The following is a 57,671-nucleotide window of genomic DNA, read 5'->3' as shown; positions in this document are numbered from 1 at the left end:
ACGAATTCTTTCAATCTCATCTAAACTAATAGTCTCATCTCTGCGATCATAGAGGGCAGTTGTTCTAACATCTTCATGGGCTGCCACCCTTTGGGCATTATCCCGGCTTCCTCCGTGCCTGAGAAAGTTCGTAATCCCAGACGCTCTGAACGTATGGTTACATGCATCTGTACTAACGCCTGCAGCAAGCGCCCGCCGCTTTACCATCGCCCAGGCTTCCTGCCGCTGGAGGCGCTTTCCTGTTAGCTTCCGAGCTCTCCCAGGAGATGTCTGAAAGAGGGGAGCATCTTTTTCGTCACTGAAGCCTGCAGCCTCAAGATATGCATCAAGATACTCTTCGGCTTTATGGTGTACCGGTACCTCATGGTACTTACCGCCTTTTTCATGCAGCCGAAACCAGGTACGCTTTCCTTTGTTGAATAGGTCTTTTACATCCATGCCTAAAACAGCCCCGATACGAGCAAAGCTATAAAACATGGTGGCTATAAGTGCCTGGTCCCGAAGGCCAACAACATGAGAGATATCAATGGAGCTAAGAAGCTGGACCATCTCTTCATCAGAGAGAATAGGAGTCTTTCCTTGTTTTACACGGTGTTTTACTCCACGTACCTCAACAGCGGGATTTTCTCTTACGACACCGCCAGAAAGCAGCCACCGAAAGAGTGAACGAATCGCTGAAAGATGTTGATTCCTGGTAAGTGGTGAACCTGAATGGAGTTCAATGTACCTTGCAACAACAATTGAGTTTATCTGGTCGATCTCAAGCCCTGGATAAAACTCTTCAAGCCAGTCAAAAAACTTTGTGAGTGCCCGGTAGTAGGCAAGACGGGTATTGATGTTCCGTATCTCAGCAGCGAAGAACTCGACAAAGCGGTAGGTAGCTCGTTGTCCCGAGCGAACGAAGACTTCAGGCAGCATGAACTGAGTTCCGGGGAGTCCAGGAGCTGTCTGGGGTTTTATGATGAGTTCTGTCATATGTGAAGCCTTTGGATGCGCTCAGTGAGGTGAATTTGAGCGCTTCTATACCATGACATAAAAAGGGATTATGTCATAGGGAAAAGAATAACTGGGGAAGACGGAGTGTGTTTTCAATCATTCAAATAAGCTCGCTCGGGTCCTCAATGACCCAGAAGAGGGAGCTTACAATTTAAGCAAAACACACACTCATTTTCTTGGGGAAGACCAAAAATCAAGAGCTAGATAGCTAATGTGTAATAGTTAAGACTTTATCTGACACAACCTGTAAACTCACACTGAATCAGGAGTGTCACAATGAATACCCAAGACAAGATCGTCAAGAATCGCTTAGGCATCTTAAATCTAGCCAAAACCCTCGGCAACGTCTCCAAGGCATGCAAAGTGATGGGCGTATCGCGAGATTCGTTCTATCGCTATAAAGAACTCTACGAGACCGGTGGAGAAGCGGCTCTACGCGACATTGACCGTAAAAAGCCCTGCGTCAAGAACCGAGTCGACCCAGAGGTAGAAGCCGCCGTCGTTGCGTTTGCCACAGACCAACCGGCCTACGGCCAGGTGCGTGTCTCGAATGAACTGAAGAAACACGGCCTCTTTGTCTCTCCAGGCGGTGTTCGCTCTATTTGGCTACGGCATGACCTTCAAACGTTTAAGCTCCGGCTCAAAGCACTGGAAGCGAAAGCGGCTCAAGACAACCTAATCCTCACCGAAGCGCAGGTAAAAGCCCTCGAAAAGGCGAAGGAACAAAAGGAAGCCCATGGGGAAATAGAAACCCATCATCCGGGGTATCTAGGCTCTCAAGACACCTTCTATGTGGGTCACATCAAAGGCATCGGACGGATTTATCAGCAAACCTTCATTGATACCTACACTCGGGTGGCTCAGGTGAAGCTGTATGACCGTAAGAATGCGCTGGTGGCCGCTGATACGCTCAATGACCGAGTAATCCCATTCTATGAGGAACAGAGCATTCCATTACTGAGGATTTTGACGGACCGAGGCACCGAATATTGTGGCAATGTCGAACACCATGAATATCAACTCTACCTGGCCATTGAAGACATTGACCATACGCGAACGAAAGCCAGATCACCCCAAACCAATGGGATTTGTGAACGCTTTCATCGCACCATTTTGGAGGAGTTTTATCAAATTGCGTTTCGTAAAAAAGTCTATCAAAGCCTTGAAGACCTACAAAACGATGTGGATGAATGGATAGAGTATTACAATTGGGAACGACCCCATTCAGGTCGATATTGTTACGGCAAGACGCCCATACAAACCTTTCTCGATAGTGCGCATTTAGCAAACGAAAAACAATTAGATCAATACGGAGAAAAGAGTGTAAAAAATCAAACACAACCTGACAAGTCTCTAAGTGTCAGATAACCCCCTTCTGTCAGATGAAGTTTGATCTATTACAGCTAATGCAATCAGGGATTGGGACTTTCATCCGGCTGTGTATCAAAAACACCTAATTACTTTCTGGAATATTCGTGGTAGGTTCATCAAGTTTTCTGTAACCAGTATGATAATAGAGCGTATCAGAGAGCGATATTCTTCCATCCGTCTCAAATAGCATATAGTTAACAATCAGTCCGCCGGTGTAATCTATTCGGTTTCCAGAAAATAAGTTTTGTCTTGTTCTTGTGCTTCCGCCTGCTTGGTCAATATTTAAGAACAGAATTGCTCCTTTACCGCCTTCCATTAAATCTTCAATTTGCGAGGCTCTTGCTATAGCATAAAGCGGGCTAACACCCACACTGTCGCTTACGTTACCTAGACTATTAATCAACGTATCGAATTGCTCATTTGTAGCCTTCAGTCTTGCCAACTTCTGCGCGTCTTTAGGCTTGATAGTATCCCCCAATAACGTTAAACGATCAATTTCTATAGAAGCCTGTTCGCTATATCGGAAGAGTTCCTGTAAATCCCCTAGAGCTTTGCCAAATATACCACCAGAAGCATCAGTGCTGTCTAAAAGAAATAAGGAAGGATGATAAAGCCTCCAATTCGTTTCTAGATTAGATTGAAATTCAGAAGCAAGCTGTGAAACTAAAGAATTTACTTCCACCGATAACAGTGAACTTTGGATAACAACATCACTTCTAAATAAAGCCGTAGTTTCGATCACTGATCTTAACAATGCTGATGGCAAGCCTAACGCACTAAAATTTGCAATTTGTGGTAAGTCTAAAAATGGAACATCGGTATCTGGTGGTGCGCCTGTGTCCGGCGGTGAGACTTGAGGAAGCTCTCCTAAAATACTCCTATAACTATTAACTAACGCTATTCTTCGGCCTTCATATACACGGTAAATTGACAATGAATTAATTACTAAAGAATCATAAACAATCAAATTGCTTGGCGTCCCTAGTCCCTGCTCAAGGTTACTAGAGCGAAACGCATTAAGCTGCCTATGCATTTCATTCGCTAGCAGCTCCATTGCCTCATAAGTAAGAATAAAATTCTCAATCCTAGGCTGTTCGGTAGACTGAGCACTAATAGTCCCTTGGAGAGCCTGACTTGCGTCGGTAAATGTGGGCAATATCGGTTGCTGTGCTTCAGATAAAGCTCTTTGAGTTTGCAATAATTCCAACTCAAGCTTAATTTTATCTATCTCATTCTGAAGCTCTTCTAATTCAGAAGCCTGAGAACTTTGATCACTTTCTTGAGCAAAAACAGAAGGTGTAAGCGCCATGGGACAAAGAAAGAAAATCAAGAACAAAAGATTTATCTTCTTTGCGATTTTTAGAAAAGCCATAAAAACACCTTTGTAAAGGAATAAAAACTTACTATGCAATTTCCTTTTGTTTAATTTGAAGTACTACTCTCCATGCTCCAAATTGCATCAAGTGACAATCAGAGAAAAGAAGCATAACGGTTCTCTATGCTCCAATCATCCATACGTCCAAACTTAATCAACTCACAGCCTTAGAATAAGGACCGTCAGATATTGCTCATTAAGTGGAGCATCATTGCCATAACTTTCAATATTGACTAATATTTTTATCTACACAGAAAAATGTAGTATATACCTATGACTAGGTTGTGTATCTATAGCTACCATTTAATTGAAATTCTGAGAATTGTAGAATCTCTTTGCCTTAGTTGTCTTTACATTTTCGTGATTTTGCCTGTTCAAAAAGTGATGTAGAGATTTTGATTCACACCCCCTGCCCGATCCTCCTCGGTTCCCGTGCCTTCCTAACGTCCTGCATCCGGTCACTAGCTAACTGCTTCTGAGCATCCTTACCCATCCGCTCTGAAAGCTTTTCCTTCACCACCTTCCGTTTCTGAGGATCACCCTCGGCATAGATCCTGGTACTATCCTTCGCCCGACTTGCAGCCACATACGCTGTATGCCTATCCCACGCGCCATCACTAGCAAGTACATAGCTACTACTTACGGTAACCCCTTGCGCTTTATGCACCGTAGACGCATAGCCAAGCCCAAACTGGTCATACTCCTCATGGGAAAACGATACCCGTTGGTTTTTATCAAGTCCTACGGTGAGCTGTTTTCGTAAATTATCAACCCGCAAAATACTCCCCATCTGGCCGTTCTTAACTTTTAAGTCCCGGTCATTCCGCTGAAACATAATCCGGTCACCTGCAAAGAACCGATCCTTTCCAACGATGGCGTGCTTGTCCTTTAATTCCCCTAGCTCCTTCCGCTTTGCCTGAGCCAGCCGATTAAGCTCCTTCACCTCATCATTCGTCTGGGCCAATATGAGATGCTCTTGTGGCTCCTTACCCCCACCACTAACAGCCCAGTCATCAATCAGCTTTGTCTGTAGTTGCTGTTTATCCTCTGCTACCGAGAGCAGTCCCCGCTTATCAAATGCATCAAGCGCCTCCTGAGCCCTCCCATCAGCAAAATCGTGAACTGCCTGCTTTGCCCACGTCTCTTTCTGACGCCGTATCTCTTTTAATTCAACCTCCCCCACCTGCCGAGCAATCGTCTGAAACGCACCGCCCGACTGCACCGGTTGTAGTTGACGCGCATCTCCGACCAGCACCACCTTGGCTCCCGCACTATCCGCTTCCGCAAATAGCCGGGTCATTTTTTTAGTGCCAACCATGCCCGCTTCATCAACCAGGAGCACCGTCTTACTGCCAATGCCAGAATGCGTTTGCTGGCCGACCTTCATGGGTTTTTCTTCCTGCTGCTGCCTTCGGTAATCAATGGAGCCAAAGAAACTATCAATCGTGCGACTCTGCACCTTTGCCCCCTCCTCTAATCCAGAGGCTGCTTTTGCAGAAAGGGAAAGTCCCTGTACGGTATAGCCGCTTTTTTCCCAGGTCTCCCGCGCTGCATCGAGGAAGAAGGTCTTCCCCGTGCCAGCCATCCCACTGGTTACCTTAACGGCTCCTGGGTTTACCACATGAGTAAGGGCTGTCCGCTGCTCCTTTGACATGGTTGGCCGACTGGAAAGTGCCTCATGAGTAAGGGCTGTCCGCTGCTCCTTTGACATGGTTGGCCGACTGGAAAGTGCCTCAAATAAATACTTTGAATTCACTGTATGGCTTTTATCCTGCCACCGATTGATCGTGTGGGTATGGAGCTTTTCCTCAAGGTCGAGCTGCGCTTGCGTGGTAAATTCCTTCCCCTTTTCCCCTTCAAGTGCGATCGCATTCTTAGACTTCATAAACCGCTGCTTTTGCACCTTCATATCGGCATAGGTAAGCCCTTTACCGATTGAGTTTTCAGCCAATGCTCTATCCAACTCCCGCTCAGTAAAGGCGGACTTGTAATACAGCGACTGGTCTAAAGCTTCACGAAGCATTTTCTGCCCCTTTAATCGCCGGTCAAACTCAGAGCGTGGCTTCACCTCCTTTCTTGCAGCCTGTAAATGAGCAGGGGTTACCCCATGCTTTTTGGCACGTTCCTGCCACGATTCTCGAAGTTCATCATCATCAACGTGGAATTTCGCCCGTTTACTTTCAGTTGCAGCCTTCGCCTTATTCTGTGGCGATGCAGAGAGCTTCTGCTCGTTGAGATAGTCCTGAATCTGATAGCTTCTGGTACTAAACTCATCCCGTGCCTTTTTCGGAATGGCGGAAAGCTCGAAGGTGCCGTGCTTAGAAATCGAAAGTTTGTACCCTAACTGCTGAGATTCCGACGATAACCGCCCTCGATATACTGCCCCTGCAGCCATCTTTGCCTGATAGAGATGATGCGACTCTAGAGCACCTGTAGTGCCATCTTTCCTGGTACCGATATTAAGAGTAAGTCCATGAGTGTGAAGCTGTGGGTCTTGCTCACGACTTGTCCCGTGCTGAAAGGTAGCTGCAACAAGCCCTACCTTTTCCTGGGCCTCTTTCCCTCCGGCTCCCCGTCTTGTGTAAGCTGCCGTGTCTTCTAGGTACTGAAACGCATCCAATACCGCCCGCTGCTGGGCCTGTTCCCATTTTGCCTTTAGCTCCTCGTCAGTCACCCCCCAGGCAACGGACACTGACTTTGGTGCCGAAAAGGTAATATCCCACCCCGCACGCCGAGTTTTTGCTCCTGCATTCTGTACAAGCTTTTTGTCCCCTTCAGGGGAATACCCTTGCCAGAGGTTTTCCATATGCTCAGGGGCTACTTCGCCATTGAGCCCAAGTTGTTTGGCTCCTGAGCCAACCCAAACACCGGGCCGCTCGTTATCGCTGTGGTAATAGTCTTTTACAAGGTAGTGAGAATTATGCGCCTGTCCGATGGATGCAGTCATCGCTTCAAAGAGTCTCCTGTAGGTTGTTTTTAGGTAGTGAGAACAGTGGTGAAAAGGGAGCAAGAGCGGTTGCAGTGTAGGTCTCGCTTTGGTCGCGCAGAGGATCTATGCAAGCAAGGAAATCGCCCAAAACCCTTTATCTAAAATGCCCTTCCACCACCGTTCGCGTTTTGTTCTCTTGCCGGTAGCTGCACGGTTGTTTACTGGTCGTTTTCAGCACGCTTGTAGGTTTCAAACTGTGCTCTCACCCATTCCCGTGCGTGATCTTTTGAGACTCCTTTCTGTTTCGCTATCAAGACTGAGAGCGCCTCAATACTCCCCCACCGATTGGCGGCAATCTCCTCTGCCATAAGGGATTGAGCGAGCCTCAGCTCTGCTAACTCCTCGGCTATCTGTTCTAAAAAATGAACGATCTCTGACAGCGTTAACCGTTCAATAACGATATCTCTTGCCTTCCGATGAGGGCTCACTCCCTCATCTCTTGCTTCATAATAGAGTTTCTTGGCTTCATCAGAACGAAGCCGAAAGGTGATTTTTGTAGGTATCATGTCGACGCGTGGAATAGTGGACAGAAAAAGGCTGTTAGTAGCTCAAAGAACAAAAAGAGGAGCGCGTTGTCGGCGTAGGATAACCCTTATGGAAAGAGGGTTTTGGGGCAGCACCGATGAGGTGCGTTCAGGTGTGAAGATAATGTGGTGACAGTTAAAAGGGCTAACATGAAGCTGTCAATGGTAGCGAGAAAGTTTTTCACTTTCAGACTTCCAAAGACAGAAAAAATCAATTTTTCAAAAGATACTGCGCGCGAGTTACTCACATTGTGGATAACAGGAAGTGCCCATACGGAGCACGCGTTATCCATCACTGTGAGCAAGTCGCGCTCCTCTTTCAAAGGAGCCGAAAACTAATGCTCAGATGGGAGATACGCCACCCGTTTTAGCGGTGGTTCAATGTCCTCTGCACTCAAATAGAGCGGTGCAACCCAGATGCTTATTTTCTCCAATGGGAAATCTGTGTAAGAGATAGCATCTTTGTACACCACCTCCCCAGTATCCCATTCACAGATAATGGTTCCCTTTGAATCGTTTACGGTGAGCGTCCAGAACTGCAGCTCTTGCAGCTTTGGATGGTCCCTTATGACCGGGTTTACCTGGTGAGATGCAATGTAGTCTATCAGCCAGTAAGCTTCACACTCTTCGGCTACATAGTGCGTTCCATCGGTTAAATGAAAGAGCGGGAAGATTTGAGGCGAGTGCCGGTAGTACTGCGTTGTACCGCTAAAGGTCTTCAACGTTCGTTCTATTTCTTGCGTTGTTGGTGTGATTGTTTTATTCATAGTGATATTTCCTTTGTTATGGGGTTTGGTGATTAGTCCCACCAGGCCCCATTTTTTGTGGAGTACCTAAACCACCGAAAAGGTGATTTAGGTGTCGCAGGAAGGAGTTTTGTGGTTAGTGCTTGAGCGTTCCGTTTGGCATGACCACATTGCGGTAGCTCACTCCAAAAAAGAAGTAGGATGGGATATTCGATGACCGGGAGAGGTCAGAGTCTACAATTCGAAGCCCCCGTGCTTCCACATCAGTAAAGTCCATCGCCTGAACGACAGAGCCTGAAATCATGGCGTTTGTAAGCGTTGAGCCCTCAAAGCGACCCCCATAGAGAGAACTATGGTGAATGGTGGCATCTTCAAGATTAGACGATAAAAACGAGGTGCCACTTAGCTCAGAATGGTCAAACACCGCTTCATTGAGCGTGGAGCTGTAAAACGAGGTTGAGTACAGCACCGCGTTAACAAACCGTGCCCCGGCAAGGTCAACGTTGCGGAATGTTGCTTCATCAAAGAGGACGTTGCCCGTGAAAATGGCACTCCCCATGTCAGTGCCGTTAAAGCGTGCCCGAACATAGGAGCCTCCTTCGAAGGTGACTCCATGGAGCAACGCTCCATTAAAGATAGTTTCTGTAGCAGTGACCCCAGAGAGTACCTGATTAGATAGATTGACCCCGGAGAGGTCAGCGTGGCTAATATCAGCCCCATCTAAATCAACTTCCCAGAGTTGTGCGCTTGAAAAATCAGTGTGCGTAAGATCTGAATTGTAATAGATCAAACTTCATCTGACAGAAGGGGGTTATCTGACACTTAGAGACTTGTCAGGTTGTGTTTGATTTTTTACACTCTTTTCTCCGTATTGATCTAATTGTTTTTCGTTTGCTAAATGCGCACTATCGAGAAAGGTTTGTATGGGCGTCTTGCCGTAACAATATCGACCTGAATGGGGTCGTTCCCAATTGTAATACTCTATCCATTCATCCACATCGTTTTGTAGGTCTTCAAGGCTTTGATAGACTTTTTTACGAAACGCAATTTGATAAAACTCCTCCAAAATGGTGCGATGAAAGCGTTCACAAATCCCATTGGTTTGGGGTGATCTGGCTTTCGTTCGCGTATGGTCAATGTCTTCAATGGCCAGGTAGAGTTGATATTCATGGTGTTCGACATTGCCACAATATTCGGTGCCTCGGTCCGTCAAAATCCTCAGTAATGGAATGCTCTGTTCCTCATAGAATGGGATTACTCGGTCATTGAGCGTATCAGCGGCCACCAGCGCATTCTTACGGTCATACAGCTTCACCTGAGCCACCCGAGTGTAGGTATCAATGAAGGTTTGCTGATAAATCCGTCCGATGCCTTTGATGTGACCCACATAGAAGGTGTCTTGAGAGCCTAGATACCCCGGATGATGGGTTTCTATTTCCCCATGGGCTTCCTTTTGTTCCTTCGCCTTTTCGAGGGCTTTTACCTGCGCTTCGGTGAGGATTAGGTTGTCTTGAGCCGCTTTCGCTTCCAGTGCTTTGAGCCGGAGCTTAAACGTTTGAAGGTCATGCCGTAGCCAAATAGAGCGAACACCGCCTGGAGAGACAAAGAGGCCGTGTTTCTTCAGTTCATTCGAGACACGCACCTGGCCGTAGGCCGGTTGGTCTGTGGCAAACGCAACGACGGCGGCTTCTACCTCTGGGTCGACTCGGTTCTTGACGCAGGGCTTTTTACGGTCAATGTCGCGTAGAGCCGCTTCTCCACCGGTCTCGTAGAGTTCTTTATAGCGATAGAACGAATCTCGCGATACGCCCATCACTTTGCATGCCTTGGAGACGTTGCCGAGGGTTTTGGCTAGATTTAAGATGCCTAAGCGATTCTTGACGATCTTGTCTTGGGTATTCATTGTGACACTCCTGATTCAGTGTGAGTTTACAGGTTGTGTCAGATAAAGTCTTAACTATTACATCTGAATCGACCAGCACGGCACCATGAAGGTTTGCAGTTCCCCAGGTAACGTTCCTTGCTGTAATTCCTGCAAAGTTCGCGTTCTTAAGTTCTGCCCCGTCAAAGTTCACATCCTCTAACGTCATGCCATAAAATGCGGCACCGGTAAGGTCTGCATCCAGCAAGAGTGCTCCCTTAAGGGCAATATCCTGGAACGCCTTCCCGCTAAAATCCTCCCCCGTGAGATCGACATTTTCACAGTCACCAGACTTGTTGTCCCGAATGGCAGTGATGCAAGTGTGACGACGAAATTTTTTGTTTGCCGTCTTTGTCGCCTCTCTTACTATTGGAGCTGTTGTGGTTCCCTCTACCGTCATAGGTTTTGGCCAAAGCACCGCTGTCCCTCCCAGAGCAATGACTCCAGAAGCAGCCAGAGCATAGGGTACTGAGCGTTTTAGAATCCGTGGAATAGAAGGCGGTAAAAGCCGTTCAAGGAACTGCACTACCTTTTTATCTGCCCCCTTTGGAAAACGATGGAGCCGATAGCGTCCATTTTTGCCCTTACGAACACAACAACTTGCCTCCTCATAGGAGCAGTTAAGAGAAAGCTGTAGCAGCATCCGTGTAAGGTCTGCCTCAGCCTTATTTGAGGGAGTGCCCGTAATCGGTTCAACATTATCAAGATTGATAAGATACGCCTTCCCGGTTACCCGTGAGACAAGGACATCTTCAGCAAAGAGAGACGTAAGGTGGTACCCACGAAATGCTAACCCTTTCATGCATGCAATCAGGCTTTCACCAATGGTGAGCACCCGTTCAACCGTAAGCGGTGTTGTTCCAGGCAGAAGGGTATAAAACTCACTTCCTTGCTCAGGATTGTAGAAAACAAGCGTTTTTTCTGCCCCTGTACCGTAGTCACCAACATACTGAACTACTCCACTGATTCCATAGCTGCCAACGTCACGCGAGCGTTCAATTTGCTCATCGGTCACTACCCGCCGTAGCAGAAAAGATGTTCCACTGCTGCTATCAACGCTTTGAAAAAGCGTATCGTTCCCTAGAGAGAGCTGCTTGGTATTCCGAAGATTTGAAGAGGAAAATGGCTGCATTTACTGTTCCTCCTTTGGTGCATCGAGTAAGAACTGGGAGATGGCCCAGTTGACCATTGGGTTATCAGTGCCGGTATGTCCAAGGTTGTAGCCCCGCTGAAAGCAAAAGAGGCTCCACCAGGTGAGGGTAAACAGGAGCAGTACTAGAACCACTGTATTGATGGCGATTTGAATGGGTGATTTCATTTGTGTGGCCTCCTTAGCTTGCGATCGCATCAAACTCTGCATGAGTGGGGATAAGCCCTGTGAGGTGACTTACTAAGTCGCCTTTAGGAAGCACCAGCCGGATACGCTTTCTCCCAATGGTGAGGTCTTCCCCTGTCCAAAGAAACGGACGAGCATCAAAAGTAAGGGAATAGCTATTCCCAGAAAGGATGAGATGGCCTACTGGAATCGGAGTCCCCTTGTAGTTCGCTTGAATTTCGTACTCGTCAAAGGGGCTCTGAACCTCAACCCACCGAAGGCTGATGTCCGTTACTAGAACGTTCAGTGGAACGCCTAATGCATGATCAGATTTCTTCCAAAAGGGAGAACTGACGCCTCTAATGTCGGGACCGTGAGAGGTGAGGTTTTCCCGCTCCTCGGCCAAAAAGGCTTGTAAAGCCTCATATTCAGCCTGAAAATTAGGTTCTACCGCCGATACCTCCTCTACGGGAAACGACTCCCCAGTGATGCGCTCTACCGCCTTGCAGAACGCAACATGTACAGAGGAAGAGGAAGTAGCTCCCCTCTTAGAGCGCTCTAAAGACTCAACAGAACAGCCAGGCGCAAAGTATGTCCAGTTATCAAAGTTCTCCCCTTGACTCATAAGGGCTGCCCATTCTGGGGAGTCTGCCCCAAGGAATTCGAGAGAAACGGTAGCTGCAAACCGAGTTGAGTAGGCTCCAATACCGTTTGAGCGAAGGAGCGATCGCAACTCTGGAGATACTTTGGGCTTTATCTGGCTATACCGGGTAGAGGGGAAGTTTTTGGCAATAGGAATCCGCGCCCCCGTGCTGGGAGGCCTTTGCAAGTTATTCTTCATCAGAAACGCCTAATAAAGGACTAAGAAATGACTTGGAACTTCCGGAAGATTCCGTATGACTTAGCTAATTGCTAGAACAGCTAAGAGGTTAAGGCCGATATCTTTTAAGAGAGTAGATCAAAAGAGAAGAAGATAGCTTGCTGGAACCGTTGCAATAAAAGGAATACAAAGCCGTTTTGTAATTCGCTAAGTAATTTTTGCAATTACTTTTTCTACTTCAATACAAAGCAAGTTGTAATTTGTAATAGCGTTTGTAATTTATTTGCTAATAAACTACAGAGCTAAAAGAAGTAGCTCTTCTAACCCATATAGGGAAAGGGATGCAGGGTATATCTGCTAAACCGATATGGGGCAAGCTCAAGTCTTAATACAAAGAAATAATCCCGCCCGAGTTGACAGCCTTCCTACATCACACGATGTAGACCACTCAAACAGCTACAGTCTAAAGTCATCGGGGCCAGTAAACAGGTACTTCTTGTAATGCTTTATCTGGATAAAACTTATCCCCAAGCTCTGAATCTAGCTGAGCTTCTATAGTGCTCGCCAAGTTTTGCAAAGGATTGGGGGTCATTGTTGGTTCAGCTTGATCATCTAGACCTTCGTTGATGTCAGGCCGAACCCTCTCTATCACGTCGTGATACCAGCGAAGTGTAGAGACAAGTACCCTCCAATCAATCTCTACATCTGTAAGCGCTCCATCCTTAACGGTCGCTTTAACATAAGAAGGCTCTATCCGGTGTCTAGGCAAAGCTTCTTCTATACTTTCACTATTCGCAGAAATGGCAAATCCTGTTCGTACAAAAACAGAACCAAGGTCTTCAATTTCATCAGGCGATGTTAATGTTTTCTGTTCTGGAGACAGATATTCACGGTGAATTTTGTCGTGATTATCTTCAAGTTCTGCACCAAGTTCTACTAGATACTGTCCAAAAGCCCCTACATTCATTGGAAATTCTATTTGTTGACCTTCATAATGACTGGAAAGACTATGGATGGACACTGTACCGCCACCGATCTCAGAGTAAGAGTCAACAGTCTTTTGTCCCTGGACTAAGGCATCCGAAAACTCTGAAGCATTCATAGAGCTATCACCTGCTTCAGTTATATCAGCACCTCTATTAGGACCATTGGAAGATAATTCATTGTGCTCTGATGGCATATTCAACCTTCTAATCAAAAATTGATAAAAGCTATGCCGTTATGAAACTCTGGCCTTTGAGAGTAGCCTAATTTTTTGACGATCGTTTGAGAATCCTTAGCCTATACACATGATAAATAGCGGATGCATTAGCCAGAACCCCTTTATTTGCGAATGAAAACGTATTTGTAAATGTTTTCGGATAATTATCCCGCCCTCAAAGGATTTATTTTAGAATTACGTATAAAGTGACAGACACTTGCCCTGTTAGACGTTGATGCCAAAAAAGTCACGAGTCGAGCGTATTGCAGAACTCCTTATCGAAGGAGTAGTTTTTGCTGCTCAAGCGAAGGATAAGTTAGAAACCTATGACAACACTTTTCGCAAATGCACATGGAATTTAGAGTCTGGTGAAATTGATGTAGACTGCATATCCTGGGCAAAATTCAAACGTTTTATAGAAGCTGAGTTGCCTGGGTATGGGAAAGGATATTTTGAAAGTGATAAGTGCAAAGACAGATTTGGGAAATCAAGATTTGATGCCTATTATCTTACGGGCTCGATAGACTTTCTTGAAAAATATCAGATAGCTAAAAATAGCATCAAAGAAGGGCAAGGGTCAAAACCCATCACATTCAAGCTTAAAAACTTTTATTCCTTACCTTCCAATACTCCTCTAAATGACTATGCAGTTGCACAGATAAAAGCTGCTTACGATAGGCAAGCTTTGGATAAGAGTTCTTCCTCAACAGGAGAAGTTGCTCGACCCAGTCAAAATGTTAGTCAGATTCAAAGTACTTCTAAAAGAGGCAACCCCGTTTATCCTATCGGGTCGAGGAAAATTGATGGAAGAGACAGAGAGATTGATGAACTCCACTTAAAGTTGCAGGAGTCGGTAGAAAATAAAGACAATCTAACAGCAGTTAATGTATGTGGGATTGGCGGTATTGGAAAAACTGAACTTTGCATCCATTACATCAAAAACTATGAAGTAAAATTCTATAAGGGGCTTGCCAAAAAATAGAATACCCGCAAAACTTAGAAACAGGCCACCCAAAGAATGACCGCTTGTTTTGAGGATCGCTAATGCTAGATGACACCGTAAAAGAGACCATCCGAGATGCGGCTCAAAAACTTACAGGCGCGCGCAAGCGAGCGTTTATGGCAAAGGTTGCTGACGATTACTTTGAGGGGTCTGCTCGCAGAACCGAGCGACACTTAGGTTGGGGTCGTCAGAGTGTTCAATTAGGTCTCCATGAACGTCGTACTGGCATCACCTGTGTTGACAACTATCGAGCCCGAGGTCGTCACCGCAGTGAAGCAAAACTCCCTACCTTAGAAACTGACATCCGGGATCTCGTCGACAAAGACGCGCAAGCCGATCCGAAATTCCAATCGACATTTTACTATGCTCGAGTGAGCGCACGAGCGGTACGCGACGCTTTAATGACGAAGAAAGGGTACCGTGAAGAAGAGCTACCTAATCGTCAAACGATTGGTAATGTCTTAAATCGGATGGGATATCGCTTAAAAAACACAAAAAGTGAAACCCCAGAAGAAAATTCCTGAAACCGACGCTATTTTTGAGCATGTCGCTGACGCCAATCAGGGAGCCGATGCGGATCCCAACACCTTGCGCATCTCAATTGATAGCAAGGCGAAGGTCAAAATTGGCAATCTCTCTCGTGGTGGGAAAGCGCGCGCCTTAGAGGCGCAGAAAGCCGATGACCATGATGACCATTGGGAGGCTGTTTTGGTCCCTTTCGGGATTCTTGATGTTGGCAGCGACCAACTGGCTATTTACTTTGGTCAGTCTGCTGAAACCAGTGATTTTATTGTCGATTGTTTAGAGGCCTGGTGGGATGACTATCAGGAGTACTATCCGGATATCGACATCTTAGCTATTAACCTGGATGGTGGGTCGGCATCAGGACCTCCATAATGAGATCAACCGATTGCCCTTGCCCCGTGAGTCGATGAATCAACTGGACCACCTGTTCGAAGGCATCCCGAGACAAGGAGTACAGTCGCTGGCCGATGGGTTGCTGATTGTGATCAGCAAAGTCAAACCGCTCAGATTTTTGTCCATAACAGCTGGCTTGCTGAAGGGCAGACTGCGCTATACAACTTAAGCAGAAGTGGCGTTTGACCGCTTCCTCGTTGCGGAGCTGAGCGTCTTCAAAGCCCGTCAGCTGTTTGGCAAACTCGTGAAAGGTTTCTATCGGCCATCGAAAGGTCCAGGTAGAAAAGGTCCGGTTGGCATCCCAATGCAGGGCATCGGTTAAGAGAAAACGAGGGGCATCACTGAGGTCTTCAGTTTCATGAACAATGACAATACGTTTGCGACCATATTTTTTGAGACGAACAACTTTAGTAAATGCCCAAACCTCTCGATATTGACTGTTTCGGCAACGAACGTTCTTGTGTCGAAAACTCTCAGGATGACTCTCTTTAAGTTGTTGAGCCACGTGTTGTACCTGCTGCCAGGTGTGGTTCCACATAATCAGTCGCGTCCGTTCAATCTCACTGACCCAATGTTTGCCTTTAGATTCAATCAGTTCGGTTAACGGACGAGTCAACACGCCCTGGTCAAAGGCATAATCTGCTTGAGGGTACTGCCCTTCGGCTTCGATAGTGCGAACACTCTCAACCACCATCTCCGTTCGTTTCTGATAGCTTTGTTGGTGTAAATAATAATGGAGTAATTCCAGCAATCGCTCTCGCACCTGGTCAAGTTGTTCGTAATGCTCTCGTTGTGTCATCGCTAAATACGCCAACTCTGCTTTCTGATAATTGGGCGGTTGCGCCTCAACCGCTAAGCCATCCACCCGATGGGGATTGGCAATGGCAGCGGTGACCACTGTTTGATAGCGACTCCAACCACTATGCACATAATCATAGGCGGACTTGGCTCCATAGATCTTGCGGCTGTAGGGATGATACGAATAGGTCCAGTCCAGACTAATCACCGCTCGCCCACGACCTCGATAGCGGGGGGCCACCAGTGCCCGATGTCGACGCATGAGCTCATCGCGACTCCATCGCGATTCGAACACCGATTCATGCATCGCTCGGCGGCTCACCTGGGTCCCCTCTGGCCAGACGATTTGAGCGTATATTCCTTGTAGAGTCTTATTTGGGCTTAACAACAGGCCATTGATATAACGACTGACATGGTCAAACCCGGCCTGTCGGCAAAAGACCGGACGATAGTTCTGCAGAAACCCTTGTAGGGTAGAGCCAATCCCAACTAACGGACAATGCATCGGGCCTTTCCAACGTCAGTCCGTCTATTGTCCTAGATGGAATACCTAGCTAACCTTCCAAGTCGTGTAAGATGTCGATATCCGGATAGTACTCCTGATAGTCATCCCACCAGGCCTCTAAACAATCGACAATAAAATCACTGGTTTCAGCAGACTGACCAAAGTAAATAGCCAGTTGGTCGCTGCCAACATCAAGAATCCCGAAAGGGACCAAAACAGCCTCCCAATGGTCATCATGGTCATCGGCTTTCTGCGCCTCTAAGGCGCGCGCTTTCCCACCACGAGAGAGATTGCCAATTTTGACCTTCGCCTTGCTATCAATTGAGATGCGCAAGGTGTTGGGATCCGCATCGGCTCCCTGATTGGCGTCAGCGACATGCTCAAAAATAGCGTCGGTTTCAGGAATTTTCTTCTGGGGTTTCACTTTTTGTGTTTTTTAAGCGATATCCCATCCGATTTAAGACATTACCAATCGTTTGACGATTAGGTAGCTCTTCTTCACGGTACCCTTTCTTCGTCATTAAAGCGTCGCGTACCGCTCGTGCGCTCACTCGAGCATAGTAAAATGTCGATTGGAATTTCGGATCGGCTTGCGCGTCTTTGTCGACGAGATCCCGGATGTCAGTTTCTAAGGTAGGGAGTTTTGCTTCACTGCGGTGACGACCTCGGGCTCGATAGTTGTCAACACAGGTGATGCCAGTACGACGTTCATGGAGACCTAATTGAACACTCTGACGACCCCAACCTAAGTGTCGCTCGGTTCTGCGAGCAGACCCCTCAAAGTAATCGTCAGCAACCTTTGCCATAAACGCTCGCTTGCGCGCGCCTGTAAGTTTTTGAGCCGCATCTCGGATGGTCTCTTTTACGGTGTCATCTAGCATTAGCGATCCTCAAAACAAGCGGTCATTCTTTGGGTGGCCTGTTTCTAAGTTTTGCGGGTATTCTATTTTTTGGCAAGCCCCTTATTGAACTCATTGGCTTGACAGACAGCTCTTTCAAGGTTGGCTACCAAGTGGCTTGATGTCGATAGTGAGCCCTAAAGCATTAAGGATGGAGACGGTAGTTTCAAGTGTTGGATTACCATTACCACTTAGAAGACGATGGAGATGTTGCCGGGAAATATCTGCATCCTCAGCAACAGCCTTAACTGCACCCGCAGCATCAACAACATTTTTTAGAGCGAGCAGAAATGCCTCCATGTTGCCATCTTTCAGCGTTTCATCAAGGGCAACTTTGAGATACTGCGAAGAGTATTCTGGGTCAGACAGCCTTTTTAATTGATCATCTCGGTAATCTTTTACTGGCATTGCTTAATCTCCTGCTTGCTCACGTTTGTATTCCTGCCAAAGCCTTTGTGCTGTTTTAATATCCTTAGTCTGCTTCTTTTTCGCTCCACCTGTAAGAAGTAGCACTACCTGATTTCCGGCAAGCCCATAATAAATGCGGTAACCCGGACCAAAGAAAAACCGCAGCTCATACACCCCCTCACCCACTGACTTGTGATCACCGAAGTTACCTAAACTAACCCTGTCCAATCGGACATCAACTCGCACCTGTGTCTGGCGATCCAGTTTTAAGAACCATTCATCGAATGGACAATCACCGTCTTCAGTGATGTATTTCTGAATTTGCCATTCGTTCACCTCACACCCCCGTATCCTAGTATGTCGCATATATGTGACATATTCAATGCCTAAAATTTAGGCACACCTGCAATGTCCAAGCAGAGCCACTCTGCGTTACAGAATAGTGAGTTGATTGAGGATTTCAAGATCAGAGTTAGTTTCCTTACTTCATCTCTGACCAAGACTCTTTATGGGCTGATAGCTACAGTCAATTTGGGGTTAGGCACTCCCTTTCCCATACCGACCGAAATAGCAGAGACTCATCATGTCCCTCGCAGAGCAAATCAGTTTCCTGGAAAACCGTATTTTAATCTTAGAAAGAACCCTCAAGGCTCTTGGGCTTCCCCTCTCTGAATGGGTCTCGCCCAATCAAGCCTCCGGTCTGCTTGGTATTTCCAGAGGCAAAATCCTCTCAGAAGTCAAAGTCGCTGAATATGCACGGACAACCCGTCAAAGATGCGATCTCCAATACGGCAAACACTACCGTAAAGTAGGAAGCGATTGGCAAATCAATTGGCAACTTTTTCAATCAGTCATTAATACGCCAGAGGATGAACGCGCTATTGTGGAGCAACCAGAAGTCCTTCACTGTTAGCCGTGACACTGCTCTTTGCTGTCTGCCACGCTTGTTGATGCTGAGATTCGCTTATGGCCTGATGATAGGTGCGGCTGTGAATTGTGATTGAATGCCCCATCCACTTTGCCGCGATTGAGTCTGAGATAGCACCACTGAGCGCAGTTCTAATGGCATACGCATGTCGTATAAAGTAGAGGGTATGCCCAATCTTTCCCGTCTCCCGAAAATACCGCCCTGCTTTGCTCCCAAGAATCTTGTTATTTTTCCCTACTATCTCAACAGGTGGCAACTCCCCTTCCCATGGCTTCATAATGCTCCACCAGTCTGCTGGCCACGGATATGCTATGTGGTAGCCAGTCTTTGTCTCATCTGGAATTTTTGCAAACGGATCATCAGGATCTGAAGAGAACGTTGCAAAGAACGGTTCGTGGGGACGCATTCCATAGCAGGCAATACGGGCATAGAACGCTTTCCACTCTGGGTTTCTAAGTTTCTCCCACGTTTCTAGAATCTCTTCATCGGTTGGCACTTCGTCTGCTCTTATAGGCTTTGACTTGTATCCTCCGGCAGGATTTAAGGTTCTTAAGTTAACCTCAATACCGGCAAAATCGGCAAGCTGTTGATAACAGCTCACATAGCGAACGCGACTTTTTGTTCTATCTTTAGTGAGCTGTTCAATGAGCACTATTAAAAGTGCTCCACTAAGCTGCTTATCACGAGGTAGTTTTGAGAGCGGTTTGGCGTAATCGTCAATGTAGGTTGATTCTTGGATTTGTCGTGACTTTTGCGCTCCAAACTCTTGTCCCCAGTCGTATGAGGATTTTGAGGTATCAAACGTATTTTTCCGATAGCGAGGGTCCCATTTATCCCAACTAAAGCACTGGCGAATCAGCTCTGACTCTAAGTCCAGGGCAAGTGCCTTTGCTTGTTCGAGCCCTGGTTTGTTTGCTGACTTTCCTGTTGGTAGATCACGTTGCTTTGCCTTCGGTTCTCCAGATTTTGGAGGCAGTGTAGCGCGAAGGTACAACGACTTACCACGTCTTCGAATTCGCACCTTATCGAGACGCTTATTGGTTGTATCAAGTAGGCTATCGAACTTTGACCAAGAGGACTGATTAGCCATGATGAGCTGCAAAAACTTGCCCTAGATTTGCCCTAAAATTAACCTGAATTCAGATCAATTTTGCTTAGCTCAGCTGATCTGATCAAAAATCTTTGAGCGCTGGAAGCCTCTATATATTAACACTTCAGACGAAAGTTAAGGCTTTCAGATTTGAGTTAAAATAAAGCCAACGGCGGGATTTGAACCCGCGACCGCTCGATTACGAATCGAACAAGAAATCTTAATTCAAAAGACTTTCAGGCTCATAATTTTTAATTACACCCAATTTACACCCACTGACTATTCATCATTCAAAAACGTGACTCATCTTTGTAAGGTGCTGAATAGGACAAGTGCCGGTTACAATGTAACTATTGTAATTCTTGGTGTCTTTTTGCTAGGCTTATGCTGACAGATCGCAATTTGCGCTAAACCCATGTCTAAAGTTGTTAGTACCCGTCTTCAGGATGAAACCTTTGACCGGCTCAGCCGCATAGCACGAATTCTAGATAAAACTCCCAGTGAGACAGTGGCCACTCTGGTGGAAGAGTCCTTACGTGAGATTGAATTTGCATTTATTGAATTTCGCAACTCGGCATTGGGGCGTCAGTCCTTTATGAAAGGGTCTTCATTGGCCGTCTGGGAAGTGATTGAAATCGCAAGGACCTATGAAATGGATATCTCAAAGGTAGCCAGCCACTTTGAGCGTCCGGCAGAGTGGGTTAAGGCCGCATTTAACTATGCAGAAGCGTATCCTGAGGAAATTGAATTTGCGATTCAGGATTCGCAAGCAATATCGGCACTAAACGTGAACAGATTATTGCCAAATCTAGAGGTTGTTTCAGTACCGACAACAGAAGAATAACTCATGCTTTCTTTTCTGCTAGATGAGCATATTTCTCCTAAGGTTGCCGAGCAGCTCTGCCAGAAGTGTCCTGATATGAAGGTGCATGTCTTACAAACCTGGGAACAAGGTCGTTACCTGCAGATAGCTGATAATTTATTACTTGACTTAGCGAGTCAATATGACCTGACACTGGTCACCTATGACTTGAAGACGATTCCGGTGCTACTCGCTGAGTTAGCTGAACAAGGATATGATCATGGAGGTGTGATTTTTGTTGACCAAAAAACAATTCCACCGAATAATTTTGGCTTACTAATTAAATCTCTTATTTATTTATGGGAAGCTGAGAAGGAGAAAATCTGGAAGAATCGGGTGATATTTTTAGAGGCACTGAAGGAGTAGCATGCAAGGATATCTAAATTTTCCGAGCAGAGAGTATGTCAATGTTAACAATTAGGCTTTACAGCCTGTTTCCTTCTAGTTTTGCTGACACAATATAATCAAACGCATTTGGGAGGTTTGTGGGCAATGGCAACTCTCAGCGATGTTCTCGATGAAGACTTGCTGATTAATCTGGCAGGTGATCGCTATTTTGAACGAGGTGTTGGCTATTTTGAGCGAGGATTCGTGAGTTCCCTGGCTCAATATGAGGAGCGCATTACAGCTGAGGTCCACGGTACAGAAACTTATCAGGTGCAACTCTGGTTGCAAGACGGGAATTTGCTGTCTCGCTGTACCTGCCCATTGGGAGTAGAGGAAATCTTCTGTAAACATTGTGTTGCAGTGGGACTGGCTTGGATAGCGGAACCACCCCCTTCCCCCCCTACTGGGGAAGCTCCTGCTAGAGTAGGTACCACAATGGAAGATGTCCGTCACTACCTGGCTCAACAGGAGCGAGAGACACTGGTGCGGATGATACTGGATAAAGCAATGGGGGATGCCCGCTGGCGTGAACAGTTGTTGATGAAAGCGGCTTCTTCTCAGACCGGAGGTGCCGATATTACTACGTTTCGAAGAGCGTTGAAAAATGCTATTCCCATCGGTGATTTTGTAGATTACTATGCTGCCGTCAGTTATGCTGATAGTGTACAGTCTGCAATCAATGGTCTCGAAGATTTGCTAGAGTCAGGCTATGCCAGTGATGTTGTAGAACTGAGTGAAGAAGCAATTACCCTGTTGGAGGATGCTCTAAATTCTGTGGATGACTCGGATGGTCATCTGGGAATGATTATCGACCAAGTCCAAGATCTCCATCACCGGGCTTGTGAAGAAACTCAACCTGATCCTAATGCGTTAGCAGAACGATTGTTTCATATGGAATTAGGGTCAGGCTATGGTTTGTTTCACAATGCTTTGGAGTCCTATGCTGATATTTTAGGCGATGAAGGGCGGGAAACATACCAACAGCTAGTAGATGCCGAATGGGATAGACTGCCGGAGATCGGCAAGGAGAAACACCACAGTTTCAACTATCGCCGATCACAACTTAACCGGATGAAAGAGACGTTGGTAGCTGCCACGGCAAATTTAGAAGAACTGGTAACGGTTATTGCCAAGGATTTGTCTCAACCGTCTCGCTACTTGCAGATTGCTCGACTCTATCAGGATACTGACCAAACAGAGAAGGCAATCGCCTGGGCAGAACAAGGATTGAATGAGTTCAAAGACGACTATTTTACCGGTCAGCTTGGAGATTTCTTGATTGCTGCCTACGAACAACAAAATCGATTCGATGACGCAATTAAAATTGTCTGGCAAGACTTTGCTAATCGTCCTTCTTTGCAGCTATACCAAAAACTTAAGCAGCATGCAGACAAGGCACATGATTGGTCCAAATGGCGTGACAGGGCATTGGACCATATCAGACAAAATGCCAAGACTACTAAGCAACCGTCTTATCATCGTAGCTTTGCTCATGTTGGATACTCTCTTCTTGTTGAGCTCTTTTTGTGGGAGGAAGATATAGACCAGGCATGGCAAGCAGCGCAGTCTGGTGGATGTAGCTCACATCTTTGGATGCGCCTGGCTGATATCAGGGCTTCAAATCATCCCGAAGATTCACTGGCTATTTATCAGCCTGCAATTGAACCACTGATCAACCAAACTAACAACGAAGCTTATCATCAGGCAATTGACCTGATCGTCAAAGTCAAAGATGTGATGACGAAACTTGATCGAGAAACTGATTTTGAAACGTTTGTTGCTCAGCTCAGTGAGAGCTACAAACGCAAGCGCAATTTCATCAAGTTTTTGAAACAAAGAAGATTAATTTAGGCAACAAATGTCTTGTGGCTACTATATTCTTCTCAACTACTTTGTTATTTGGCGATGTTTTGTTGATGATTTAGTTCGCTTCTGATTGCTCAATAGCTGTTGCTGATAGGCTGAAATCGCTCTCATATGAACGGTCGGGTTCTCTCGATTATGCAGCCAATCTTGAATCAGTTCCAGATTATACCGTACACACCGACTATTCAGGCGTACCCAATGTATCCCCTCGATCCACTCACCATTAAGTCGATATTTTTTCAATGTTGAACCACTTAAGTTCAGACATTCTGTTGCTTGACGTTTACTGACAAAGAGAAGCATGGCGCTACTCCTAACCGTACTATTTAGCTTCAAAAAGCGGTAGATAACTTTGTAGGGGTTTGTTAACGAGCAATGACGACTCAAACAAGCCCTTATTAGTCCTGATAGTTTCTATATTAATGACCAAATTCAATTGACGCTGAATCTATGCTGACATAGAAACATTGCTTAATTTAGTTTGTGGTTGAATATTTAATGTAGGCGGATCTTCACCTTTTTTAATCTATAGAACAGTTCTCAAACAGTCTAAACATCAGGTTTTTGAAGGGATTTATCAAGGGTGTCAGCATAAAGTGGCTAAATAGGGAAGCTAGCCAGGCTTGATTAGTTATTTGATCAGCATAAATCTTAAAACCACTGATTTAATTGAATTTCAGCCCCTGTAAAAATCTAAAATCACCTATCAAATTGCCCTTGACTCAGTCAGACGTTGTAGTTACTCTAAGCCATAGGCTGTTCGCGGCCTTACCACAGAGCCCATAATTTAGCGCCATCGGCAGGTGCGGGAACACCGTGCCGATGACATACGCCCTCCAAGCTGAGCAAGCAGCCTGGGAACGCAGGTTTAATGTACCTGATGCCACCCCGGATTGCACCTATGCAGGGGGTGGCTAATTTATGGCTCTGGTTTCCTTCTCGTCGTTTATCTGGAGATCAGAGTCAATGTTTCTTGATAATAGTCAGGGTACAGGCGTGCCCACAGACCCACCTGCCAGTGGAGCATTGCCGGAATATCAGTCTGAAGATGTCAGGCTCATGCTGCTGGGCAGTTTGACATCGGTGCAAAATACGATCGCTCTGCTATTTAAGCTCAACTATGCTGAGCCTAATGATTGGAGTCGTCCCTTAGCTACTGGTCGGCCTAATGAAGTGATGGCTATCTTAACCAAACGTGTCAGAGTAGATTAGTCTCTTGCTAGCCAATTCATAGAACAGACGTTATTCTCAGCTCGCGATCCGTCTTCTTGAGGGGACGGATCGCGAGTCCAACCAAGATGCTCAAAAGTGATTTAACTGGTAACGCCTGAATAACTCTGTTTCTGTTGGGGTAAGTATCGTCGTCGTCGTTGTTGTTGTTGTTTGAACTGCATGAACGCGTCGCGCACTGTGTATTTTGCATAGCGAACCATGGCCAGTATTATCACGCCTTTTTCATAGACTTGATACTGCACAAACGGTCCCTGCAGTAGAGTAATAGCTACGTTCACAGCCGGTTTTCCAAGTTTGAGTGCGGTCTGCAAAATCACACTCACTTCGGGCTCTTGGCGACTTTTGGTGATCGCGCTACCCTAGCCTGAACCATCGCCCCAGAAGACTATCTGTTTGTTAAAATTAGTCGCTTAGCCAATAGGTCTAGCTCTGCCCGTCCAAACATTTGTCGTTTCAGCATTTTTAATCGATTATTTTGGCCTTCAACGGGGCCATTGCTAACCTCTAATGTAACGCCAGCTTTGACCGCATCATAGTCTTCGTCCAATCCTTTGGCAAAGCTCTGAAATGCTTTCACTGTAGTATTCTTAGCTTTTTCTAACCAGTTATCTAACTGCGCAGGAAGTCGCTGTCGGACAAGGATGATAAAGTCCTGAGTGAGCCTTATGATCTCCAATAGTTCAGATCGTTGACTAAGGCGTTCCAAGAGCGTTTTTTGTTTATCTGTCAACGTGTCCGGTTTCTGGAGAACTAACCAAGCCGCTCGCCGAGCACTTAACGGTTTCTGGGACTTGATGGTGACCTTTGGGGCCGGACCTCGACCAGGCAAATCCTTTAATGAGTCAGGGTTGGGGCTTAGCTGAGCTTGAGCTGACCGTAGCGTATGGGTATAGCGTGCAAGAGTTTCGTAGGTCCCTGAATAGCCCTTTTCTTGAATTGCCTTAAAGAGCTGTTTGGTGTGCTGACGTCCTTGGTTCCATTGATCGATGAGATATGACTTGTAGGGGTCTAAAATACTCCTGCGTTTTCGGCTGGATGGCTGCCATTCCGGAAACGTCTCATGCGATAGATAGGTATACACCGTACGCTCACCCATCCCTAGATGATAGGCAATATCTTTGACCTTGTATCCTTGCTTCCGTAAGCTGTGGACCTGCTCATAGTTTTCGAGGCGTTCAGCTCGCTTTTGGGCCGTTTTCTGTTGTTGGGCTGTTTGGGGAGTTGAATTCTGTGATGTCGAAACTTCAGACACCGTAGCTCCTTCGGATTGAAGCTGTTCTTGTTCAATCTGTTTGAGGATTTTTGAGTGACTCTTCAGAGCCTTTTCTAGAGTCTCTTCAAGATTGTGTAACAGATGAAAGCGATCTGCCACCTGAATGGCATCGGGAGCTCCCTGAGTCATCCCACGCTTGTACGTCTTGGAACGGTCCCGTGACAAGATTTCAATACCAGGGTGCTCTTCTAACCATGCGGCTAAGGTTTCTGCTGTCCGGTCTGGTAACAAAGCAATGGGATGGTGTGTTTCGAGATCCACCAAGATAGTTCCATAGTGATGACCTTTACGGAACGCAAAATCATCTACGCCCAGAATCCTAGGGGTAATCACCTCGGGTAGCGGCAAGCTGGAGAGAAGGCGCAGAAAGGTATTTCGGCTATAGGCGTAGCCTACTCTGTAACTTAATCTAGCGGCGGCTGACCCAGCCAATTCTAATCCTATGGCGATTAGATGGTCTGTGTAACGAGTCGTACGCCTAGCCCAAGGGGCGACAACACTGGGTATGCGCTCAGTAAAGATCCGTCGCTGACAGGTGTCATTGAGACAGAAAAACTTACACACCTCTAACAAGAGAGTCAGGCTGAACTGAACCAAGGGTAAATCCCTGAGCGTTCGTTGATAACGACTATGAACCCGTCCAGTGGGAGCTTGGCACAATGGGCAATGGGCAATCACCTGAGTGGATTCTACTGTAACGATGAACCGATGGGTTTGGGTATCTAAATCCCAGTGTTTCAGGGCTAAGGCTGATGAGTCAGGGAGTAGATGCTGTAGAAAGTCCATGATGGGATGCACGTGAAGGCCAATCCCTATTTACGGTTTGCCATCCCATTCGGATCACCAAAAGTCGCCAAGAGCCCGAAGTTGTGTGAATCAGCACGGTCAAGGCCACTGAGTCATCTAGCTTGATGGCAGCCCATTCATTAACGATAAAGCGCTGGTATAGCTGGAGATAGTCAATGTCAGGTTCTCCAATCACCCGTCGGCTAACCTCTAAATAATCGTGCCGTGCGACCTGAGCTTGTTGGGTCCTACATGTGTGAGGCTTGGGAAGAGTGTTCATGAGCTTTTTAGGTTAGCTATCCATCCTTCAATGACTCGTTAGTTGATTTCTAAATCAGTCTTTCGAGATTTTAGCGGCTGCCCCTGAGAGGTTGTTGTCTTAACTTGTTGCCACAACTTCATGACAGTCGATCTCACATATTGACTCATGGGTGCAAGCGGTACCTTGTTCTGATGCACCTGGTATTGCATGTAAGGACTTTGATGCAAAATCCTTGCCACTAATTTAGGTGAATGTCCAGTCGTTAACCCCTTCAACGCTACCGCCTCATCCAACTTAACGGCTGCCCAATCATTCTGGGCAAATCGTTCATACAGGGTGCCATAGTCTATCTGAGGTTCTCCAATAACAACCCGCGCCAGCTCCAAATACTGTTGCCGCGCTACTACGCCACGCTCATTTGCCGGTTCTTTAGGGGTTAAATCCATTTATGCCACCGTATCTGACTCATCCAATAATTCTCCCAGGGCAGTCGCCTCATCAAAATCCACTCCCTCGTTCTGGGGAATGGCTTCGCTCACCTCGCTCGGCTCCTCTGCTGTGACTTGTTGGTCCCCACCTTGGGATGCCAATACCCCGGTCACAATAAACTGCTGCAACACTTCACCCATGGTCTGTTGAATCGCCTGCTTCAACTCAGGACTCACCTGAGCCGATTGGGGCGATTCGATGCCAAAGGTTTGGCAAATCAACTCAATCTGACGACTAAGTGCCGCCACCGATTCTCTGGCCATTCCTTGCAGTTCGTCTTCACTAAGATCTTTCATCGCCTGATAAGCAAAGGGTTGCCAAAAGGCCGACATCGCCTCCAGTCCCTTGTGCTTACCCAAACGAGCGGGTATCTGCTCATTCTGAATCAGATACTCAAACACCACCCCGATGGGTTTATCGAGATCCGCATTATAGGAAAACAAAATCCGCTGGCGTTCCGTGTTCGCTTGTCGTTTCCGGGGCATTCGCATCTCCTAGGCCGTTACCTTGCATAGCTTACCGATGAGGCCCTGAAATAGACCGTAACCGTCCACCATTCGTAACGGTAGCGTTGGAATAATGGCCGATTCCGGTAATTGACTGGCAATGGCCGTGAGCTGAGACTGGCTACCATCGGCAAATGTGACACGATCTGTCAGATTCAAGCTGTCAAAGTAATCTTCCAGCCTGGGTCGCAACACATGGGAGGCTCCACCACTGACAGTGATATCCACGGCTGCATTGCCCAGTTGCTTAAACACATGGTCTTGCAAATGTACCTGCACCGCTTGCCAGTAAGTCTGCCGCACCGCTTCAGCCAGATCACCAAAATCATAGAGACTACCACGCGACTGAGAAATCTGCTGGTTACGTCCCGTCATCAACGCATTCATCAAGGCCCCATAGTCAGCGGTCGTGACACCCAAGGAGCCAGCCGTCTTTTCAAACACCGGCCAGAAACCGGGACCATTGGAGCTAGAGGCTGTCACCCGCAGTGAACCCCCTTCAAAATATAGAGCTGACAAATTCCGGTGCCCCATCATCAGCACCATCATGCAGCGTTGAGCAATGGACTGACCCAAGGATTCCAACTGCTGTTTGTGTCTGAGGTAAAGACCAAACCCCTCAGGGAAGAACTTCAGCGATAGCCCTATCCGCTGGGGAGTATCTCGAAACTTAAAGCCCGACTGACAGAGCGCCTGCAGTTGCTCGGCCACCTCATTGCGGGTGCGAATTTCTGTGAGCGGTAATGCCAACCAGACGGTTGCATCGTAGTGGGTGGGGAGTTCTTCGGCGGTTGAGATCGCACCCAATGCAGCAGCAATCTTATAGGCTGCCATCTGCGATTTCTTCGCCATCAAGCTATTGGTTTCCAAGAATGCCTTGGCCGCATCCCCCACCAGCACAATTTCATCATCCAGTTGTAACCAGGCACACTCTTGAGGCCGACCCGACGCATTCAAACTGGGCACCGAAACTGCGGATAGCCCATCGGCCACTTCCGCCCCCATCCATAGCGGCACCGTTTGGCCTGGATGCACCCGATAGAAAAACTTTGAAGCCGACGAACCCAGGTCCGCCGCTAGATAAATGTGTGGATTTGCAACTGTAGTCAGAGTCATGTGTATCTCCAAATTCCGACAACGCCCATGCTAAGGGCATTAAACCAGTATGGATATAAATGGATAAATAATGAAATATAGTTGACCAAAGAATAGACATATTGGTTAGTATTGGAATCGGATTTCAGGTTTTGTCTACCAGGTTACGCCCCGATCCGGGGCTTCACGGGGAGGCCACACAGGACGCCAAATTTTTGGCAATTTTCCCCTATCCACCATCTATCAATAGTTTCAAGTTTTTTCACATCATCTACTCGTTTCGCCCGATTGTTGTGTCGTTTTAGACCAGACTTTCCGTGCTTTCCACGAGTAATCTCTCAGCCCATCAAGCGGCCCATTACTACTCAAAAGAAGACTATTACAGCCAGGAAGAGGGAGTCTCCCCATCTCGCTGGTTAGGGCAGGGTGCGAAGAAATTAAATCTCTCTGGCGATGTGGATACCGAGACCTTTCAACAGCTGTTGCGAGGTCAAACAACCGATGGTCAGAATTTATTCAGCCGTAAAGTCAATGTCGATAAACGGCGAGCCGCTACAGACTTTACCTTTAGCGCGCCGAAGAGTGTGAGCATTGCTGCCCTGGTGCAACAGGATGAGCGGGTGGTGAAAGCGCATCATCAGGCGGTTGCCAAAGCTCTTTCTGTTTTAGAAAAACGCTATGCTCAGACGAGAATTTCAACCGAGACGGGACGGCAGCGGATTAAGACCGGAAATCTCATCACAGCAGTCTTTACCCATGGCACCAGTCGAGAAGTTGAGCCTCAGCTCCATAGTCATTGCGTGGTGTTAAATTCTACTCAGTTAGACGATGGTCGCTGGTTTAGTTTTAGTAATGAGCAGGCCATTGCGAATAAAAAGCTGCTGGGTCAGCTCTATCAGAATGAACTGGCCCACTTGCTCAAGCGGCAGGGGTACGACATTGAGCCCAAATCCCATGGACAGTTTGAGCTAAAGGGCTATGACCCAGAATTGCTGAAAGCCTTTTCTACCCGACGAAAACAGATTCTGTCGTTATTAGAAGAATGGGAGTCTGAGGGGAAGAAGCCCACTGATTCTAGTGGCAAGGAAATTCAGTCGGAGATGCTGCTGCGGGAGGCGGCAAATCTGAAGACTCGGAAGAATAAACCAAAAGTAACCAGTGCTGAGCGATTGCTAAAGGGATGGAAGGCGTTTGTGCAGTTGAAGGGGTTGGAGTTACCAGAATTGCCGGGGGAAGGGATTGCGATCGCTAATCAGAAAATAGTTAAGGCCAAGTCAAATCTAAGACCTGCCATCCAGCATTGTGGTGAGAGGGATGCAGTCTTTTGCCAGACACACCTGGAGCGGTTTGTGTTTGAGCATCATTTGGGGGAGCAGAGTTGGGAGGAGTTGGAGAGTGCGATCTCAACCAACCCTGAACTCATCAAAGTCGAAGAGCAGAAATTCACCACCCAAGCAGCTCTGAACCTGGAACTCAATACCATCCGACTCATGCAGCAGGGGAGGAAAAAGATTGAACCGCTGGCATTTTCAGAATCGTTGGTGATCAATTCCACTCTTACCCAAGAGCAACAGCAAGCTATTCATCTTACCTGCACCACCTCCGATCAGTTCATTTCATGGCAGGGTTCTGCCGGTTCCGGTAAAACCTATGCTCTGAATACGCTCAAGCAAATTGCTCAGGATCAGGGCTATCGGGTACGAGGTTTTGCCCCTAGTGCTGAAGCGGCCCATGGGTTGGGAGAGGCATTAAACATTCAAACAGAAACCGTGGCAGCATTATTGGCTTCTCAAAATCGGGAAACTGCAAATGCTATCTGGATTGTGGATGAGGCTGGACTACTCAGTATGAAAGACGCTCAGGCATTGTTGACTCGTGCCACTGTTGAACAGTCCCGCGTGATTCTAGTGGGTGACACGAAACAGCTCTCTGCTGTGGAAGCGGGCAACCCATTCAAAAGTTTACAGGCAGGGGGCGTTACTATGGCTTATCTGGATGAAACTCTCCGACAGCAACGGCAAGAACTGAAAACAGCCGTACAGCTGATCGCCCAAGGTAAGATGATTCAGGGTATTGACACTCTGGATGCGAATGGATGTATTCGGGAGGTTGAAAATGCTGACCTTAGACGCAAGCAATTGGCCCAGGATTATTTGGCACTATCTTTAGAGGAACGAGAGCAAACGCTGATTCTGGCAGGCACGAATCAGGAGCGATTGGCGTTGACCCAAGCCTTACGAGATGAGCTTCAGTCTGAGGGGAATTTGGGGCAGAACACATTTACTGTTGTGGGTTTGCGCCAGAAGAACATTACCAAAGCTCAGGCAGAGTATGTGACAGTATATCAGCCAGGGGATGTGCTGGTACCGACCCAGGATTATAAAAAGCAGGGATTGTTGAAGGGGCAACAGTATACGATAGTTTCATTGGATCGGGAGAACCAGCGGCTACTGGTGGAGACGCCGAGTGGTCAGGTGATGGAAGTTGATCCAGGGTGGTGTCCGTTGAAGTCTGTATATGTGGGCCAGGAGTTTCAGGTCGCTCCTGGCGATCAGCTGCGCTGGACTAAAAATGATCGGGCTAATAAACGACGCAATGGCCAGCGGTTGACGGTCCAGCAAATTTCCCCCGATGGCATTGCTCAGATCACTGATTTAGAAGGAAATACACAGCAGATCAATCTCAGTGGTCGGCAATATCTGGATTATGCCTGGGTGAGTACAACCTACGGTAGCCAGGGTAAAACAGCAGATCGAGTGATGGCTCTGATGGATAACATCACGACGAATCGTGAGTCCTTCTATGTGACGGTATCTCGCGCCAAGCATCATTTAGCGTTGTATATGGCTGATAAGGTAGAGCTGTCGCAGTGGGCTGAGGTATCGAAAGCTAAGGAAAATACTAGTGATTATGTTCCGTTGGCTCAAGTGGTGGAAAAGAACGTTATAAGCTCACTTGAAAATCCTCAAAGCAACTCTCCAATTATTAAACAGCCTATAGCTACGACAATTACAAAAGAGTCATTAGGACAGGAACAATCTATCGTCCCTCATGAGATTACTCATCCGGATATTGACCTACGTAAAACTGAATCTCTACTCCCCAAATCAAATAGTCAGACATCAGCGAAACAGAAGTACGTGGCTCTTTGGCAAGAATATAGCCAGGGGCTGATAGTCAGTGACCCTGTGAATCTAGACATCAAGGTTGCACGGCGAGCTTTGAAGGGTGGCCAAACCCAGAAGGATATTGCTTTGATGCTTTCGGCAGGTAGTCCTATGGTGCGGCGACTCATTCAAGATCAAGGCAAGCAACCAGCGATGCTCTATGTGAATCAGACGGTGCGAAAAGTTATTATCTGTCAGAGGGTGCAGAATACTCGGTTGCATAAACTGCAGCGTAATCGGCAAATGGAACTGGTATGAGAAGTTGGTTAGGGAAATGTGATGCTTCATAGGGGGTATTTACCACTACACGCGCATCCCTTAAAAGATATGCCCAAAAAAACCATGCATGTAAAAGTTATACATAAATCAAACGTAACAGTAGCAAGAAGCCTAACGTCGGTCACAGATAGTAAGACTATCGCTACACAGGATTTGAAATCGACCGATGACAAGCTTCACCACATCTGCTGCTAACACCTCAGCTACTTTCCACCTTCCACAGCCTGTTTCTAAGCCTCAGGTTTTGATGAATCTTTTTAGAACCTATCGTTTGCAGTGGCCTCAACAGGGACTGTTTGTTGCTCTCCATGGGGCCCCATAGCAGGTCGCCCCTGCACTCGTTGCTCAACTGGCTACACGTCTGGCTAATTCCCCTGTTCGCTATGTTTATATCGATGCGTCTGTTTGGGAAGCCCAGGTAGCGGCCTGGGCTAAGGCTTGTCAGCAAGCGGTTAAACCCATTTATGTGCGTTCTCGGACTGCTGACCAAGCACCTGCTACATCAGCATGGTCTCATCAGCGGTTCAATACTATTCTTAACCCTGTGATTTCAGTGATCGCTGAAGTAGTTAATACGAATAGGTTTGAGCCCGTTCTTTATACGCAATGGGCTATGGGGCAACGGGGTAAGGTCTTCCAGGCATGGAAGTTCCGCACCATGAGAACTATGACGGTTTAAAGGAAGCTAGCTTGATCACTATCAAGATATCAATGGAAAAACTTTTAATATTAGGTCAAACTATATGAAATCCGCACTTCATTACCCTTCTGATAGCCATCTGCATAATTTATCTGCTCTTGTACAACATGAATTGCAGTATCCTCTTAGGAATTTGCAAGGAGTAATTCAGAAGCTGAGTTCGGGTCAGCTGGGGCAACTTTCAGGAGAAGACAATCAGTTACTACAAACTGCCACTCTGGACCTAGATCGGTTAATCCGTCTGGCTAAAGCCGTTAAAACTCAGCCAACAGCTCTCACAGCGTTGTTGTCTCCAAAACAAGCACGTCTGTATCAGTTAAGACAAGATTTACCCATTGCCATCAAGAATCAGGAGATTAATCTGGTTTATCAGCCGATTATATGTAGCAAAACAGAAACTGTATATGGTTTTGAAGCCTTAGCCCGCTGGCATCACCCGACCTATGGACTCATCTGTCCCACTATCTTTATTCCCCTGACAGAGGAAGAAGGAGTAATTCATCAGATGGGGCAGCAATTAACTACCATAGCTTGCCATCAATTGTGCCAATGGCAACAAGCTTTTCCTCAACCCTGTCCTCTGACCATGAGTGTTAATCTATCAGCTCTACAACTTACTCAATTAGTATTGGCTGAACATGTTGAGTATGTCCTGGCAACCAGTCAAATCGCACCTAACACTCTCAAACTCGAAATCACTGAAAGTGCCTTAGTTGAAAATGATCATGTAGTAGCAGCGGTAGTCCAAAAGCTTATAAATTTGGGTGTAAAGTTTCATCTAGACGATTTTGGCACCGGTTATTCGGCCCTATCTCGCCTAAAATCATTTCCACTTAATGCCCTGAAAGTAGATCGCTCATTTGTCTCTAAAAAAGAATGGGATATTTGCGAAATTATCTATGCTTTGGGAGAGAAGCTAAACTTGAATGTCATCGTGGAAGGGATTGAAACCCATGAAGATTTCGAAAAACTTAAGGGTATAGGGTTTCGGTATATGCAAGGGCATTACTTTTCTCGTCCTCTTACAGCTGATGACGCTGCTAATTTCCTATCAGGCTTTTGTCTTAGTGTTACTCCCAACCATTTTTAAACTATAGACTTGTTAGATTGTTGTTAAAAAATTGCTAAATATTTATGCGATTTCCTCAGACGAAAAGTTATTTAACTCACATCGTATAACGTCTAATCCTGGCTAGATATAACGTCTAATCTTGGCTAGGTTTAACTGCTATGTTCAATACCGACCAACTCACCGAGGGAAATTTAGAGTTTTTAGTAAGGACTGCTCCCATGAATAAAGAATTGTCTCTTGATGTAGCGGTGGCTATTGAAAAGTATCGACAAGGTTCTAGCTTATCGGCTGCGGAACATAGACACTTGCAAATCTTAGATAGTGCTATTGCAGATGGCTGTATTATTCCTATAGGGCACCTCGACCATAACCAAGGTATTATGAATTCAAGTTCAAGACTATAGGAATAATTGCTACTTTTTTTGATTTGCAACATGTTGTTTTCCAACCTGAAGTAGGTAATACTATTATAAGAGTTGAATCATCAGTGCATCCTCAATTAACAAGCATATAGAGACACATTAACTCAATAAAATCGTTAGTATTTTGCTCGAGAGTTACTGAAATCTTTAGTGTTTCAGTGGGGGAAGAATAGGTCTATGCCCTGACCCTGAATAGTCTTATCGCGTTTTTCTATCTGGTGAGGTACATGATTGAAACTGAAAAGAAGGGCAATTAAGGATTCCGATGCACCTCATCTGAATGGGAATCGCTATATCTAAATCATTTCTATTGTTTTGCCTGATATTACGCTCTAAGTATGTTCAACAGTCTATCCAATACAACAACTGAAGATGTCTTGATTATCGATGATACACCCGTTAATCTTCAACTTTTATCTAGCATGTTGCTTGAGGCAGGATACCAGGTACGCCAGGCAGTCAATGGTCAACAAGCTCTTAAATCACTCGATAAAAATATTCCTGACTTAATTTTATTAGACATTATGATGCCTGAAATAACAGGCTATGAACTTTGCAAACAGTTAAAAAGCTCTGAAAAGACGAAAGATATTCCTATTATTTTTATCAGCTCTCTGGATGATGCCTTTGATAAGGTTTTAGCTTTTGATGTAGGTGGCGCAGACTATATCACTAAACCATTTCGTGTGCAAGAAGTCATTGCTCGTGTCCAAAATCAGCTAACTCTTCGACAACAAGAAAAATTGCTTCAGAACCGATATGAGCAACTACAACAAGAAGTTTGTGATCTCAAAATAGGCGAAGAAGATCTCTATGTAGACCTTCATGCTTTAGCTCAAGGTCTACATACTGTCGCTAGACAAATGTCGATGAAATTGACAGCCCTACTTAAGGATGCACAACAAGGAGTAATGAAAAATGAAAATCATAGAAATAATTTCGATGAGCAGCAAAGACCCATAGAGTTCCAATCACTGCCAGACATTAGAATTTCCACTCAAGTTATTGAGCAAATGATTGAAAATTGCGATCAACAATTAAATTCAATTGATACTATAACTAGATTAGTTAATCCCACTAAACTTCAGTAGGCATTAGGCTAACAATTGATCTAATATCAATCATTGATCGGGTTTAATAGCCATTTTATGGTAGCAAAAGAAGTAATTTGGCCTCGACCTCACTATACTTTTTGTGAAGTTGAACGTTACACCAGTATGGTTCAGGAATGATACCAGAACGCCCATTTTGTTCTAAAAATTGACAAAGTTTGGATAACCTTTCGGCACCAATACTTGCACTGCTAGATCTAAAACTATGTGCAGACTCATAAAAGACTTTTGAATTTTTATTATTTGCGGCATTTAGAATGGATGTAATTCTTTTAGGTGAGTCTTCTAAAAAAATTTGAATTAGATTAGTTAAAACATCATGAGTACTATTACTGCTGATTTTGCGAATTGACTCAACTGTCTGAAGGTTCAGCACTGGTAATGTCTCAAATGATATTTGCTCTTGCATATTAGATCACCATAGCTTTAATTCAAATCATCCAGGATGTGAGGATAAATCTCTCCCTTAAGTTAAACTACTATTGCTTTTGTTCGATGTGGAAGTAACAGCTTTGCCAAGAGTTCGGAGGTAAAATCAGAGGTGGTTTGACTTTCCTGATAACAATTGATTAAGAACAAGTTCAGTTGATAGTATTGAGCCAAAAGTTTTTTTTTGTTAGAGTTAAGTGTTTGGAATTGGGCTATTTGGCGATGATCAACTAAAATTTTTCGAAAAGTCTCTAACCAATCTTTTCCTGAGTGTTCCCACCACTGAGAGAGAGAAGCTAGATCACTATCAAGTAGCGGGAGTTTCTGCTTGAGGTCATTTAGAGCAGCTTTAAATTCAGGAGTTAATACAAATTTCTGTTCAAGCTCAAAGTTAAAATTTAGAGTCAACATAGTTTTGATATCAAATTTTTGCAGTAGTATTAAACCAATTTCAAAGGTTCGAGCAAGTGTAAGATCAAGACTAAGGTCAGGATTTAAGGTTTGAGCAAGCTTGCTATCCAATGCATTAGCGAGTCTTAAGTCACGATCGCTAAACAGCGTTAGATAAAATGCTCGAACAGCTGCAGGACTATAACCTGTCTGCAGAGAGTTTACTTTCTGAGCAATAGCTTGCAAATACTCCTGACATTCAGACTCAGAACGAAGTAAAGTCTGAATAGAACAATGCATAGCTCCTAGAAGAGGATCAGCTACCGTCATCATATTAGCTGTGAGTTTTAGTACTTCATGCCAATTACTATCTAAAGTATGGGCAGCCAACTCCTGAATAGTTTGAGTGAGTGAATCGGAAGAGGTTTGATAAATAATATTTCGAGCAGTCAGATATTCTTGAAAAGTCAGATGAGAAAATGAATATACTTCTTTTGCGCGCTCAACAAGTAGACCATGTTGGACTTGAATAGCCTGTAAAATAGCTTCACTTTCTAAGTAGCATTTTTCTAAGTTAACAGTGTCATCCCAATCATTTAATGATTTCACATAGTCGACAATAATATCTAGCAACTCAGATTTTTCAAAGAAGTAGTGTCCTTTCTCAAAAGTTCTGGCAGCAATGCTTCCCAAAAGCCTAAGTTTCTCAGGTATAGATAATTTATAGTAAGTCTGATCCCGCTGGATTCCACGGGCTTTATCCCATCGTTCCAATAGGATATCCAAACCTGCTTGGTATAGTTTTGTTCGCTTTTTTGGAAAGTTCGAACGTGCGAGAAAAACTGAACAGAGCAAACTTAAAAGGATCGGCGTTCCCATCAACTCTTTTAAAGGCTGATTTCCAGGTATATCTAGCGATTCCAAAAAAATCTTAGTTTTGAGATGTGCAGCTTCTTGACTAGGAAGATTAGCGTTAAACCATTGTTGAGCAAAAATTTGAATCTGATCGCGGCTAAAGTTATCTACCTCAACATCCAGAAACCCTTGTAAGTAAGGACTATTACTCGTAAGACGGCTAGTGATAACACAAGAATTGTTTGGATATTTTTGCGTAAAACTCTGAATTTCCTTGAGTAACTCTATGCTTTCCTCTGAAGGAACCTCATCTAGACCATCCAACAGCAGGAAAAATCGGCCCTCTTGTAATAATTTTTGTAGGTGTAAACTGGTTAACTCTGTGCCCCGAAAGAGAATTAAGAGATGCTCGAATAAGCCGATTGTAGTTTGCTCAAGTGATATATTCTCATCAGAGGAAAACAAGCCATGGCGTAAGGGAATAAAAATAGGAATACAATCTGAACGATAATGACCAGCTATACATCGGTTAGCTAAATGCTGCAAGAAAGTAGTTTTGCCAGCCCCTGGCTTGCCTAATAGCAACACTTTTTTAGCCTCTTGAAGCATATCTATCGCATCTACTGACTCCGGATATGTTTGGGCTAGCTGGATACGCTGTTGCTGCGAATAAGAAGATTGTAAATCATTTACTTCTAACCACTGTTTGCTTCTCAGATGAGGCACAATTCGGATGGGGGTATACAATTGATCAAGAGGTAAGGGTACTCCTCTGTCTAAAGAGGATTGTAAAACACCGCATTGTTTAGATAGAGATGGTTGTAGATGATTGCGCAGTTGCTGTAGCCATTGTTCTTCAGTTTTCTCTGAAATAATTGCTGAGGCCTTAGTATCTGTATTATTCTCTTTGATACTAAGTGAAGCATTTAGTTTTGGAGGTAAATCTGCTATTTCTTCCCAGTCTAAATTAAGCTGAAAACATAGATCGATAAAGATATGGCGCTCAATAGGTCGTCCGGTTAGAAACTTCCATACAGATTGACGCGTATTAAGACCAACTTCCAACGCCAATTGCTCTTGAGTCCAACGGGTGCGATCAAACATCTGTCTAGCTTTGACTTGCCCCTCTGGAGAAGCTTTTAGTGATCGTTTACCCATACTTTAATAGTGCTCTATAAATCTTTAGTTAGTAATGCGTAGCTATCTACATTGATATTTCAGAACAATACCAATCATTGCTTAGACTGCGCTTCATTGAGAATACCCAGAACCGATACGGAATTCTAGATTAAAACCATGTCCAAGTTGTAGACCAAAACCTCCTCTACGAAAAACCCCCTGGTTTGGATAAGAATAGGCTTTAGTAGTCAGGATAATGATTGATAATACTTACGTCCGGCAATTCCTAATCCTAAAAATCCCCACATTGCCATGCCTGATGCCCCTAACATAAAAGGGCCCAGAGCCAGAATCGAAAATATACTGAGAGTAGCTGCTCGACAAATAGCCAAAAATGAATCGGATTGCCCTAGTTTATGTTCAAATGCACTAAATACTAATAGAAGAAACCCTCCAAGATAGGGAATTGCTCCAAACCATCCCAAAGTAAAAAACATATCGAGAATACCACTGTCCAGGGCTACTCGCTCTAACTTTCCAACCTCGTTAACCCGCCAAGTACCGCCTAATCCTTGACCGTAGGGATTGGATAGAGCAAGGTTAAAATTTTCTTTATAGGTTGCACTACGATCTTCTGCACTCGAATCATTACCACCTGCTGTAAAACTTTCTATACGATCACCAATCACATCGGAGAAAGGTTCAATCATCGTCAGTGGAACAACACAGAGTAACAATGTCAAAATTGTAACAATCAGTCGAATCTGTGCATTTGATTTGAGAGAAGAAATCAGTGTTAATAGACCTAAAATCCAGCCTAACCAGGCTGAGCGAACTAAAGATAACAGAAATGAAAGATACCCTACAGCTGCCGCTGGCATTTTAATTGGAGATTTCTCAATCAACAATACTAATAAAGCAATGGCCATAACACAGGCAAAGGGAGCCGGTGCATTCATAGTACTCCAAACCCTCATGCCCATAGGTTCGGGCTTACCAAAAGATACGGCATCAACAGCCACTAACCAGAATCCATCCCATTCTGGAGCCATTAAATATTGATAAACTCCATATCCTCCCATGACTAAGGCTCCCCAACAAAAAACACGTTTTGTATTGCTGGCCATGGTTGGATATTGTCGCCAGTTAGCCGAAATATGAAACCCCAGTAGAACGGGAGGCATCCAATCAAGAAAGGTCCGCACAACTGTAGCAATACCATTGCCACGCGCAATTCCCACTAATAAGGCATAGGCAATACCAATGGTCGCTAAGGCAAAAGGTAAATTCCCTTGACGCTGACTCTTAGGCAACTCACACACCACCGTAATACCTGCCACAAATGTGACCAGGTAAGGTGCAGTTAACATCAAACTTGTGGAGTCAAAACTGCCTCGATAGTAATCTGCCAAACGACGAATAAACGGTGCCAGAAAAGTAATCCACCAGTTGAACCCTAAATACAGAATAGGATTTCGCTGAAATAGGAAAAGAGCAACTGCTAGGGAGCCTACTGGGAAAAACAGGCGAATCAGACTGCCAGCACGGCCTATTGAACCTATAATGCTGATGCCGAACAAGGCTGCAATTACTAACCATTCGATAGAAATTCGTGATGACTGCAAATCAATCGATGGATTAGAGGACAATGTCAGAACAACCTAAGTGAATTTGAACGTATTATGGCCAGGTTGAGTTGAAAACTATCACCAGGTTAGATACTGACCTTAATCAAGAGGTATAGACCAGGTAAGAATATTGAAACATAAATGCATTTAAGGCAGAGGGTTTTAACGGCTGAATAGTGCTTCTATCCTCAGAAAAGCTTTTCGCATTGAGCTCGTACTCACACCATAGTGAGTGTATGGAAAATATTAAGAGTGCTGTAGCCAGGTACGGTAACCCTGCCAGCGTCCACTCAGGCTTAGCAACCATTTTTGACACGCTAATGTTCCTTCGGATGGCAAAAATCGAATTAGCTGAATTAGGCCAAACGCCTTGCGATTTCCTACTAAAATGGCCCAGATCCAGAAAAAGACCTGGTTAAACAACGAGAAATAATCCAGAAGAGCCAAGGTTTCATTATGCACAGCATTGGTAAATGCTAAGGCGTTAAATTGATGTCTCTGATCTTCGTCAAACCTAGGTCCTGATAAATGGTCGATAGATACCTCGGGGTCATAGATTAATGTCCAACCTGCTTTTTTAATGACCAGGCTAAAGGCCATTTCAAAATGAACTTGAGCACCAGTTCCCTTAAACCGCTCATCAAACTTTCGTACACCAATTGCTTCACGGCGGAAGCTCATATTCGCACCCTTGAGAATTTCAACTGAACGGGCTTTACCCACACCCAAATGATGGTTTCCAGTACGTGCTCCGAACCATCTTAAGCGGCCAACACTGGCTTTTTCACCAGTTTGCAAAACATCGCCAAAATATAACCAATCACGACCACCTACACCACCAACATTAGGAGCATTTAGAAAATGTTGTTCGATACGGTGTAACCAAGGAGAATGAGGAACGGTATCGTCATCTGTGACGGTCAGGATATCACCTGAGGCTTGCTCTAAACCGGCATTAAGGGCTGCTACGACTCCGTGGGTGTAAACCGTTACCACTTTCAGACAGGTCCCATATTCCAGAGAAATTTTGTGCACTGGAGATGTACTTAGGGAGTCTGGTAATTGTTTGAATGTTTCTTTTAATGCTTCCTGGGTTTCTGTATCTGTATCCCTGACAATGACTATAATTTCCTCAGGGAGTCGATCTTGTTTCTCTATAGCACTTAGGCAACGTAAAAGATCGTTGGGACGACGATATGTGGGAATTAATAGAGTCATCTTCATTGTTATTTACCTTTCTCAGTCTCTTGGAAACAATAAAACTGTAAATTGGAAACTAACTCGCAAACTGTTGGCGAATAAAGTTAAGATCTTCAAAGCTAATAACCAGATTAGGTGCCGAATGCTTGAGTATACGGGGATAGGCCATTAGGACTAATATGAGGCGAATAGCTGTTGAGATAAGCAATGCGTACCCTACACCAACAAGGCCATAGTGCGGTACCAACACGAGCAATAATGGAATCGATAACCCTACGCCTAGTCCTTGAAAAAGGGTAACCATACCAGGCTTCCCCGCTGCCATAAAGGCTTGTGCTAATATCCATGTTGCTCCGCCTATGGTAACTTCAAGCAACAGCCAGCGAAACACTGGCACAGCTGCAAGGAACTGCTCGCCATATAAAAACCTCAGCAAAATCGGACAAATCACCATGAGGGGAATGACACAGATAACTGTCAGTGTTGTTGTTATTCGGGCTGCACAACCAGTAAGCTTAACAATTTCCGGAACTGGGCGTGCGGATATTTTTGCGATAAGGACTGAGATAACAGCCTGTTCAAACAGGTTCAACATCCGTGAGATACTAAATGCTACTGCATAAAGTCCCATGGCAGCAGGGCTGAGCAGTCCAATAACAAGCGCCTGGCCTAGCAGCTTTTTAGAAAGGGTTTTTAGTAGGTCAATACCATAACATCGTAAACCGTACTGTATTAGAGTATAGGCAGCTTGGGAAGTTTGTTGCCACTGGAATATCAAGGGCTGAAACCGTGGTGCAATTCTTCGAAATAACCAGCCTGAGATCGCAACACTTGGTAGTAGATAGGCTAATGCAACCGTCACGGGGGTTAACTGTCCCAAGCCAAGGAGAATCAGTAAGCTAATGAGTGTAAACGCTGGCAGGAAGTATTTAGATTGATTGGCAACCGTATAATCATCCTCAACCTCACAAAAGGCAACCATCACTAGCGAAATTAGTGAAATTGGAGCAAATACCGTCAATACCTGGGCTAGGTAAAGTGTTTCAGCGGAATAATTGGATAACCAACTTGGCAGCCCTAAAATCCCAATAATCATAGCAATTAGACCCAGCACCAATGAGACAGACAGTGCTGCAGCAAAAAACTGATTACGTTGTTTAGGATAACGCTTAAGATTATAAATAACAGAAGCAGGCAAACCCAGGGTCAATAAATATGACAACAACTGTGGCCAAAGCATCATAGCAGCAGCTTCACCACGTCCATCAGGACCTAAAGCCCTTGCTGTTAAAACACCCGTGCCCATATTGATACTCAGGATTAAGATACGCACAACAAAGGTTTGCACCATTGCTGCCGCACCACTATCCCCACGCCAGACCTGTCGTAAAAACGCAATCGTTTTTTTATAGATCTGCCCCTTAGAGATTGCAGCCATCAGGGCCAATCTAGATGGATTACTCATAATAGTTGCAGAGAGAGGATTGATGAGAAAACGTACGTTACTTTACAACAGTTCGATCTTGCCTTTGAGATGTCTCATCATCAGTTAATTTATTTTTGAAATATTCATATAGACGCTGATCCCATTGGTTACCCTGCTGATATAGCAATAAGAAGTTTTGATCGGGTTGCCTTTTGGGATGGCTGAATCGTCGCCATAGTAGATCAAGCCTGCCACTCAGAATAAGCTTAAGCACTCGTCGATTTATATGGCTAGATTTATTTTGGTGAATACCTACCGTTTCTAAAGCCCAGCCTAGAAAATTTTTCAATTCAGAAAATTTACCATCCACCTCCAAAACAACTACATGATCAAAGTAAGCAAGCCTTGCTTTAGCCGTTTCAAAATGTTCTGAGGTAAGGGGAAGAATATTATTATTTTGACATGACAATATACGGCAATAATAGTTAAATCTGGTAAAACATTCCCTCGAATTAAGGTATTGTTCTAGAGAACTAAAATCGGTATACCCAGACCAGTAATCAAAATAAAAGTTAGATAACAGACGTTTGAGCGGATTTCTCAAGCAGGTAATCAAAACAACCCTTGGATCAGTTGCTAAAAGTTCAAAATTAACAGCTCCCCATTCATTCGCAATAAATGTAACGCCCGTATTCTCACAGTGATCGATAAACTGAGTCAACTCATCATCAGTGAACTCCCATAATGGAATTTCTTTACTATCCTCATCTAGAGGGTTTCCATTATGATGCTTTGGATAAAGAGTTTCTTTATTAGCCTTGGCCAAATTAACAATAGACGTTCCAGCTGCCTTGTGAAAATGCTGAAACCAAATCAATCGATATTGGTTATTCTTAGGAATATCATCCATGTTTAAAGCGTCCCCCAAATGCGGAGGCTAATATAGTGAAAGTCTGGTCATTACTAATTTGAGATAGATAATCAGACGTTAATCAATACGCTAAAATAATATGCCCTAAAATCAACAACAACTCTCTTAAACCTAAGCATCGTAGCGACCTAGCCTGACTGTTAATAACCAAGGATTCTTCAGTAAGAAGCCTCTGTCAGCATGCCTTTTGCTAACAGAGAATATATTGGTTCTTAGGGAAAAACTATATCTACAGAATTAACTGGATTTGAATCCTGTTAATTCTGTTGGAAAGGTCAACAACAGTAACCGAAAACCACGTTTAATAGACCAAGTGTACAGATAATCGATATCACACTGAGTTACTGATACCAAATCCTACAAGTTGGGCCGAGTCATCGCTTGCCACTTACCAGCGACCCAGGCACTGTCAGCCAAAGCTCCAGACATTTCAGGTACTCATAGTGCATTGTATGATACCCATAGACGAGGCCTATTAAACTTATTTCGCCACAAACTACATTGCATAACCGAAGGGGGTATCCAGACTATATTTATATGGCCAATACCTCAGCAGGAATGTGTAAATCATTGTCTTGTTTATGGGACTCTTTTTGGTAACTCATTACGGTTGGATGGAATGCTTCTAAATTTGTCGCCACCATACAGAAATTCCAAACTGAATAGAGTTTACCTTGATGTCCCACTCGCCATTGACGATAAACAATAGGGCCAGATGCACTAGTCCTTCTTAGGCAAGAGATTAATAATAGCAATGGACTAATTGTGATGACACCGATAAATGCTGTCAGACACTCCAAAGAATCTCTAAACATTGAGTTCCAAGGAGTAACTACTGCCGTGTTAGTAGGCTTGTTAGATGCACGAAGGTACAATGGTTTACCAGTTTTTAGGCAAGCTTCTGCCCACGTTTTCAGATGTTTTTCCCCCACACTTGGGTCAATACAAACATAACGAGCTGAAGAACGCTCAAGTCGTGACACAATTAACTGTACTGGTACATTTTTGTACCATTCTATAGAATCACTCAGTGAAACCCAAAGAATATTTTGCCGCCACTTTAAGTCATAGATAGCAACAAGATTGACATTATAACGATTAAGCGGAACGACAGATTTTTTTTCTAAAATATTAGTAGCGTTAGGAGATTTGTGAAGTGTGTTAGGAGCCAAAGAATAAAGTGGCAAAGTATAACCTGTCATAGCGATATATCCATCAATCTGTAGCGATATATCCAGTATCTGAAAGTCATGTTGAAGATACTGTTCGTGCAAAAGTCATTTTCTGTATATTTTCAGAGAAATTAAGTATAACAATGTATTTATTTTCAGTTAGATACAGAAGATGACCATATCAGTAACTTTTGATTATGTTTCAGTGACGGATAATTCAATAAGAAATCTCCGTCAGCATTCTATTTGCTAACGGAGAATAGATTAGCTTTTGGAAAAAGCTATTGGTTGGGTGATTGCACTAACAGGCACCAAACCCAGTTAGAACTTTTGGAAAGGTTAGCATCAGCAATCGGAAATCGCGTTGAATGGACCAAGTGTGTAGATAATTTAAATCACACTCAGTCACAGATGCCAAATCCCGTAGGTTAGACCGAGCCATCACTTGCCATTCACCTGTAATTCCAGGCATTGCCCGTAAACGCTCTAGACCATTCTCAGGTACTCTTAATGCATCATAAAGTGCCCATGGACGGGGTCCTACCAGACTCATTTCACCACGAAGCACGTTGATTAGCTGAGGGAGCTCATCCAGACTATACTTACGGAGCCAGCGTCCCACGGATGTAATACGTGGATCATTCTCCTGTTTATGAAGTCCGTTTTGGTCACCCATCACAGTATGGTGTAATGCTTCTGCATTGGCCACCATTGTACGAAACTTCCAAACTTGGTAAAGTTTACCACGAGTACCAACACGCCATTGACGGTAGAAGATGGGGCCAGTCGAACTAGTGCTGACCAGAAAGGCAATTAATAATAAAACTGGACTAATAGCAATGGTCCCTAAAAAAGCTGCTATCCAATCCAAGGAACGCTTCAACTTCCAACTCCAAGGAGTCTTCACTGCAGGTGTTTTCCCTTTAGGAACACGAAGATATAGAGACTTCTCTATTTGCAAACAAGCCTCAGCCCAAACCTTTAAGTGAGCTTCACCAACACTAGGATCAATACACACATAGCTTACTGGATAATGCTTTAAGCACTTAACAATTTGCTGTACAGGGATATGAGGTAATGACTCGCTAGCTCCATTAAGAGCAACCCAAAGTATGTTTTGCCGTAAATTTAAATTATAGCTTGCAAAGATACTCTGACGATAACTGCTAATATCAGTAACTTCAAATATATTAGCAACAGATGGCTTAAGTGGCAGAATATAGCTCGTCATAACGATATGTCCAATAATCTGGTAGCGATATATTTAGTATGCAAAAGCCATGTTAGAGATACTGTTTGTGCAACTGAGTTCTTTTGTATAACTTCTGAAATTTATGTATACCAATATGCCTCTACAAAAAAGCTCTATCAGCATTCTTTTGCTGACAGAGCATGGATCAGTTCTTTAAAGATATTTAGAGTCTCAAAACAATTGCTGCAAAACTAACAGCTTTATCTAAGCTATGCACGGGCAGGTGCCACCTTACCAAGGTAAGACATTAGCTGGTTCCGCGTACGCTTTAACGTCCGGGTCCAGGGAGCTACTGCGGTTATCTTGTCATCCTTATGCCCACGAATATGTAGGCGCTTACCTGCTTTCGAACAGGCTTCCTTCCACACATTCAAGTGTACTTCCCCAAAACTTGAATCAATACAAACACATCGCACAGGAGAATGCTGCAAGCGAGTAACAAGCTGGTGTACTGATACAGGGAAAGACATCTCACCAGATGAATGAGGGGCAACCCAAAGTATGTTCTGCCGCCACTTTAAGCTATAATTTACAAAGATATTTTGGCGATAACTACTGCTAATAGCACCTTCAGTAGTGTATTCAAATGTCTTTTTAACAGAAGGTTGAAGTGGAAGAATATAACCTGTCATAGCAATGTGTCCAATAATCTTGCAGCAATATATTTAGTATGCAAAAGCCATGTTAAATATACTGTTTTTATAACTGTTCTTTTTTGTATAACTTTAGAAAATAGGTGCAACAATAAATATACTTCGCGTCTAAAATAACCGAATAGTTATATCAGTGATCTTTGAGTATCTGTTGAATATCGACAAGTAACAGGACGCTCAATAAGAAAATCCCCCGTCAACAAAGAGCCTGCCGACGGGGGAAAAATTGACTTTTAGAATCAGGGTTTTAAAGAGCTTTTGAGAATAGGTTGACTTTTGGGTTAGATTCTACAGGGAACTGATGTAGGGTTTCAAACTCAACAACCATATAATCAGTATCCTAAAGCCATGTTAGAGATAATGTCTGCGTAACGGTTTTCTTTTGTATAACTTCTGAAGACCTCCATGTTGAAAGGGCTAAAACTAAACTCTGTAGGCTATCATGAGCCATCAAATCACACTTATTCCTCTATTGCTGAATTTACACAGTTTTGAAAAATTGATCTGATAATGCAAAATCTGTTACGTTTTCCACAATGCCAATCAATTCACTCTGTCCTGTCGTCTTCAGATAAATACCCATCCCTTGGCTTAAGTTCGTCACAGTAGCTTCTAGTTGATAATTGTCTAATGGTCCATGGAGTTGGATTAGATCACGGTGCCTATAGTTAAAATCACTAATCAGTGCATAGTCATTCTGTCCTGAAGAGAGGCTATTCCCATCGTCATAGAATACGCTGGTTGTATCACCCAAATAGAAAATATCAGCTCCCTTACCACCGGACAGGACATCAATTTCATTGGTGCCGACAAAGGCGGCTCTGGTTGAGGCATTGATATCAACTCCAATTAGGCTATCCCTACCTTGACCGCCAGATAGCTGATCATGTCCTAGACCGCCATGGAGGCGATCGTGACCAACACTCCCCTCGATGACGTCGTTGCCCGCCCCCCCATCGAGTTGGTCGTGGCCCCATCCTCCATCTAAATGGTCATCACCCGCACCACCATTAAGGCTATCACGGCCTCTATCACCAAAGAGAGTGTCATTGCCTATACCGCCATCGAGTTGGTCGTGGCCCCATCCTCCATCCAAATGGTCATTGCCCGCACCGCCATTGAGACTGTCACGGTTTCGATCACCAAAGAGAGAGTCATTGCCCGCACCCCCATCGAGTTGGTCGTGGCCCCATCCTCCATCCAGATGGTCATTGCCCAGGCCTCCATAAAGCGTGTCATGTCCTCGATAGCCAAAAAGCTGATCATCTCCTATACCGCCATCTAAAATATTTTTTCGCTCGCCACCATTAAGGATGTCATTTCCGTCTTCACCATATAAGTTGCCTACCTTTAAAAGACTTAGGGCATCATCACCAGCTCTACCATAGATATTGCCTCTAGCACGGGTTAGGGTATCGTTGCCTAAGCCACCGTATAGAATACCTTTTTTATTTTGGTAAACTCGGATGTAGTCGATGTTGTAGCTACTCGGAAAAGCAGTTGTATGATCTGGTTCTCCAGGCCAGTTACCGCCAATAGCTAGATTTGCCAATAAATACATGGCCTGTTGAGGAATATTCTCGGTAATTTTGAATGCCTTTTGGCCATCCACAAACCAGGTGATCTTGTCCGGCATCCATCTTACAGCGAAAGTATGTTCTCCTTCTGAAACGTCTATTCCTGAAATGTAGTGACTTTCCATCCCACGCTCCTCGGGGGAATCAGGATCTGGATAATGTAATGTGCCATACACAGTATTTGGCTGATGCCCTAAAAATTCCATGATGTCAATTTCAGGAGGCCATTCACCTGTGGTGGGCAACATCCAAAAAGCAGGCCAAAGCCCCTGCCCAATAGGTAGTGATGCCTTCATTTCCATATAGCCATAGGTAAAGGCAATTTTGTCATGGCCAGAAATCATGCCTGAGGTATAGTCAAAGAAGAGATCCTTACCTTGTTCTTTTAAAAGTTGCTGATCAATGTATTCAAAAGCTTCAAGAGGTTGTTCTAACTTGTTAGCAGTAATCTTAAGTTTGTCATCCGCTACGGTTAGAGATTCATCTAAATAATACTGAGCCTCGTTATTAAACGTATTGGTACGACTACCGTAATAGTAGGTAGTGTTCCAGTTATTCTGGTTGAGTTCTGAACCTTCGAAGTTATCTTCAAAAACTAAATTCCAGTTTTTGAGGGTAGATGGATGCTTTGCCACGATCGTTCTTCCTGAATGTCTTTTACTTTAAAACTGTTCATGCATGTTTGAAGTTGTATGATTTTGCGATCGCACCCTCAACCCACTCAAGCAAAACCTAAGCAGACCAAAGAGTACTGAAGAAAATCAGCACCTTAATGACATCGCAGTTGTGCTTAAACTGCGTACTATTTAAGTAGCCTTGAACTTATCAAGGCTGCTGACGATGTTTTAGGTGAGCCAGTTATCGCAAAATTAGATACTTTAGGGCAAGTCTGATATCACCCTTCAACAATTCCTGATACGTTACTATCGTTGGGGAAAATTATCTTTCTAGGGAAACCCTACGAAGCTCTCCTAGCGTTTGCATGAGCCCAGAGAGTCATGAAAAATAATAAGCATATCCCCCAAAAAATCCTGTCAGCAAAGTGAATACTGACAGGAAATGAATGTCTCTCAGAAAATCTTATTTAAAAGCTTAAGTCAACAACTCCAAACCCAGCAATGTTATCGAGCCTATACATGAATGGCCTTAACGCCATCAATATAGGCCACTAAACGTTGACAGGAACGTTTCATCATTCGATTCCAGGAAGTTACCGCAGTTGTCTTATTATTTTTCGGTACACGAACATGCAAACGCTTACCCGCTTTTGAACAAGCTTCCTTCCAAACGTTCAAGTGCGCTTCTCCCAAGCCTGAGTTAATACAAACACATCGTACAGGAGAATGTTGTAAGCGATTAACCAGCTGGTGTGTCGATACAGGAAGAGATATTTTGCCAGATGAATGTGGAGCTACCCAAAGTATATTCTGACGCCACTTTAAGCTATAGTTCGCAAAGATATTCTGACGAAAGCCATCTATATTAGAATCTTTGGCAGTATTTTCTGATGTATTAACAACAGAAGGAGAAAGTGGAAGAATGTACCCTGTCATGGTGATATGTCCAATAATCTTGCAGCGACATATTCAGTATCCAAACACCATGTTAGAGATATTGTTTATGCAATTTATTTCTTATGTATAACTTTTGGATAGCATGTATAAATTTAATGCTCGTATCACTTTATCCCAAAATTTAAATGACTTTAAAGGTCCATAGTCAGCTTCTAGATGAAAGTTATAACAACAGAGCTTAATAAGTTGTCGAAAACCAAGACAAGCCCCAACTATCTAGTTGTGTTGGTTTTGAATGTATACGAAGAAGTTATACATAGCTCAAACAGTGGTTAGACAAGAAGAGTAACACCACTCTGACAAATTGTAATTGTCGCACCCACTAATAGGAATCTTTGAGCTATGCCTACTAACAATACATCCACCCATGACAACTTAATAGCGGATCCACTTGGTAGCAACAATCAGGCATACCAAGTAATGAACAATACAGACCTGGGTAAAGGTCAGCTCTTTGCATTAGATCCCATTACTGGTGACTACTTGCCAATTGGTACGGCCTCTGGCTTCAAGTACAACGCCATGGCCTATGATCCTGGCACCGATTTCCTCTATGCCATTGCCGCAGGGTCCGGTAGCGATGCAACTGGAGTCGCCGTTAACAAAGGGGACCTGATCCGAATTGATGTCGGTGGTGAAACCTTTTTAGTCGGGCCTACTGGTCTTAATACCAGTTTGACAGCAGCTGCCATTATCGATGATTCCATGATTGCCAGCAACAATGGCAAGGACTTGATTGTTTCCATCGACCTGACAACCGGTGCTGCTACAGAGCTGACATACACTGACGACACCCAAATTCCCAATGACTGGGTCGCCATTGACAACAAACTATACGGTGTTTCCAAAACCCAGCTAAAGGTGCTTGAGATTGATGGCAATAATGCATCAATCACCAACTTAACTTTGACTGGAGGCCCCTCAAAGATGTCGGCAGGTGCCATGTGGGCAGCCACCAATAGTGATGGTGAGAAAGAACTCTACGCTTTCGAGAATGCCACTGGTGACATCTATCGCATTGATAATTTTGATGGCGCAACTCCAGACGCTGTCAAAGTTGCCACCGGGGTATCCCCCTCCAATTCCAATGATGGGGCTCGTAATGCAGAGACGGAATTCACGGTGCCTGATACTGGTATCTTCTCAGGCGAAGGTATTTTCACCACTGGTGACGACGGCATCATGGCCATCGACTATCTCTATGATGGAGGGAGCTTTCAAAGTCAAATCGCCGTCTTTAGCATGGACGGGATGGATGCCTATGAGGCCGGTTCCGAAGCCTTTATTCAGGAAGCGGCACGTCGTGCGTTGACCAGTACCGAAGGTCATGTGCTGATTAAAGACGCTAGTGAAGGTGCCCGCTTTACCTACGATGTCGACTGGGAACCAAATTTTGCCCATGGCCAATACCAAGGAATCAAACGCTTTTCCTTTGAACCCGGCACTCAGTTTGCCGTCATGCTGGTTCAAAATACCTCGGTCCAAAACCTGGCAGACGACCCGTCCCTAGCCGCTCAGTTTGGTAAGCAAGCGCTGTTCTCCATTCCAGAAGCCAATACAGATGGAACTGACCAGGGTCGGATTGTGGACCTCAATGGTCTTAGTGCCGAGGGTCAGGGTGCCTATGCTATGGAGGATGTCTCCATTGTTAGTGGCTCTGATCGAGACTACAACGACGTTGTCTTCCAAATCATGGGGGCTACAGCTGAAGCTTCTCCCGTTGAAGACTTTGCCAGCAATCAGCGTAGCTTTAAGGATACTGAGCTCGGTAGCCAGATTGTTGAATATTCGAGCCGGGGTAGCTTCTACAGCGGCGGTACGTTCACCGTGGGTGAGCAAAGCACAATGCGCATCGACTATCTGTTTGATGGAGGTGCCTACGAAAGTGAGCTGGGGGTCTTTAGCCTCAAGGGTATGGAAGAGTATGAGCCTGGTTCTGAGGCCTTTATTCAGGAGGCTACCCGCCGAGCACTCACCAACTCTACCGAAGGCTACTTACTAATTAAAGACAATTCAGAAGGGGCTAAATTCACCAGCGAGTTTACTGTCTGGGAGCCTAGTTTTAATGATGGTACTTACAAGGGAGAAAAGACCTTTGTGATGACACCTGGTGATGAGTTTGCTGTTTTGCTAGTACAGCACACCAATATCCGGGCCATCAATGACGATCCCGCCCTGGCGCAGGAGCAGGGAAAGCGCATTATCTTCTCCATTCCTGAAGCCAACGATGGCCATGCTAAAGGAGGCCAAATCGTTGATATCAACGGAGGGAGTACCAAGGGATGGGGCACTTATGCCATTGAGGACGAAGTAATCGGGTTAGACGGTTCAGACCGTGACTACAACGACATTGTCTTCCAACTGCGGGGGGCAACAGCTCAAGGTGTAGAGGCTGCTAGCGACATTATTCGTCCCACCGAAGACTGGTTAAATACCCCTTTAGGACAAGAGCTGTTGGCTGATGCTCGTCCCTTCAAAGAAGGATCGTTTATGACCGATGACAGCGGTGTTGTCAGTTTCGACTATCTCTATGATGGCGGTGGTTTCCGGGGTGAGCTGGCAATCTTTAGCCTGACGGGTATGGAAGAGTATGCTCCCGGTTCCGAGGTCTTTATCCAAGAAGCTGCTCAACGGGCATTGAGTAACTCCAAACAAGGCTATGTGGTGGTTCAAGACCGCAAAGAAGGGGCTCGTTTTGAGGGAGATGTATCTTGGGAAGACAATTTCAATGAAGATCCCTATCGCGGCGTCAAAACCTTTGAACTAAATTCCAATGAACAATTTGCTGTGATGTTACTGCGCAAAGCATCTGTCACAGAGATTGCAGCTGATCCTTCCCTCGCATTACAGTCAGAAACTCGCGCCCTGTTCTCCATCCCGGAGGCAAATGGTGATGGCACCTTAGCCGGGCAGATTGTTGACCTCAATGGCAGCAGTAGCGATGGACAAGGCCTCTATGCTATGGAAGATATGGCTTTAGACGGAGAAAGTGCGGACCGCGATTACAACGACATTGTGTTCCAAATCCGTGGCGCTGCTGGAGATGTTGTCTCAGTGGACGAGAAAGCAAACAAAACCCTTGACTTTCTCAGCACTAATGTTGGTCAAAAGGTCTTAGACTATGCCAACAGAGAGCATCTGTATACCGAAGGAACGTTTGCCGTTGGTGAGACGGGTGAAGTCACCGTGGACTTCCTTTTTGACGGTGGTGGCTTCCACCACGGTGAGTTAGGCATCTTCAACCTCAGTGGGATGGAAAATTATGCCCTTGATTCTGAGGAGTTTTTGCAAGAAGCCGCACAGCGCGCTATCAGTAATTCTAACTTGGGCTATGTGGTGGTCCAAGACAAAAAGCATTCAGCTCGCTTCCAAGGCAAGCTTGACTGGGAAGCTGACTTTAACGATGGTGTTCACGTGGGGGAACAGACCTTCACCATGAATGCCGGAGACCAATTCGCTCTGATATTAAGTCAAAACGTTGGTCTAGCTAAGTTAGCGCAGGAACCGTCTTTGGCCTCTAACTTCGGTAAGCAGGCGCTCTTCTCCATTGCAGAAGCAAATCCTGGCACTCAACTAGCTAGCCAGATTGTCGACCTCAATGGCCTTGGTGGTGAAGGGAAAGGCGTCTTCGGCATGGAGGATATTCAAGCAGCCGAAGGCGGCTCTGACAAAGACTTCAATGATGTTGTCATCCAAATCGAAGGGGCCATCAGCATGGTCACCTCTGCCGATGGTGAAATTCACTCTGAGCGCGACTGGCGAGAACTTGCTCTGGGTGAGGATATTTTAACTTATGCCAGCAAGGATTTTGATCAGCATCTCAAGGGGGGTATTGGTCGACAAACATTAGTAGGTGGAGATGGTGATGACCTTCTCGAAGGCTTTAAAGGCATTGATACTCTAGTCGGTGGACTAGGTGACGACATCCTCACAGGTGGAGCCGGTAAAGATACGTTTGTCTTGAATGCAACTAGTGGCATGGACATAATTACAGATTTCCAGGATGATTACGATGTGCTTGGGATGGCCGATGGTTTGACCTACAGTGACCTGAATTTTGCAGACAGCAACATTCTTCTGGCGAATAGCAATGCAGTTATAGCTACACTCTCCGGTTTTGATACCACAACGCTAACGGCTGCTGATTTCATAAGTGTTTAACCCTTAGCCAAGCGACAAGTTGGGTAGCGATAGCATTGACCGAGAGTAGTCCATCAAAGCTTTCTACATTAGGAATTGAAGATTTCCAACCCAGAAATCCATTCAATTTGGATGTATCTAGGCGAATTCATTGATAGATAACATTTGGCCAATGTTTACCTTCGGAAGTCTTATTCGTAAATCATTACCTATGAGACTTCCTTTCTTAAACAAGCAAAAACTAAACAGCCATTCCCCTATCTCATAGCTTTTAGCAACGCAGTATCTGCAATCATAGAGTGAATTTCTATAGGCAACTAGCTATGACTAACTAATAACACCTTGACAGCCTACAGGAGAACTTCTATCAATGCCTGCATCTTCTTCTCAAACTAATATTGCTGATTTTCTTGAAACACCTAATCAGCCTCCTAATAAAGATAATAGTGTTGGAATTACACTGGGTGACATTGATAACGATAGAGATTTAGACGCATTTGTTATTAATTACAACAATCAGAAAAATCAGTTATTGCTAAATGATGGTAGTGGAAATTTTGTAGCAGCTCCCAATCAACCCATTGGCAGCAGCAATAGCAACGATGTAGCCCTGGGTGATGTCGATAATGATGGTGACCTGGATGCATTTGTTGTTAATAACTGGCAGCCTAATCAGTTGCTACTCAATGATGGCCATGGCAATTTTATGGAGGCACCTACTCAACCTAAAAATACTGACAACAACGGTAGTTACGGCATTAGTTTAGGTGATATCGATAGCGATGGAGATCTGGATGCCTTTATCGTCAATTACTGGGGACAGTCCAATCAATTATTGTTGAATAATGGTAATGGTGTCTTCACAGAAGCCTCTAGTTCGCTACCCGGTAACTCCTACAGTCAGGATGTCGCACTTGGCGATCTAGATGGTGATAGTGACTTAGATGCTTTTGTCGTCAACTATAGCAATCAGGCCAATCAGGTGTTGCTTAACGATGGTTATGGGAGGTTCACAGAAGCTACGCTACAGCCGCCTGGAAGTAAACTAAGTACAGGCGTGAGTTTGGGGGATATCGACAGTGACGGCGATTTAGATGCTTTTGTCACTAACTATAAGAACCAGCCAAACCAACTGCTGCTCAATGATGGGACTGGTAACTTTACTGAGGCTCTCAATCAGCCTCCTAATAGTCGATATAGCAACGATATCAGCCTGGGGGATTTAGATAACGATGGTGACCTGGATGCATTTGTTGTTAACTATGGCAAAACCAATCAGGTATTACTGAATGATGGCAATGGCAACTTTAGTGAAGCCGTTAACCAGCCACCTGCCCCTGAAAATAGTTATGACGTCAGTCTTGGAGATTTAGATGGCGATGGCGATTTAGACAGCTTTGTTGCAAATTTTCGACAAACTAGTCAAGTGCTGTTGAATGGAGGCACCCACTATCGCGATCCTGAGCCCCTCTATAGGGAAGGTACATTTGTCGTGCAAGGGGGTGATGCAGTAACAGTTGAGTTCTTATTTGATGGTGGCGGTTTCAACAAAGGTGAACTGGGAATTTTCAATCTCAGCGGCATGGAAAACTTTGAGCTTGGTTCCGAGGCATTTCTTCAAGAAGCAGCGCGGCGAGCAACCAGTAGTTCTGCCCTGGGACATGTGGTTATTCAGGATAAACATCAAGCTGCTCGGTTTGATGCCGAAATGGACTGGGAACGAGATTTTAACAGTGGTACCCATAGCGGCAAACAAACCTTTGCCATGAATGCAGGCGATCAGTTTGCTCTAATACTGAGCCAAAATATCAGCTTAGGTGAGCTTGCTAATGATCCAGCCAAGGCTACTAAATTTGGTCGCAAGGCAATCTTTTCTATCCCAGAGGCTAATTCAGGTACACGCATGGCTAGTCAAATTCTGGACATCAATGGATTGGGAACCGAAGGCCGTGGTGTCTTTGGTATGGAAGATCTGCTGGTAAATGTTGATGGGTCTGACCGAGACTATAACGATATTGTATTTCAAATCGAAGGGGCTACAAGTTTGAAGCCCGTTATTAAGGAGGGAATCAATCCTCGACGAGATTGGACAGAGACTTCTGTGGGGCAAGGCATATTAGACTATTCTACACAGACGTTTGATTCAGTTGTACAGGGAAGCTCTTCTGGCGATGTTCTGCTCGGTGACCAAGGTAATAATCTCCTGGAAGGGTTTAAGGGGCAAGACATTCTGGTTGGAGGCATGGGGCAAGATATCCTGACAGGCGGCAGGGGAAAAGATATTTTTGTGTTAGAAGAAAATGAGTCTCTCGATATCATTACTGACTTTACTCTTGGTCAAGATTTAATTGGTTTATCTGATGGTATGAGTTTTGGAGCATTGACTTTTTCAGGCAGTGACATTTTACTACAAGCAAATACCAGTCCGTTGGCCACCCTTAGCGGAGTAGATACAACCACGTTGACAGCAACAGACTTTGTCCTTATGTAATGGCCATCAGCTGACCAAAGTTCACCTGATGAAAGCGAGCATCATTTAGGTGCCGAAGTGGCCATCATCATTTTGCAGGAGTCAACTTATTCCATAGGAAAGTAGCAACCAAGAATCAGCAGCCAGAAATTGTTTGGCTACTGATTCTTGGTTTTGCCTGATAAAAATATGCTCTCGATATCCTGCTTTACCAGACGGGCAAACTTGGAATGATATGACGTGTATTGTTGCTCCGTTTAAACGATCAACTTTTCAATCTATCTACAGAACAAAACCTATACCAAAGCCACAAGCTCTATTTGAAACAACTAGAGCATAGTTGATGGTGTAGCTCACTAGTTATCAGTGAAAACCTATAGGGGTCTCATAGTATGCTTGTTAGTCATAAAAAGCGTTTCATTTTTACTAAAACTGTCAAAACAGCAGGTACGTCTGTTGAATCATACTTTGAACCCTATTGTATGCCCGATGGAGAGTGGCAAGAACTCCATGCCCGTGAGGAATATGTCTCAGAGACTGGCATTATAGGATATCGTGGCAATAACGCTAGGAGCTCAATCTGGTATAACCATATGCCAGCCAAAGAGATATTTGACCTGATTGGTCAAAATACTTGGGAGCGCTATTACAAATTTACAGTGGTTAGAAACCCATTTGATAAGCTGATTTCTGGTTTTTTTATGTATGAGAAGCGAAAAAAAAATTATAGTGTTATACAAAAAACTAAAGCCTTATCAAAAAGAATCTTAGATCTAGGCAACCCAATTGATCGAGTGAAGGGGGAGACTACTATTGAACGCTTTAGATCCTGGATTCAAAAAGGCGGTGAAATTCCTGACAGAGATAAATATTTAATTGATGGGCAAGAGTGTATTGATTACTACGTCCGCTTTGAAGAATTGCATGAAGGGATTAAGCATGTATGTAATTATCTTTCCATTCCGTTTGAACCTGCACGCATCCCTCAAATGAAAAAGGGCATAAGAGATAATAAAATGAACGTTCAAGATTTCTATGACAATAAGACCAGGCAGATTGTTGAAAAGAAGTATGCCTGGGAACTTGAACGGTTTGGATATGTTTTTCCAGCATAGTCAAATCGCCCTGGACAGAATTTAGGAAGTAAAACTATGCACTCACAGGACGATCTCTAGTATCTAAATCATTACAAAGTCATTCTCTGTCAACGTGGTCGTATCAAAACCTGGCAGGGTAGCAAGGACATTATTGTTGCCAGCTAGTAGAATATCATTTCCAGAAAAACTGAGGTTGTTGTAAGTTAGGCCATCTGCTAAGCCGATAACATCATAGTCATCCTTATAGTCTGTGATCATGTCAGTCCACGACTTGGAAGGTTACGAGCAGAGAAAAATAACCTGTGAGGTTAGGGGTTAGGGTTAGGTCGGCATCAGCACCTCCATAATGAGATCGACCGATTGCCCTTGCTTCGCGAGTTGAGTAATCAACTGGACCACCTGTTCAAAGGCATCCCGAGACAAGGAATACAGTCGTTGGC

53 protein-coding genes and 1 tRNA gene (2 of these 54 cut by a window edge) are annotated in these 57,671 nt (G+C 44.7%); 17 read left to right on the top strand and 37 right to left on the bottom strand.

The annotated features are described in order from the left end of the window. A protein-coding gene (locus SPB21_RS07315) for a tyrosine-type recombinase/integrase (RefSeq protein WP_499866135.1) crosses the window boundary here: on the bottom strand, window positions 1-975 show its 5' portion. 6 nt of this gene lie to the left of the window's left edge; only the first 975 of its 981 coding nucleotides appear in the window; it begins with the start codon at window positions 973-975; its stop codon lies beyond the left edge, outside the window. A 297-nt stretch (window positions 976-1,272) separates the two neighbouring features. On the opposite strand from SPB21_RS07315, the gene SPB21_RS07310 reads away from it, so the two are divergent. Next, the gene (locus SPB21_RS07310) at window positions 1,273-2,364 is read left to right on the top strand and encodes an IS481 family transposase (RefSeq protein ID WP_499866134.1); all 1,092 of its coding nucleotides are present in this window, start codon (window positions 1,273-1,275) and stop codon (window positions 2,362-2,364) included. A gap of 85 nt (window positions 2,365-2,449) precedes the next feature. Here the strand turns inward: SPB21_RS07310 and SPB21_RS07305 are convergent, their stop codons facing one another. The 10 genes from SPB21_RS07305 to SPB21_RS07260 all read right to left on the bottom strand — a co-directional run bounded on the left by SPB21_RS07305 (window position 2,450) and on the right by SPB21_RS07260 (window position 13,237). Then, window positions 2,450-3,739: a hypothetical protein gene (locus SPB21_RS07305; RefSeq protein WP_499866133.1), complete on the bottom strand. Its 1,290-nt coding sequence runs from the start codon at window positions 3,737-3,739 to the stop codon at window positions 2,450-2,452. Between the two features lie 403 nt (window positions 3,740-4,142). Beyond that, complete coding sequence (mobF, locus tag SPB21_RS07300) at window positions 4,143-6,689, bottom strand: MobF family relaxase (RefSeq protein WP_499866132.1); 2,547 nt, start codon at window positions 6,687-6,689, stop codon at window positions 4,143-4,145. 200 nt (window positions 6,690-6,889) lie between these two features. Then, window positions 6,890-7,237 carry a hypothetical protein gene (locus SPB21_RS07295; RefSeq protein ID WP_499866131.1) on the bottom strand — a complete coding sequence of 116 codons (348 nt, stop codon included), beginning with the start codon at window positions 7,235-7,237 and terminating at the stop codon, window positions 6,890-6,892. A gap of 353 nt (window positions 7,238-7,590) precedes the next feature. Continuing rightward, window positions 7,591-8,022, bottom strand: a complete 432-nt coding sequence (locus SPB21_RS07290; RefSeq protein WP_499866130.1) for a DUF6876 family protein — start codon at window positions 8,020-8,022, stop codon at window positions 7,591-7,593. Between the two features lie 115 nt (window positions 8,023-8,137). Then, window positions 8,138-8,791: a pentapeptide repeat-containing protein gene (locus tag SPB21_RS07285; RefSeq protein WP_499866129.1), complete on the bottom strand. Its 654-nt coding sequence runs from the start codon at window positions 8,789-8,791 to the stop codon at window positions 8,138-8,140. Window positions 8,792-8,812: 21 nt separating this feature from the next. Continuing rightward, window positions 8,813-9,865, bottom strand: a complete 1,053-nt coding sequence (locus SPB21_RS07280; protein ID WP_499868683.1) for an IS481 family transposase — start codon at window positions 9,863-9,865, stop codon at window positions 8,813-8,815. After that, window positions 9,780-11,054 carry a pentapeptide repeat-containing protein gene (locus tag SPB21_RS07275; RefSeq protein WP_499866128.1) on the bottom strand — a complete coding sequence of 425 codons (1,275 nt, stop codon included), beginning with the start codon at window positions 11,052-11,054 and terminating at the stop codon, window positions 9,780-9,782. The genes SPB21_RS07280 and SPB21_RS07275 overlap by 86 nt, the downstream gene beginning before the upstream one ends. Further along, entirely contained in the window at window positions 11,055-11,240 is a 186-nt protein-coding gene (locus SPB21_RS07270; RefSeq protein ID WP_499866127.1) for a hypothetical protein, read from the bottom strand. A gap of 13 nt (window positions 11,241-11,253) precedes the next feature. Then, on the bottom strand, window positions 11,254-12,078 hold the full coding sequence (locus tag SPB21_RS07265; RefSeq protein ID WP_499866126.1) for a hypothetical protein: 825 nt from the start codon (window positions 12,076-12,078) through the stop codon (window positions 11,254-11,256). A 448-nt stretch (window positions 12,079-12,526) separates the two neighbouring features. Continuing rightward, complete coding sequence (locus SPB21_RS07260) at window positions 12,527-13,237, bottom strand: hypothetical protein (protein ID WP_499866125.1); 711 nt, start codon at window positions 13,235-13,237, stop codon at window positions 12,527-12,529. Between the two features lie 256 nt (window positions 13,238-13,493). Here SPB21_RS07260 and SPB21_RS07255 point away from each other — a divergent pair, with 256 nt between their 5' ends. The 3 genes from SPB21_RS07255 (at window position 13,494) to SPB21_RS07245 (ending at window position 15,158) form a co-directional block, all read left to right on the top strand. Further along, window positions 13,494-14,240, top strand: coding sequence for a hypothetical protein (locus SPB21_RS07255; RefSeq protein WP_499866124.1), 747 nt, complete (start codon window positions 13,494-13,496; stop codon window positions 14,238-14,240). 62 nt (window positions 14,241-14,302) lie between these two features. Further along, a complete protein-coding gene (locus SPB21_RS07250) occupies window positions 14,303-14,785 on the top strand; it encodes an ISAzo13-like element transposase-related protein (RefSeq protein ID WP_499866120.1) in 483 nt (160 codons plus the stop codon). Then, window positions 14,760-15,158 carry an ISAzo13-like element transposase-related protein gene (locus SPB21_RS07245; protein WP_499866123.1) on the top strand — a complete coding sequence of 133 codons (399 nt, stop codon included), beginning with the start codon at window positions 14,760-14,762 and terminating at the stop codon, window positions 15,156-15,158. Before SPB21_RS07250 ends, SPB21_RS07245 begins: the two co-directional genes overlap by 26 nt. On the opposite strand, the gene SPB21_RS07240 is transcribed toward SPB21_RS07245, so the two are convergent. From SPB21_RS07240 to SPB21_RS07220, 5 genes are all read right to left on the bottom strand, one after another. Then, window positions 15,121-16,482 carry a transposase family protein gene (locus tag SPB21_RS07240; protein WP_499866122.1) on the bottom strand — a complete coding sequence of 454 codons (1,362 nt, stop codon included), beginning with the start codon at window positions 16,480-16,482 and terminating at the stop codon, window positions 15,121-15,123. The two genes, SPB21_RS07245 and SPB21_RS07240, sit on opposite strands and share 38 nt — an antisense overlap. A gap of 49 nt (window positions 16,483-16,531) precedes the next feature. Further along, complete coding sequence (locus SPB21_RS07235; RefSeq protein ID WP_499866121.1) at window positions 16,532-16,906, bottom strand: ISAzo13-like element transposase-related protein; 375 nt, start codon at window positions 16,904-16,906, stop codon at window positions 16,532-16,534. After that, window positions 16,881-17,363, bottom strand: coding sequence for an ISAzo13-like element transposase-related protein (locus SPB21_RS07230; RefSeq protein WP_499866120.1), 483 nt, complete (start codon window positions 17,361-17,363; stop codon window positions 16,881-16,883). The genes SPB21_RS07235 and SPB21_RS07230 overlap by 26 nt, the downstream gene beginning before the upstream one ends. A gap of 114 nt (window positions 17,364-17,477) precedes the next feature. Next, entirely contained in the window at window positions 17,478-17,789 is a 312-nt protein-coding gene (locus tag SPB21_RS07225; RefSeq protein WP_499866119.1) for a helix-turn-helix domain-containing transcriptional regulator, read from the bottom strand. 3 nt (window positions 17,790-17,792) lie between these two features. Beyond that, window positions 17,793-18,155: a type II toxin-antitoxin system RelE/ParE family toxin gene (locus SPB21_RS07220; protein ID WP_499866118.1), complete on the bottom strand. Its 363-nt coding sequence runs from the start codon at window positions 18,153-18,155 to the stop codon at window positions 17,793-17,795. Between the two features lie 217 nt (window positions 18,156-18,372). Between SPB21_RS07220 and SPB21_RS07215 the strand changes: the two genes are divergently transcribed. Then, window positions 18,373-18,702, top strand: a complete 330-nt coding sequence (locus SPB21_RS07215; RefSeq protein WP_499866117.1) for a hypothetical protein — start codon at window positions 18,373-18,375, stop codon at window positions 18,700-18,702. Here SPB21_RS07215 and SPB21_RS07210 read toward each other — a convergent pair. Next, the gene (locus tag SPB21_RS07210) at window positions 18,668-19,807 is read right to left on the bottom strand and encodes a site-specific integrase (RefSeq protein WP_499866116.1); all 1,140 of its coding nucleotides are present in this window, start codon (window positions 19,805-19,807) and stop codon (window positions 18,668-18,670) included. The two genes, SPB21_RS07215 and SPB21_RS07210, sit on opposite strands and share 35 nt — an antisense overlap. 164 nt (window positions 19,808-19,971) lie before the next feature. Beyond that, a tRNA-OTHER gene (locus SPB21_RS07205) sits at window positions 19,972-20,087 on the bottom strand. Between the two features lie 135 nt (window positions 20,088-20,222). On the opposite strand from SPB21_RS07205, the gene SPB21_RS07200 reads away from it, so the two are divergent. The 3 genes from SPB21_RS07200 (at window position 20,223) to SPB21_RS07190 (ending at window position 22,907) form a co-directional block, all read left to right on the top strand. Continuing rightward, window positions 20,223-20,651 (top strand): transcriptional regulator, encoded by a 429-nt coding sequence (locus SPB21_RS07200; protein ID WP_499866115.1) that lies wholly within the window; start codon window positions 20,223-20,225, stop codon window positions 20,649-20,651. A 3-nt stretch (window positions 20,652-20,654) separates the two neighbouring features. Continuing rightward, the gene (locus SPB21_RS07195) at window positions 20,655-21,035 is read left to right on the top strand and encodes a DUF5615 family PIN-like protein (protein ID WP_499866114.1); all 381 of its coding nucleotides are present in this window, start codon (window positions 20,655-20,657) and stop codon (window positions 21,033-21,035) included. A gap of 126 nt (window positions 21,036-21,161) precedes the next feature. Then, on the top strand, window positions 21,162-22,907 hold the full coding sequence (locus SPB21_RS07190) for an SWIM zinc finger family protein (protein WP_499866113.1): 1,746 nt from the start codon (window positions 21,162-21,164) through the stop codon (window positions 22,905-22,907). A 36-nt stretch (window positions 22,908-22,943) separates the two neighbouring features. On the opposite strand, the gene SPB21_RS07185 is transcribed toward SPB21_RS07190, so the two are convergent. Further along, complete coding sequence (locus tag SPB21_RS07185) at window positions 22,944-23,225, bottom strand: helix-turn-helix transcriptional regulator (RefSeq protein WP_499866112.1); 282 nt, start codon at window positions 23,223-23,225, stop codon at window positions 22,944-22,946. A gap of 663 nt (window positions 23,226-23,888) precedes the next feature. On the opposite strand from SPB21_RS07185, the gene SPB21_RS07180 reads away from it, so the two are divergent. Further along, window positions 23,889-24,134 (top strand): hypothetical protein, encoded by a 246-nt coding sequence (locus tag SPB21_RS07180; RefSeq protein ID WP_499866111.1) that lies wholly within the window; start codon window positions 23,889-23,891, stop codon window positions 24,132-24,134. Window positions 24,135-24,235: 101 nt separating this feature from the next. Here SPB21_RS07180 and SPB21_RS07175 read toward each other — a convergent pair whose 3' ends face one another. The 6 genes from SPB21_RS07175 to SPB21_RS07150 form a co-directional block, all read right to left on the bottom strand. Continuing rightward, window positions 24,236-24,433, bottom strand: a complete 198-nt coding sequence (locus tag SPB21_RS07175; RefSeq protein ID WP_499866110.1) for a hypothetical protein — start codon at window positions 24,431-24,433, stop codon at window positions 24,236-24,238. 107 nt (window positions 24,434-24,540) lie between these two features. Further along, window positions 24,541-26,214: an ISL3 family transposase gene (locus SPB21_RS07170; RefSeq protein WP_499866109.1), complete on the bottom strand. Its 1,674-nt coding sequence runs from the start codon at window positions 26,212-26,214 to the stop codon at window positions 24,541-24,543. Continuing rightward, window positions 26,186-26,494, bottom strand: a complete 309-nt coding sequence (locus SPB21_RS07165; RefSeq protein WP_499866108.1) for a hypothetical protein — start codon at window positions 26,492-26,494, stop codon at window positions 26,186-26,188. The genes SPB21_RS07170 and SPB21_RS07165 overlap by 29 nt, the downstream gene beginning before the upstream one ends. A gap of 38 nt (window positions 26,495-26,532) precedes the next feature. After that, complete coding sequence (locus tag SPB21_RS07160; protein WP_499866107.1) at window positions 26,533-26,922, bottom strand: hypothetical protein; 390 nt, start codon at window positions 26,920-26,922, stop codon at window positions 26,533-26,535. Then, window positions 26,923-27,450, bottom strand: coding sequence for a hypothetical protein (locus tag SPB21_RS07155; protein WP_499866106.1), 528 nt, complete (start codon window positions 27,448-27,450; stop codon window positions 26,923-26,925). Window positions 27,451-27,459: 9 nt separating this feature from the next. After that, a complete protein-coding gene (locus SPB21_RS07150) occupies window positions 27,460-28,587 on the bottom strand; it encodes a ParM/StbA family protein (protein WP_499866105.1) in 1,128 nt (375 codons plus the stop codon). A gap of 296 nt (window positions 28,588-28,883) precedes the next feature. On the opposite strand from SPB21_RS07150, the gene mobF (SPB21_RS07145) reads away from it, so the two are divergent. The 5 genes from mobF (SPB21_RS07145) to SPB21_RS07125 all read left to right on the top strand — a co-directional run bounded on the left by mobF (SPB21_RS07145) (window position 28,884) and on the right by SPB21_RS07125 (window position 35,297). Next, window positions 28,884-31,991, top strand: a complete 3,108-nt coding sequence (gene mobF, locus SPB21_RS07145; protein ID WP_499866104.1) for a MobF family relaxase — start codon at window positions 28,884-28,886, stop codon at window positions 31,989-31,991. Between the two features lie 487 nt (window positions 31,992-32,478). Then, entirely contained in the window at window positions 32,479-32,691 is a 213-nt protein-coding gene (locus SPB21_RS07140) for a sugar transferase (RefSeq protein WP_499866103.1), read from the top strand. A gap of 64 nt (window positions 32,692-32,755) precedes the next feature. Beyond that, a complete protein-coding gene (locus SPB21_RS07135; protein WP_499866102.1) occupies window positions 32,756-33,802 on the top strand; it encodes an EAL domain-containing protein in 1,047 nt (348 codons plus the stop codon). 200 nt (window positions 33,803-34,002) lie between these two features. Further along, on the top strand, window positions 34,003-34,188 hold the full coding sequence (locus tag SPB21_RS07130) for a hypothetical protein (protein ID WP_499866101.1): 186 nt from the start codon (window positions 34,003-34,005) through the stop codon (window positions 34,186-34,188). Between the two features lie 356 nt (window positions 34,189-34,544). Further along, a complete protein-coding gene (locus tag SPB21_RS07125) occupies window positions 34,545-35,297 on the top strand; it encodes a response regulator (RefSeq protein ID WP_499866100.1) in 753 nt (250 codons plus the stop codon). 55 nt (window positions 35,298-35,352) lie between these two features. On the opposite strand, the gene SPB21_RS07120 is transcribed toward SPB21_RS07125, so the two are convergent. The 10 genes from SPB21_RS07120 to SPB21_RS07075 all read right to left on the bottom strand — a co-directional run bounded on the left by SPB21_RS07120 (window position 35,353) and on the right by SPB21_RS07075 (window position 49,503). Then, window positions 35,353-35,727, bottom strand: coding sequence for an Hpt domain-containing protein (locus tag SPB21_RS07120; protein WP_499866099.1), 375 nt, complete (start codon window positions 35,725-35,727; stop codon window positions 35,353-35,355). Window positions 35,728-35,789: 62 nt separating this feature from the next. After that, window positions 35,790-38,150 carry an NACHT domain-containing protein gene (locus SPB21_RS07115; protein ID WP_499866098.1) on the bottom strand — a complete coding sequence of 787 codons (2,361 nt, stop codon included), beginning with the start codon at window positions 38,148-38,150 and terminating at the stop codon, window positions 35,790-35,792. Window positions 38,151-38,359: 209 nt separating this feature from the next. Then, entirely contained in the window at window positions 38,360-39,760 is a 1,401-nt protein-coding gene (locus tag SPB21_RS07110; RefSeq protein WP_499866097.1) for an O-antigen ligase family protein, read from the bottom strand. Between the two features lie 225 nt (window positions 39,761-39,985). Further along, on the bottom strand, window positions 39,986-40,963 hold the full coding sequence (locus SPB21_RS07105) for a glycosyltransferase family 2 protein (RefSeq protein ID WP_499866096.1): 978 nt from the start codon (window positions 40,961-40,963) through the stop codon (window positions 39,986-39,988). A 52-nt stretch (window positions 40,964-41,015) separates the two neighbouring features. Further along, window positions 41,016-42,404, bottom strand: coding sequence for a lipopolysaccharide biosynthesis protein (locus SPB21_RS07100; RefSeq protein WP_499866095.1), 1,389 nt, complete (start codon window positions 42,402-42,404; stop codon window positions 41,016-41,018). Window positions 42,405-42,441: 37 nt separating this feature from the next. Then, window positions 42,442-43,275 carry a hypothetical protein gene (locus tag SPB21_RS07095; RefSeq protein ID WP_499866094.1) on the bottom strand — a complete coding sequence of 278 codons (834 nt, stop codon included), beginning with the start codon at window positions 43,273-43,275 and terminating at the stop codon, window positions 42,442-42,444. A gap of 554 nt (window positions 43,276-43,829) precedes the next feature. Then, window positions 43,830-44,498, bottom strand: a complete 669-nt coding sequence (locus tag SPB21_RS07090) for a sugar transferase (protein ID WP_499866093.1) — start codon at window positions 44,496-44,498, stop codon at window positions 43,830-43,832. Between the two features lie 271 nt (window positions 44,499-44,769). Continuing rightward, entirely contained in the window at window positions 44,770-45,699 is a 930-nt protein-coding gene (gene hepC, locus SPB21_RS07085; RefSeq protein WP_499866092.1) for a heterocyst development glycosyltransferase HepC, read from the bottom strand. Between the two features lie 1,155 nt (window positions 45,700-46,854). Next, window positions 46,855-48,585, bottom strand: a complete 1,731-nt coding sequence (locus tag SPB21_RS07080) for a family 16 glycosylhydrolase (protein ID WP_499866091.1) — start codon at window positions 48,583-48,585, stop codon at window positions 46,855-46,857. Between the two features lie 495 nt (window positions 48,586-49,080). Beyond that, window positions 49,081-49,503, bottom strand: coding sequence for a hypothetical protein (locus SPB21_RS07075; RefSeq protein WP_499866090.1), 423 nt, complete (start codon window positions 49,501-49,503; stop codon window positions 49,081-49,083). A gap of 363 nt (window positions 49,504-49,866) precedes the next feature. Here SPB21_RS07075 and SPB21_RS07070 point away from each other — a divergent pair, with 363 nt between their 5' ends. The 3 genes from SPB21_RS07070 to SPB21_RS07060 all read left to right on the top strand — a co-directional run bounded on the left by SPB21_RS07070 (window position 49,867) and on the right by SPB21_RS07060 (window position 57,249). Beyond that, complete coding sequence (locus tag SPB21_RS07070; RefSeq protein WP_499866089.1) at window positions 49,867-53,685, top strand: DUF4114 domain-containing protein; 3,819 nt, start codon at window positions 49,867-49,869, stop codon at window positions 53,683-53,685. Window positions 53,686-54,034: 349 nt separating this feature from the next. Next, window positions 54,035-56,155 (top strand): FG-GAP-like repeat-containing protein, encoded by a 2,121-nt coding sequence (locus SPB21_RS07065; protein ID WP_499866088.1) that lies wholly within the window; start codon window positions 54,035-54,037, stop codon window positions 56,153-56,155. A gap of 371 nt (window positions 56,156-56,526) precedes the next feature. Further along, window positions 56,527-57,249 carry a sulfotransferase family 2 domain-containing protein gene (locus tag SPB21_RS07060; RefSeq protein ID WP_499866087.1) on the top strand — a complete coding sequence of 241 codons (723 nt, stop codon included), beginning with the start codon at window positions 56,527-56,529 and terminating at the stop codon, window positions 57,247-57,249. A 63-nt stretch (window positions 57,250-57,312) separates the two neighbouring features. Here SPB21_RS07060 and SPB21_RS07055 read toward each other — a convergent pair whose 3' ends face one another. Beyond that, a complete protein-coding gene (locus SPB21_RS07055; RefSeq protein WP_499866086.1) occupies window positions 57,313-57,489 on the bottom strand; it encodes a hypothetical protein in 177 nt (58 codons plus the stop codon). Window positions 57,490-57,552: 63 nt separating this feature from the next. Then, window positions 57,553-57,671 carry the 3' portion of a transposase family protein gene (locus tag SPB21_RS07050; protein WP_499866085.1) on the bottom strand. Its footprint extends 1,231 nt past the window's final position, so only the last 119 of its 1,350 coding nucleotides appear in the window; its start codon lies beyond the right edge, outside the window — the gene reads right to left on this strand; it ends in the stop codon at window positions 57,553-57,555.

Origin of the sequence: Leptothoe sp. ISB3NOV94-8A, from assembly GCF_043421595.1 — a bacterium.
Taxonomy (GTDB): Bacteria; Cyanobacteriota; Cyanobacteriia; order Phormidesmidales; family Phormidesmidaceae; genus Leptothoe; species Leptothoe turfae.
This window is presented reverse-complemented; position numbering and strand designations above follow the sequence as displayed.

Coding starts and splice junctions, on each gene's coding strand:
- SPB21_RS07180 (WP_499866111.1), top strand. CDS start 23,889: ATGTTTCTTGATAATAGTCAGGGTACAGGCGTGCCCACAGACCCACCT.
- SPB21_RS07125 (WP_499866100.1), top strand. CDS start 34,545: ATGTTCAACAGTCTATCCAATACAACAACTGAAGATGTCTTGATTATC.
- SPB21_RS07165 (WP_499866108.1), bottom strand. CDS start 26,494: ATGAACACTCTTCCCAAGCCTCACACATGTAGGACCCAACAAGCTCAG.
- SPB21_RS07250 (WP_499866120.1), top strand. CDS start 14,303: ATGCTAGATGACACCGTAAAAGAGACCATCCGAGATGCGGCTCAAAAA.
- SPB21_RS07115 (WP_499866098.1), bottom strand. CDS start 38,150: ATGGGTAAACGATCACTAAAAGCTTCTCCAGAGGGGCAAGTCAAAGCT.
- SPB21_RS07220 (WP_499866118.1), bottom strand. CDS start 18,155: ATGCGACATACTAGGATACGGGGGTGTGAGGTGAACGAATGGCAAATT.
- SPB21_RS07150 (WP_499866105.1), bottom strand. CDS start 28,587: ATGACTCTGACTACAGTTGCAAATCCACACATTTATCTAGCGGCGGAC.
- SPB21_RS07210 (WP_499866116.1), bottom strand. CDS start 19,807: ATGGCTAATCAGTCCTCTTGGTCAAAGTTCGATAGCCTACTTGATACA.
- SPB21_RS07295 (WP_499866131.1), bottom strand. CDS start 7,237: ATGATACCTACAAAAATCACCTTTCGGCTTCGTTCTGATGAAGCCAAG.
- SPB21_RS07065 (WP_499866088.1), top strand. CDS start 54,035: ATGCCTGCATCTTCTTCTCAAACTAATATTGCTGATTTTCTTGAAACA.
- SPB21_RS07240 (WP_499866122.1), bottom strand. CDS start 16,482: ATGCATTGTCCGTTAGTTGGGATTGGCTCTACCCTACAAGGGTTTCTG.
- SPB21_RS07230 (WP_499866120.1), bottom strand. CDS start 17,363: ATGCTAGATGACACCGTAAAAGAGACCATCCGAGATGCGGCTCAAAAA.
- SPB21_RS07120 (WP_499866099.1), bottom strand. CDS start 35,727: ATGCAAGAGCAAATATCATTTGAGACATTACCAGTGCTGAACCTTCAG.
- SPB21_RS07160 (WP_499866107.1), bottom strand. CDS start 26,922: ATGGATTTAACCCCTAAAGAACCGGCAAATGAGCGTGGCGTAGTAGCG.
- SPB21_RS07130 (WP_499866101.1), top strand. CDS start 34,003: ATGAATAAAGAATTGTCTCTTGATGTAGCGGTGGCTATTGAAAAGTAT.
- SPB21_RS07105 (WP_499866096.1), bottom strand. CDS start 40,963: ATGAAGATGACTCTATTAATTCCCACATATCGTCGTCCCAACGATCTT.
- SPB21_RS07155 (WP_499866106.1), bottom strand. CDS start 27,450: ATGCCCCGGAAACGACAAGCGAACACGGAACGCCAGCGGATTTTGTTT.
- SPB21_RS07100 (WP_499866095.1), bottom strand. CDS start 42,404: ATGAGTAATCCATCTAGATTGGCCCTGATGGCTGCAATCTCTAAGGGG.
- SPB21_RS07135 (WP_499866102.1), top strand. CDS start 32,756: ATGAAATCCGCACTTCATTACCCTTCTGATAGCCATCTGCATAATTTA.
- SPB21_RS07215 (WP_499866117.1), top strand. CDS start 18,373: ATGTCCCTCGCAGAGCAAATCAGTTTCCTGGAAAACCGTATTTTAATC.
- SPB21_RS07225 (WP_499866119.1), bottom strand. CDS start 17,789: ATGCCAGTAAAAGATTACCGAGATGATCAATTAAAAAGGCTGTCTGAC.
- SPB21_RS07275 (WP_499866128.1), bottom strand. CDS start 11,054: ATGCAGCCATTTTCCTCTTCAAATCTTCGGAATACCAAGCAGCTCTCT.
- SPB21_RS07075 (WP_499866090.1), bottom strand. CDS start 49,503: ATGACAGGGTACATTCTTCCACTTTCTCCTTCTGTTGTTAATACATCA.
- SPB21_RS07070 (WP_499866089.1), top strand. CDS start 49,867: ATGCCTACTAACAATACATCCACCCATGACAACTTAATAGCGGATCCA.
- SPB21_RS07190 (WP_499866113.1), top strand. CDS start 21,162: ATGGCAACTCTCAGCGATGTTCTCGATGAAGACTTGCTGATTAATCTG.
- SPB21_RS07095 (WP_499866094.1), bottom strand. CDS start 43,275: ATGGATGATATTCCTAAGAATAACCAATATCGATTGATTTGGTTTCAG.
- SPB21_RS07200 (WP_499866115.1), top strand. CDS start 20,223: ATGTCTAAAGTTGTTAGTACCCGTCTTCAGGATGAAACCTTTGACCGG.
- SPB21_RS07255 (WP_499866124.1), top strand. CDS start 13,494: ATGCCAAAAAAGTCACGAGTCGAGCGTATTGCAGAACTCCTTATCGAA.
- SPB21_RS07170 (WP_499866109.1), bottom strand. CDS start 26,214: ATGGACTTTCTACAGCATCTACTCCCTGACTCATCAGCCTTAGCCCTG.
- SPB21_RS07290 (WP_499866130.1), bottom strand. CDS start 8,022: ATGAATAAAACAATCACACCAACAACGCAAGAAATAGAACGAACGTTG.
- SPB21_RS07060 (WP_499866087.1), top strand. CDS start 56,527: ATGCTTGTTAGTCATAAAAAGCGTTTCATTTTTACTAAAACTGTCAAA.
- SPB21_RS07305 (WP_499866133.1), bottom strand. CDS start 3,739: ATGGCTTTTCTAAAAATCGCAAAGAAGATAAATCTTTTGTTCTTGATT.
- SPB21_RS07260 (WP_499866125.1), bottom strand. CDS start 13,237: ATGCCATCAGAGCACAATGAATTATCTTCCAATGGTCCTAATAGAGGT.
- SPB21_RS07195 (WP_499866114.1), top strand. CDS start 20,655: ATGCTTTCTTTTCTGCTAGATGAGCATATTTCTCCTAAGGTTGCCGAG.
- SPB21_RS07090 (WP_499866093.1), bottom strand. CDS start 44,498: ATGACAGGTTATACTTTGCCACTTTATTCTTTGGCTCCTAACACACTT.
- SPB21_RS07185 (WP_499866112.1), bottom strand. CDS start 23,225: ATGCTTCTCTTTGTCAGTAAACGTCAAGCAACAGAATGTCTGAACTTA.
- SPB21_RS07265 (WP_499866126.1), bottom strand. CDS start 12,078: ATGAAGAATAACTTGCAAAGGCCTCCCAGCACGGGGGCGCGGATTCCT.
- mobF (WP_499866132.1), bottom strand. CDS start 6,689: ATGACTGCATCCATCGGACAGGCGCATAATTCTCACTACCTTGTAAAA.
- SPB21_RS07310 (WP_499866134.1), top strand. CDS start 1,273: ATGAATACCCAAGACAAGATCGTCAAGAATCGCTTAGGCATCTTAAAT.
- SPB21_RS07055 (WP_499866086.1), bottom strand. CDS start 57,489: ATGATCACAGACTATAAGGATGACTATGATGTTATCGGCTTAGCAGAT.
- hepC (WP_499866092.1), bottom strand. CDS start 45,699: ATGACGAGCTATATTCTGCCACTTAAGCCATCTGTTGCTAATATATTT.
- SPB21_RS07270 (WP_499866127.1), bottom strand. CDS start 11,240: ATGAAATCACCCATTCAAATCGCCATCAATACAGTGGTTCTAGTACTG.